This is a genomic window from Leisingera daeponensis, assembly GCF_019801465.1.
In the GTDB taxonomy this organism is placed as follows: Bacteria; Pseudomonadota; Alphaproteobacteria; order Rhodobacterales; family Rhodobacteraceae; genus Leisingera; species Leisingera daeponensis_A.
Window position 1 is genome coordinate 1 of record NZ_JAHVJA010000013.1, and the last position, 57,283, is coordinate 57,283.

General features: G+C 64.9%; 49 protein-coding genes and 1 pseudogene (1 of these 50 cut by a window edge). 21 read left to right on the forward strand and 29 right to left on the reverse strand.

The window, feature by feature from the left end:
• Both KUV26_RS19810 and KUV26_RS19815 read right to left on the reverse strand, forming a co-directional pair.
• Positions 1–161, reverse strand: a pseudogene (locus KUV26_RS19810) (NAD(P)(+) transhydrogenase (Re/Si-specific) subunit alpha); the annotation flags it as partial.
• A 138-nt stretch (positions 162–299) separates the two neighbouring features.
• Entirely contained in the window at positions 300–749 is a 450-nt protein-coding gene (locus KUV26_RS19815; protein ID WP_222505520.1) for a methyltransferase family protein, read from the reverse strand.
• 368 nt (positions 750–1,117) lie between these two features.
• Here KUV26_RS19815 and KUV26_RS19820 point away from each other — a divergent pair, with 368 nt between their 5' ends.
• From KUV26_RS19820 to kynA, 4 genes are all read left to right on the forward strand, one after another.
• The gene (locus KUV26_RS19820) at positions 1,118–1,870 is read left to right on the forward strand and encodes an SDR family NAD(P)-dependent oxidoreductase (RefSeq protein ID WP_222509677.1); all 753 of its coding nucleotides are present in this window, start codon (positions 1,118–1,120) and stop codon (positions 1,868–1,870) included.
• On the forward strand, positions 1,870–2,247 hold the full coding sequence (locus KUV26_RS19825; protein WP_222509678.1) for an MmcQ/YjbR family DNA-binding protein: 378 nt from the start codon (positions 1,870–1,872) through the stop codon (positions 2,245–2,247). Before KUV26_RS19820 ends, KUV26_RS19825 begins: the two co-directional genes overlap by 1 nt.
• Positions 2,248–2,328: 81 nt before the next feature.
• The gene (kynU, locus tag KUV26_RS19830; RefSeq protein WP_222509679.1) at positions 2,329–3,522 is read left to right on the forward strand and encodes a kynureninase; all 1,194 of its coding nucleotides are present in this window, start codon (positions 2,329–2,331) and stop codon (positions 3,520–3,522) included.
• Positions 3,523–3,670: 148 nt separating this feature from the next.
• Positions 3,671–4,504 (forward strand): tryptophan 2,3-dioxygenase, encoded by an 834-nt coding sequence (gene kynA, locus KUV26_RS19835; RefSeq protein WP_222509680.1) that lies wholly within the window; start codon positions 3,671–3,673, stop codon positions 4,502–4,504.
• 33 nt (positions 4,505–4,537) lie between these two features.
• On the opposite strand, the gene KUV26_RS19840 is transcribed toward kynA, so the two are convergent.
• The gene (locus KUV26_RS19840; RefSeq protein WP_222509681.1) at positions 4,538–5,119 is read right to left on the reverse strand and encodes a TetR/AcrR family transcriptional regulator; all 582 of its coding nucleotides are present in this window, start codon (positions 5,117–5,119) and stop codon (positions 4,538–4,540) included.
• A 93-nt stretch (positions 5,120–5,212) separates the two neighbouring features.
• Between KUV26_RS19840 and KUV26_RS19845 the strand changes: the two genes are divergently transcribed.
• Both KUV26_RS19845 and KUV26_RS19850 read left to right on the forward strand, forming a co-directional pair.
• Complete coding sequence (locus KUV26_RS19845; protein ID WP_222509682.1) at positions 5,213–5,677, forward strand: (2Fe-2S)-binding protein; 465 nt, start codon at positions 5,213–5,215, stop codon at positions 5,675–5,677.
• 3 nt (positions 5,678–5,680) lie between these two features.
• Positions 5,681–7,921: a xanthine dehydrogenase family protein molybdopterin-binding subunit gene (locus tag KUV26_RS19850; protein WP_222509683.1), complete on the forward strand. Its 2,241-nt coding sequence runs from the start codon at positions 5,681–5,683 to the stop codon at positions 7,919–7,921.
• Between the two features lie 54 nt (positions 7,922–7,975).
• Here KUV26_RS19850 and KUV26_RS19855 read toward each other — a convergent pair whose 3' ends face one another.
• The 3 genes from KUV26_RS19855 to KUV26_RS19865 all read right to left on the reverse strand — a co-directional run bounded on the left by KUV26_RS19855 (position 7,976) and on the right by KUV26_RS19865 (position 10,018).
• The gene (locus tag KUV26_RS19855) at positions 7,976–8,491 is read right to left on the reverse strand and encodes a GNAT family N-acetyltransferase (protein ID WP_222509684.1); all 516 of its coding nucleotides are present in this window, start codon (positions 8,489–8,491) and stop codon (positions 7,976–7,978) included.
• A gap of 20 nt (positions 8,492–8,511) precedes the next feature.
• Positions 8,512–9,291: a gamma-glutamyl-gamma-aminobutyrate hydrolase family protein gene (locus KUV26_RS19860; protein WP_222509685.1), complete on the reverse strand. Its 780-nt coding sequence runs from the start codon at positions 9,289–9,291 to the stop codon at positions 8,512–8,514.
• 106 nt (positions 9,292–9,397) lie between these two features.
• Entirely contained in the window at positions 9,398–10,018 is a 621-nt protein-coding gene (locus tag KUV26_RS19865; RefSeq protein WP_222509686.1) for a helix-turn-helix domain-containing protein, read from the reverse strand.
• A gap of 155 nt (positions 10,019–10,173) precedes the next feature.
• On the opposite strand from KUV26_RS19865, the gene KUV26_RS19870 reads away from it, so the two are divergent.
• Complete coding sequence (locus KUV26_RS19870; RefSeq protein WP_222509687.1) at positions 10,174–10,656, forward strand: fasciclin domain-containing protein; 483 nt, start codon at positions 10,174–10,176, stop codon at positions 10,654–10,656.
• Between the two features lie 40 nt (positions 10,657–10,696).
• Here KUV26_RS19870 and KUV26_RS19875 read toward each other — a convergent pair whose 3' ends face one another.
• Together KUV26_RS19875 and KUV26_RS19880 are read right to left on the reverse strand one after the other, a co-directional pair.
• Complete coding sequence (locus tag KUV26_RS19875; protein WP_222509688.1) at positions 10,697–11,125, reverse strand: GlcG/HbpS family heme-binding protein; 429 nt, start codon at positions 11,123–11,125, stop codon at positions 10,697–10,699.
• Positions 11,126–11,238: 113 nt separating this feature from the next.
• Positions 11,239–13,386, reverse strand: a complete 2,148-nt coding sequence (locus KUV26_RS19880) for a malate synthase G (protein ID WP_222509689.1) — start codon at positions 13,384–13,386, stop codon at positions 11,239–11,241.
• A 221-nt stretch (positions 13,387–13,607) separates the two neighbouring features.
• Here KUV26_RS19880 and pepN point away from each other — a divergent pair, with 221 nt between their 5' ends.
• The 3 genes from pepN (at position 13,608) to KUV26_RS19895 (ending at position 18,067) form a co-directional block, all read left to right on the forward strand.
• Positions 13,608–16,160 carry an aminopeptidase N gene (gene pepN, locus KUV26_RS19885; protein WP_222509690.1) on the forward strand — a complete coding sequence of 851 codons (2,553 nt, stop codon included), beginning with the start codon at positions 13,608–13,610 and terminating at the stop codon, positions 16,158–16,160.
• Complete coding sequence (locus KUV26_RS19890) at positions 16,153–16,611, forward strand: hypothetical protein (RefSeq protein ID WP_222509691.1); 459 nt, start codon at positions 16,153–16,155, stop codon at positions 16,609–16,611. The genes pepN and KUV26_RS19890 overlap by 8 nt, the downstream gene beginning before the upstream one ends.
• Positions 16,612–16,783: 172 nt before the next feature.
• The gene (locus KUV26_RS19895) at positions 16,784–18,067 is read left to right on the forward strand and encodes a hypothetical protein (RefSeq protein WP_222509692.1); all 1,284 of its coding nucleotides are present in this window, start codon (positions 16,784–16,786) and stop codon (positions 18,065–18,067) included.
• Positions 18,068–18,096: 29 nt separating this feature from the next.
• Here the strand turns inward: KUV26_RS19895 and KUV26_RS19900 are convergent, their stop codons facing one another.
• Entirely contained in the window at positions 18,097–20,451 is a 2,355-nt protein-coding gene (locus KUV26_RS19900; protein WP_222509693.1) for a Tex family protein, read from the reverse strand.
• 249 nt (positions 20,452–20,700) lie between these two features.
• On the opposite strand from KUV26_RS19900, the gene gatB reads away from it, so the two are divergent.
• The 3 genes from gatB (at position 20,701) to KUV26_RS19915 (ending at position 24,268) form a co-directional block, all read left to right on the forward strand.
• Positions 20,701–22,212 carry an Asp-tRNA(Asn)/Glu-tRNA(Gln) amidotransferase subunit GatB gene (gene gatB / locus KUV26_RS19905; protein ID WP_222509694.1) on the forward strand — a complete coding sequence of 504 codons (1,512 nt, stop codon included), beginning with the start codon at positions 20,701–20,703 and terminating at the stop codon, positions 22,210–22,212.
• Positions 22,213–22,399: 187 nt separating this feature from the next.
• Positions 22,400–23,641 carry a peptidase T gene (gene pepT, locus KUV26_RS19910; protein WP_222509695.1) on the forward strand — a complete coding sequence of 414 codons (1,242 nt, stop codon included), beginning with the start codon at positions 22,400–22,402 and terminating at the stop codon, positions 23,639–23,641.
• 132 nt (positions 23,642–23,773) lie between these two features.
• The gene (locus tag KUV26_RS19915) at positions 23,774–24,268 is read left to right on the forward strand and encodes a DUF4177 domain-containing protein (protein ID WP_222509696.1); all 495 of its coding nucleotides are present in this window, start codon (positions 23,774–23,776) and stop codon (positions 24,266–24,268) included.
• A 79-nt stretch (positions 24,269–24,347) separates the two neighbouring features.
• Here KUV26_RS19915 and KUV26_RS19920 read toward each other — a convergent pair whose 3' ends face one another.
• The gene (locus KUV26_RS19920) at positions 24,348–24,602 is read right to left on the reverse strand and encodes a BolA family protein (protein ID WP_222509697.1); all 255 of its coding nucleotides are present in this window, start codon (positions 24,600–24,602) and stop codon (positions 24,348–24,350) included.
• Between the two features lie 106 nt (positions 24,603–24,708).
• On the opposite strand from KUV26_RS19920, the gene KUV26_RS19925 reads away from it, so the two are divergent.
• The 5 genes from KUV26_RS19925 to KUV26_RS19945 all read left to right on the forward strand — a co-directional run bounded on the left by KUV26_RS19925 (position 24,709) and on the right by KUV26_RS19945 (position 31,348).
• Entirely contained in the window at positions 24,709–25,332 is a 624-nt protein-coding gene (locus KUV26_RS19925) for a DnaJ domain-containing protein (RefSeq protein ID WP_222505500.1), read from the forward strand.
• A 408-nt stretch (positions 25,333–25,740) separates the two neighbouring features.
• A complete protein-coding gene (cobS, locus tag KUV26_RS19930) occupies positions 25,741–26,727 on the forward strand; it encodes a cobaltochelatase subunit CobS (protein ID WP_174147383.1) in 987 nt (328 codons plus the stop codon).
• Positions 26,728–26,893: 166 nt separating this feature from the next.
• The gene (gene cobT / locus KUV26_RS19935) at positions 26,894–28,771 is read left to right on the forward strand and encodes a cobaltochelatase subunit CobT (RefSeq protein WP_222509698.1); all 1,878 of its coding nucleotides are present in this window, start codon (positions 26,894–26,896) and stop codon (positions 28,769–28,771) included.
• A 370-nt stretch (positions 28,772–29,141) separates the two neighbouring features.
• Positions 29,142–30,932, forward strand: a complete 1,791-nt coding sequence (locus KUV26_RS19940) for an aminopeptidase P family protein (RefSeq protein ID WP_222509699.1) — start codon at positions 29,142–29,144, stop codon at positions 30,930–30,932.
• Between the two features lie 74 nt (positions 30,933–31,006).
• Positions 31,007–31,348 (forward strand): DUF427 domain-containing protein, encoded by a 342-nt coding sequence (locus tag KUV26_RS19945; protein WP_222505497.1) that lies wholly within the window; start codon positions 31,007–31,009, stop codon positions 31,346–31,348.
• 146 nt (positions 31,349–31,494) lie between these two features.
• Here the strand turns inward: KUV26_RS19945 and KUV26_RS19950 are convergent, their stop codons facing one another.
• From KUV26_RS19950 to ftsW, 14 genes are all read right to left on the reverse strand, one after another.
• Positions 31,495–31,686: a hypothetical protein gene (locus tag KUV26_RS19950; RefSeq protein ID WP_222505496.1), complete on the reverse strand. Its 192-nt coding sequence runs from the start codon at positions 31,684–31,686 to the stop codon at positions 31,495–31,497.
• A 195-nt stretch (positions 31,687–31,881) separates the two neighbouring features.
• Positions 31,882–33,564, reverse strand: a complete 1,683-nt coding sequence (locus KUV26_RS19955; RefSeq protein ID WP_222505495.1) for a chloride channel protein — start codon at positions 33,562–33,564, stop codon at positions 31,882–31,884.
• Positions 33,565–33,652: 88 nt separating this feature from the next.
• Positions 33,653–35,302 carry a DNA repair protein RecN gene (gene recN / locus KUV26_RS19960; RefSeq protein WP_222509700.1) on the reverse strand — a complete coding sequence of 550 codons (1,650 nt, stop codon included), beginning with the start codon at positions 35,300–35,302 and terminating at the stop codon, positions 33,653–33,655.
• Between the two features lie 27 nt (positions 35,303–35,329).
• Complete coding sequence (locus KUV26_RS19965; protein ID WP_222505493.1) at positions 35,330–36,178, reverse strand: outer membrane protein assembly factor BamD; 849 nt, start codon at positions 36,176–36,178, stop codon at positions 35,330–35,332.
• A gap of 236 nt (positions 36,179–36,414) precedes the next feature.
• A complete protein-coding gene (gene lpxC, locus KUV26_RS19970) occupies positions 36,415–37,350 on the reverse strand; it encodes a UDP-3-O-acyl-N-acetylglucosamine deacetylase (protein WP_222509701.1) in 936 nt (311 codons plus the stop codon).
• A 211-nt stretch (positions 37,351–37,561) separates the two neighbouring features.
• Positions 37,562–39,271, reverse strand: coding sequence for a cell division protein FtsZ (gene ftsZ, locus KUV26_RS19975; protein ID WP_222509702.1), 1,710 nt, complete (start codon positions 39,269–39,271; stop codon positions 37,562–37,564).
• Between the two features lie 374 nt (positions 39,272–39,645).
• Positions 39,646–40,980, reverse strand: coding sequence for a cell division protein FtsA (gene ftsA, locus KUV26_RS19980; protein ID WP_222505490.1), 1,335 nt, complete (start codon positions 40,978–40,980; stop codon positions 39,646–39,648).
• 1 nt (position 40,981) lies between these two features.
• Positions 40,982–41,875, reverse strand: coding sequence for a cell division protein FtsQ/DivIB (locus KUV26_RS19985; RefSeq protein WP_222505489.1), 894 nt, complete (start codon positions 41,873–41,875; stop codon positions 40,982–40,984).
• Positions 41,863–42,741: a D-alanine--D-alanine ligase gene (locus KUV26_RS19990; RefSeq protein ID WP_409996806.1), complete on the reverse strand. Its 879-nt coding sequence runs from the start codon at positions 42,739–42,741 to the stop codon at positions 41,863–41,865. Before KUV26_RS19990 ends, KUV26_RS19985 begins: the two co-directional genes overlap by 13 nt.
• Positions 42,742–43,073: 332 nt before the next feature.
• Positions 43,074–43,997 carry a UDP-N-acetylmuramate dehydrogenase gene (gene murB / locus KUV26_RS19995; RefSeq protein ID WP_222505487.1) on the reverse strand — a complete coding sequence of 308 codons (924 nt, stop codon included), beginning with the start codon at positions 43,995–43,997 and terminating at the stop codon, positions 43,074–43,076.
• 408 nt (positions 43,998–44,405) lie between these two features.
• Positions 44,406–44,657, reverse strand: coding sequence for a DUF2484 family protein (locus KUV26_RS20000; RefSeq protein WP_222505486.1), 252 nt, complete (start codon positions 44,655–44,657; stop codon positions 44,406–44,408).
• 5 nt (positions 44,658–44,662) lie between these two features.
• Entirely contained in the window at positions 44,663–46,060 is a 1,398-nt protein-coding gene (gene murC / locus KUV26_RS20005) for a UDP-N-acetylmuramate--L-alanine ligase (protein WP_222509703.1), read from the reverse strand.
• A 4-nt stretch (positions 46,061–46,064) separates the two neighbouring features.
• Positions 46,065–47,156, reverse strand: coding sequence for a UDP-N-acetylglucosamine--N-acetylmuramyl-(pentapeptide) pyrophosphoryl-undecaprenol N-acetylglucosamine transferase (locus tag KUV26_RS20010; protein WP_222509704.1), 1,092 nt, complete (start codon positions 47,154–47,156; stop codon positions 46,065–46,067).
• A 26-nt stretch (positions 47,157–47,182) separates the two neighbouring features.
• A complete protein-coding gene (gene ftsW, locus KUV26_RS20015; RefSeq protein ID WP_222505482.1) occupies positions 47,183–48,349 on the reverse strand; it encodes a putative lipid II flippase FtsW in 1,167 nt (388 codons plus the stop codon).
• Positions 48,350–48,585: 236 nt separating this feature from the next.
• Between ftsW and KUV26_RS20020 the strand changes: the two genes are divergently transcribed.
• On the forward strand, positions 48,586–49,767 hold the full coding sequence (locus tag KUV26_RS20020; RefSeq protein WP_222509705.1) for an NAD(P)/FAD-dependent oxidoreductase: 1,182 nt from the start codon (positions 48,586–48,588) through the stop codon (positions 49,765–49,767).
• Between the two features lie 58 nt (positions 49,768–49,825).
• Here the strand turns inward: KUV26_RS20020 and KUV26_RS20025 are convergent, their stop codons facing one another.
• Positions 49,826–50,722, reverse strand: a complete 897-nt coding sequence (locus tag KUV26_RS20025) for a LysR substrate-binding domain-containing protein (RefSeq protein ID WP_222509706.1) — start codon at positions 50,720–50,722, stop codon at positions 49,826–49,828.
• A 92-nt stretch (positions 50,723–50,814) separates the two neighbouring features.
• Between KUV26_RS20025 and KUV26_RS20030 the strand changes: the two genes are divergently transcribed.
• Positions 50,815–50,982, forward strand: a complete 168-nt coding sequence (locus tag KUV26_RS20030) for a hypothetical protein (RefSeq protein ID WP_222509707.1) — start codon at positions 50,815–50,817, stop codon at positions 50,980–50,982.
• Between the two features lie 7 nt (positions 50,983–50,989).
• Here KUV26_RS20030 and murD read toward each other — a convergent pair whose 3' ends face one another.
• Positions 50,990–52,390 (reverse strand): UDP-N-acetylmuramoyl-L-alanine--D-glutamate ligase, encoded by a 1,401-nt coding sequence (gene murD / locus KUV26_RS20035; protein WP_222509708.1) that lies wholly within the window; start codon positions 52,388–52,390, stop codon positions 50,990–50,992.
• A gap of 130 nt (positions 52,391–52,520) precedes the next feature.
• On the opposite strand from murD, the gene KUV26_RS20040 reads away from it, so the two are divergent.
• A complete protein-coding gene (locus tag KUV26_RS20040) occupies positions 52,521–53,435 on the forward strand; it encodes a glutaminase (protein WP_222509753.1) in 915 nt (304 codons plus the stop codon).
• 327 nt (positions 53,436–53,762) lie between these two features.
• On the opposite strand, the gene mraY is transcribed toward KUV26_RS20040, so the two are convergent.
• The 3 genes in view from mraY to KUV26_RS20055 are tightly spaced (at most 21 nt apart) and all read right to left on the reverse strand, a layout consistent with a single transcriptional unit that may run on beyond the window.
• Positions 53,763–54,845 carry a phospho-N-acetylmuramoyl-pentapeptide-transferase gene (gene mraY, locus KUV26_RS20045; RefSeq protein WP_222505476.1) on the reverse strand — a complete coding sequence of 361 codons (1,083 nt, stop codon included), beginning with the start codon at positions 54,843–54,845 and terminating at the stop codon, positions 53,763–53,765.
• A 21-nt stretch (positions 54,846–54,866) separates the two neighbouring features.
• On the reverse strand, positions 54,867–56,267 hold the full coding sequence (murF, locus tag KUV26_RS20050; protein WP_222509709.1) for a UDP-N-acetylmuramoyl-tripeptide--D-alanyl-D-alanine ligase: 1,401 nt from the start codon (positions 56,265–56,267) through the stop codon (positions 54,867–54,869).
• On the reverse strand, positions 56,264–57,283 hold the 3' portion of the coding sequence (locus KUV26_RS20055) for a UDP-N-acetylmuramoyl-L-alanyl-D-glutamate--2,6-diaminopimelate ligase (RefSeq protein WP_222505474.1). It continues 468 nt past the right edge of the window; 1,020 of the gene's 1,488 nt are visible here — the last part of the coding sequence; the start codon falls outside the window, past its right edge; the stop codon is at positions 56,264–56,266. The genes murF and KUV26_RS20055 overlap by 4 nt, the downstream gene beginning before the upstream one ends.

The following is a 57,283-nucleotide window of genomic DNA, read 5'->3' on the forward strand; positions in this document are numbered from 1 at the left end:
CCCGCGGCCTCATAGGCGGCATCGGAAAACCCCGCCGCCGCCCCGGCCCCGGCCTCGATCGCGCAGCCGTACCCCAGCTTCTGCAGCTGCGCCGCAGACTCCGGCGTCATCGCTACGCGGTTCTCACCCGGAAATGTTTCTTTTGGTGTACCTATTTTCACCTTTTTGGTCCCCCTCGTCCTGCCCGTGCCAGCAATGCCTGGGTACGGATCACAATAATTCTCTCTACATTGCGCAATTTTGTTGCGCAAGGATTTTGCCGCATTGCCGCAAATTCACGCCGCACTGCCGCATTGACATCACATCCAGCGGCGCACCTTTTGCTCGTACCGGGCCCAGTCCGCCCGGAAGGTCCGGCGCATCCGGTCCTCTTCGGGAATGACAAAACGCTTTTCCAGCAGCCACAGGAAGACCGGGATCAGCGGCAGCGAAAGCACCGCATCGAACCACACAACCAGACCTGCCAGGATCAGCACATCGCCCAGGTAAATCGGGTTGCGGCTCCGGCTGAAAATTCCCGATTGCACCAAGCGGCTGGGTGTCTGATGCGGGATCACCGTAGTGTTCTGCCGCCGCATTTCGGTGATGGCAAGAAGCGCCAGAAGGATGCCGCCGCCGGTCAGAATGCCCGCCAGTAACCCGGCCCAGGCTCCGCCAAAGGAAAGGCCCAGGTCAAAATGCGCCGATTGCAGCCAGGCCGCCGCAACAAAACCGGCGAGCCAGACAGGCGGCATATCCAGCCACCGCATCACGACCTGCCCCTTTGCAGTATTCTGTCTGAAGTATCACGCATCGCGGGCAACTTTCCTTTAACCGGCCTGCTCGTCCAGCCCGCTTCGGCCGGGATTGAAAGAAAAGGACAATTTGCCCCACATGCCGTGGAAACGGCGAATCTGTTCCCTCTTGCGGCATGGATCCTGCATAGTTTGGCCCGGATGCCTATGTATTTCTTTGTGTACCAAAGCGCCGGCGCGGCGTTCAGCCTGTGCCTTTGCCGCAATTCGGGCCTGCTTCCTCGGAACTGTTTGCAGCCCGGAAGCACAGCGGGGTTGCCAGATGTCCCGGCCCGGTTAGGCTGGCGTGCAAAACAGGGAGGCCAATAGGAGGCCGAGGGATCATGACATTGAACGGTAAACACGCGCTGGTCACCGGCGGCGGCACCGGGATCGGGCTGGCGATTGCCCAGGCCCTGGTCGCCGAAGGCGCGCAGGTCACCATTACCGGCCGCAGGCAGGAGATATTGGAGCAGGTGGCCACTGGAGGCCTGCATCCCCTGGCGATGGATGTGCGCAGCGAGGAGGACGTGGCGAACAAGGTGGAGGCTGCTGCGGCGGCCCGCGGCCCCATCCAGATCTGCGTTGCCAATGCCGGCGTTGCCGAGGGCGCAGCGCTGCACAAGACCTCGATGGAGTTCTGGCGCAACATGATGGCGACCAACCTGGACGGGGCCTTCCTGACCATCCGGGAGTGTTTCAAGTCGATGCGGGAGACCGATTGGGGGCGGGTGATCACCGTGTCCTCCATCGCGGGCCTGCGCGGGCTCAAAGGCGGCGCCTGCTACACGGCCAGCAAACACGGGCTGGTCGGCCTGACCCGCGCGCTCAGCGAGGATTATCTGGGCACGCCATTTACGTTCAACGCGCTCTGCCCCGGCTATGTCGACACCCCGATTGTCGAGCGCAACATTACCTCGATTGCCCAGCGCGCCGGGATGAGCGCGGTGGAGGCCCTGGACGTGATGGTGAATGCCAACCGCCACAAGCGGCTGATCGAGCCCAGCGAAGTCGCCGCGGCGGCCCTTTGGCTGTGCGGGCCGGGATCCGGATCGGTGAACGGCCAGAGCATCGAGATCGCGGGCGGGCAGACCTGATGGACCGGGACGGGTTCAACGCGTTCTGCGCCAGATTTCCCGCGGCAGAGCATGTGGTTCAATGGGGCAATTCGGACGTCTGGAAGGCGGGCGGCAAGCTGTTTGCGGTCTGCGGCTGGGCCGAGGGCAGGGACGCGTTCACCTTCAAGGCCGGAGAGATCGCCTTTGAGGTATTGCAGGAGCGCCCGGGTGTTCGCCCGGCGCCTTATCTGGCGTCGCGCGGAATGAAGTGGCTTCAGCAATTTGACAACAATGGCCTAACGGACACGGAGCTGAAAGAACAGATCTCACTGTCCTACCAGATGGTCACAGCAAAGCTGTCCAAGAAGAAACGCGTCGAACTGGGCATCCCGGACCCGCAGCCGGCCGAGCGCTAGGCACTGGACAGAATGATGCGGATGCGGTAGCAAACCCAAAAGCTTTAAGCTTGAAATACCTCTAGGCATACGAGGCTCCCAATGACCGATTTTGCTGCAACCAAGGCGATGTTCGACCTGCCGGAAGGCGTGATCTACCTGGATGGCAACTCTCTGGGCCCCCTGCCCCGCGCCGCCCGGGAGCGGGTCGGGTCGATGATACAGGACGAATGGGGGCAGATGCTGATCACCGGCTGGAACAAGGCCGGCTGGATGGACAAGCCCAAGGCGCTGGGGGACCGGATCGGCCGGCTGATCGGGGCGGAGCCTGGCCATGTGGTGATGGGCGACACGCTGTCGATCAAGGTTTACCAGGCGGTCGCCTCGGCGCTGGAGCTGAACCCGCGCCGCAAGGTGGTGCTGTCGGACAATGGCAACTTCCCCACCGACTTGTACATGGCGGACGGGCTGCTGAAATCGCTGGGGCCGGATTATGAGCTGCGGGTGGTCGATCCGGAGGCGGTCGAGGACGCCATCACCGAGGACATCGCGGTGCTGATGATCACCGAGGTGGATTACCGCACCGGCCGCAAGCACGACATGAAGGCGCTGACCGAGAAGGCCCATGCGCTGGGTGTGCTGACGGTCTGGGATCTGGCCCACTCGGCGGGTGCCATTCCGGTGGATCTGGCCGAATGCAACGCCGATTTCGCGGTAGGCTGCACCTATAAATACCTGAATGGCGGCCCCGGTGCGCCGGCCTTCATCTATGTCTCCCCCCGCCACGCAGAGACCGCCCGCCCCGCCCTGTCCGGCTGGCTGGGGCATGAGGCGCCCTTTGCCTTTGACCTCGACTACCGGCCGGGCAGCGGCATCGACCGGATGCGGGTCGGCACACCGCCGATCCTGCAACTGACCGCGCTGGAAACGGCGATGGATATCTGGGACAAGGCCGACATGAACTCCGTGCGCGCCAAGTCCATCGCGCTGTGCGACCTGTTCATCGCCGAAGTTGAGAAGAGCTGCCCGCAGCTGGAGTTGGCCTCGCCGCGCGACCCCGCCTTCCGTGGCAGCCAGGTGTCGTTCAAGTTCGACGAGGGCTATGCGGCGATGCAGGCGCTGATTGCCCGCGGCGTGATCGGCGACTTCCGGGCGCCGGATATCATGCGGTTCGGCTTCACCCCGCTGTACATCGACGAGGGCGACGTGCGCGCCGCGGCGGAGATCATCGCCGATGTCATGACAAACGCCCTTTGGGACCAGCCGGAATACATGGTCCGCCACGCGGTCACCTGATGCGCCTCAGCTGCTCATACCGTCTGCCGCTCTGCCGCCCGGCGGGCTGGGTTGCGCTGTGGCGCCGCCTGGCCCAATGCGGCACCTTGAACCGGAGGACGGCTTCCTTTCCCTGACTTATGCTACACTTAGGAAAAGGAATGATCCGATGACCCAACCCTACGATCCCGCGGACGATGGCGCCCAGATGTCCTTCGACGGGCGCATGTCCTATGGCGATTACCTGTCGCTCGACATGCTGTTGAACGCGCAGAAGACATGGACCAACACCCATGACGAAATGCTGTTCATCATCCAGCACCAGACCTCTGAGCTGTGGATGCGGCTGGCCATTCACGAAATCAGCGCCGCCCGCGAACGGCTGCTGGGCGGCCAGGCACGGCAGGCCTTTAAGATGCTGGCGCGTGTGGCGCGGATCTTTGAGCAGCTCAATTCCGCCTGGGACGTCCTGCGCACCATGACCCCCTCGGATTACACCGCCTTCCGCGACGAACTGGGCCAAAGCTCAGGCTTCCAGTCGCACCAGTACCGGCAGATCGAATTCATGCTCGGGAACCGAAACAAAGCGATGCTGCGCCCACACGCCCACCGCCCGGACATTCTGGCGCTGCTGGAGGCGGAACTGGAGCAGCCGTCGCTTTATGATGTGGCACTGAAGGCGCTGGCGCAGAGCTTTACGCTGCCGGAAGAAGTGCTGAACCGCGACGTGTCGGAGGCCTATCAGCCGCATGAGGCGGTACAGGCAGCCTGGACCGAGGTCTACCGCGACACAGAGGCCCATTGGGAGCTGTATGAGCTGGCAGAAAAGCTGGTGGATTTCGAGGATTACTTCCGCCGCTGGCGCTTCAATCACGTGACCACGGTGGAGCGCGTCATCGGCTTCAAGCGCGGCACCGGCGGCACCGGCGGCGTCAGCTATCTGAAACGGATGCTGGAGGTGGAGCTGTTCCCCGAGCTCTGGCATCTGCGCACCGAGCTGTGAAATAGTTATCGGGCCGCACTAACGGCCCGATCATCACCGGGGCGTCAGGCCGGCCCCAGCCAGGGCCGCCAGCTGGCGCACCCCGGCTTGATACTCGGCATAGTCTCCTGCCGTTTGCTTGATCCCTTTCAAGGAGGCGCTGATGGTGCGGGCGACTTCTGCGGCATCGCCGCTCAGAACCGCCCGGCCTGCCTGGGCCTCCTTCTGCAGCCAATCGGCATAGATGCCGCTCAGGGCGGCTTCGCCCTCGGCAATCACCTCGCCCGCGACGCTCTTGGTGATCTCGAACAGCTCCATCCCGTGCGGCGAGGACATCATCATCTGCACGCCCTCCCCGGCCTGGCCCTGGAACGCCGCCAGCAGCCGCTCCGGCAGCGGCCCCGGCTCCGCCAGCGCAGCCCGCACCCCGGCAGCCGCTGCGCCGTAATAGGCGGCAACCAGCGCCCGGAAGATCGCTTCCTTGTTCTTGAAATGCAGATACAGCGCTGGCCGCGACATGCCCGCGCCCTTGGCGATGTCATCCATTGAGGTCTTGCGGAATCCGTAAGTTGAGAACGCCATCCAGGCGGCCTCAAGGATTGCCTGCTGTTTCGGATCAATGCCTGCCATGTTCATGTTTCCGCTTCTGACATTGTTTGTAAAATATGTCAATTGACACCCTGACAAAAATAGTTACTTTTGTCAGAAGCACAGCAAGGGAGCCCCGCCATGCCAACAGACCTGCGCATCAATGGAAAAACCCATCAGGTGGATCTGCCTGATGATGTGCCCCTCCTCTGGGTTCTGCGGGATGAGGTTGGCCTCACCGGCACCAAGTTCGGCTGCGGTGTGGCCGCCTGCGGCGCCTGCACCGTGCACATCGACGGCGAGGCGGTGCGCTCCTGCCAGGTGGCGCTGTCGGATGTCTGGGGCGAGGTGACCACGATCGAAGGCCTCGGCACGCCGGACGCCATGGCCGCAATCCAGCAGGCCTGGGTGGAGCATCAGGTGGCGCAGTGCGGCTATTGCCAGTCCGGCCAGATCATGCAGGCGGCAAGCCTCCTAGCCGAGAACCCGGCACCCTCGGACGCGGAAATAGACGATGTGATGCAGGGCAACCTGTGCCGCTGCGGCACCTACCCGCGCATCCGCGCGGCCATTCATACCGCCGCCCGGAAGATGCAGGAGGCATAAACCATGGCCAGCTTCAAGAGAATCGCCCGCCGCTCCTTCCTGATCGGGTCCGCCGCCATCGTAGGCGGTGTCGCCTTCGGCGCCTATTACGTCAGCCGCCCGGCCCCGAACCCGCTGAGACCGGCAGAAGGCGAAGCGGCCTTCAACCCGTTTGTGTTGATCTCTGGCGAAAAGATCACCCTGATCGCCCCGCGCGCCGAGATGGGCCAGGGCGTCCACACCACTTGGGCCGCGCTGATCGCCGAGGAGCTGGACGTGACGCTGGACCAGGTGGAGGTCATCCACGGCCCTGCCGCCACCGCCTATTACAACGCGGCACTGCTGGGGGAGGCAATCCCATCCAAAGGCTACGACAAGTCCCGCTTCATGCATTCGCTGGGCGAGGCGCTTGGCCATGCCGGCAAGCTGATGGACATGCAGGTGACCGGCGGTTCCTCCTCGATGAAGGACGGGTATGAGCGGATGCGCGCGGCGGGCGCCTCTGCCCGGGAAACGCTGAAACTGGCCGCGGCCAACAGGCTGGGTATTTCCGCCAGCCAGCTGTCCACCAAGGACGGCAAGGTGGTAGCGCCCGGCAGCATCGAGATTGCCTATACCGACCTTGCCGCCGAAGCAGCCGGCCTGGAGCCGGTCGAGGCCCAACTGCGCCACCGCAGCGAGTGGAAACTGCTGGGCAAGCCGCAGCCGCGTGTGGACATGCCTAGCAAGGCCACCGGCACAGCAGAGTTCGGTATCGACGTGCGCCTGCCGGGGATGAAATTCGCAGCCCTCAAGGGCAACCCGCACCTAGGCGGCGCCATGAGCGGCCTTGATGCCAGCGAAGCGCTGCTGATGCCGGGCATTGAACAGGTGGTGGACTTGGGCAATGCCTTTGCCGTGGTTGCAAACAACACATGGCTCGCCTTACAGGCCGCCGAGGCAGTGGTGGCAGACTGGGGCCCCGCGCCCATTCCGGCGACGCAGGGCGAAATCCAGGATGCCATCCGTGCTGCCTTTGACGCGGAGCCGAATTCCACCCTGCGCGACGATGGCGATATCTCGGCCGTTCCCCAGGGTGCGCAGGAGGTTACCGCCGAATACGAGGTGCCCTTCCTTGCCCACGCCACAATGGAGCCGCTGAATGCCACCGCTCTCTACGACGGCGGTAAACTGCAGATTTGGAGCGGCAATCAGGGGCCGCTTCTCACCCGCAACCACTGCGCCGATGCCTTGGGGATTGATGCGGAGCAGGTCGAGGTGAACACCCCGCTGATGGGCGGCGGCTTCGGGCGGCGCGGCGAGATGGACTTCTCGGTTTACGCCGCGAAGCTGGCGCAGCAGCTGCCCGGCACCCCGGTGCAGCTCACCTGGAGCCGGGAAGAGGACATGACCCATGACTTCTACCGCCCCGGCGCCATGGCCCGGATGCGGGGCGCTGTGAAGGACGGCAGCGCGGTCCTGCTGGACGGCCAGATCGCCAGCCAGGCGCTGACCCCGCAACTGATGAACCGCTGGTTCGGATTAACCCCTGCCGGGCCGGACACGACACTGGTGGACGGCGCCTTCAACCAGCCCTACGGCATCCCCAACTTCCGCATCCGCGGCCATGCGGCAGATCTGCAGATCCCTGTTGGCGCTTGGCGCTCTGTTGGGGCCTCCTTCAACGGTTTCTTCATGGAGAGCTTCCTGGACGAGATGGCACATGCAGCCGGGGCGGACCCGCTGGAGTTCCGCCTTGCCCTCACCCGCCAGGAATTGGCACCCGCGGCCAAGGTGCTGGAGGCGGTCAAGGAGATGTCCGGCTGGACCGGCAAGACGCCCGACGGTGTGGGCCGGGGCGTTGCCATGACCTACAGCTTCGGCACGCCAGTGGCGCAGGTGATTGAGGTGGCAGAAGAGGACGGTCTGATCCGCCTCAAGAGCGCCTGGATCGCCGCCGACCTGGGCGTTGCGCTGGATCCGCATAACCTGAAAGCGCAGATGTTCGGCGGCATGGCCTATGGACTGTCAGCCGCGATGTTCGGCGAGATCACCTTTGCCGAAGGCGCCGCCGAGCAAGTGAATTTCCCTGACTATGACAGCATCCGAATGCACACCATGCCGCCGGTGGAGGTGCGCATTCTGGAAGAACAGTCTCACATCAGCGGCGCGGGTGAGCCCGGCACCCCGCCAGCGGCCCCGGCTCTGGCAAATGCGCTTTACGACCTTACCGGCAAACGCGCGCGGCGGCTGCCTCTGATGCATGATTTCAATCTGCTGGCCTGACAAGCTTGCGGCCTGCTCTTGCGGAGCGGGCCGCCCGAGCCTCTGCTCCGGCGTTCAATCCAGGATTTTTACCATCCTGTAGTTGTGGATCTTGACGCCGCGGCGCTCGAATTCGCGCCGCCGGTCAATGGCAAACCCCTGCCGGGTGAAAAAACCGCGCGCAGCCTCACTGGCGTTCACATAGAGCAAACCCAGTCCTTGCCGCAGCGCCGCCGCCTCCAGCCTTCCATACAGCGACGCTGCCACGCCCTGCCCTGCCGCGCGGGGATGGCAGAACAGCATGTCGATATGACCATCGGATTCCAGATCGATGAAGGCGGCCGGAACATCGTTGCCGTCGGCCGCCACCCACAGCGCCCGCCCGTCCGTCAGGCGTTGCCGGAACAACTCGGCCGGAGGCGCTTCCGGGCACCAGGCTGCGATCTGCTCAGGAGAGTAGAAACGGCTAGCAATACCATGCACCGCAGAATGGAAAATCTCCGCCAGCGCCGCTGCATCCGCTGACCTGGACTGCCTGACCCGGAACGGCCCCTGCCCCCGGGCATTGCCGTCTCCCCCCTCAACCGCCATAACCAAGAAACCCGAAACCCCTACGCTGACTTCTGAAAACCGGTCTGCCCGCCGCCCGCCGCCCAAGCCCGGACGGCGGCGCCAAAGGCTTCGAACAGCGGCCGCGAGACCGGATCCGCCGCGGCCTCCCATTCCGGATGCCATTGAACTGACAGGGTGAACCCGGGCGCGTCCTTGATGTAGACGGCCTCCGGCGTGCCATCGGGTGCATGACCGTCGATCACCACCCGCCCACCGGGGCGCTTGATGCCTTGGCCGTGCAGCGTGTTGGTCATCACTTCCTCGGCGCCGAACAGGCGGTGGAACACGCCGCCGGAGTTGAATTTAACGGTGTGGCGCAAGGCAAATTTCTCTTCCAGCGTGCCGTCCGGCGGCATCCGGTGGTTCATCCGTCCGGGCAGGTCGCGGATTTCCGGGTGCAATGTGCCGCCCATCGCCACGTTTACCTCCTGAAACCCGCGGCAGATGCCCAGAAACGGCTGGCCGCGCTCCACGCAGGCGCGCACCAGCGGCAGGGTGATGGCATCGCGGGCCCGATCGAAGGCGCCATGCGCCTCGGTCTCGGCTTCGCCGTACTCGTTGGGGTGCACGTTGGGCCGTCCGCCCGTCAGCAGGAAGCCGTCAAAGGTTTCAAGAAGTTCCCCGACAGTGACAAAGCGCGGGTCTGACGGGATCATCAGCGGCATGCAGCCTGCGACCTCGGCGATGGCTTCGGAATTCATCGTCCCGCCCGCATGCACGGGGTACTGATCATTGATCAGGTAAGAATTGCCGATAATGCCTACTTTGGGTCGCGCCATGCTCTATCCGTAATTCCTGATCCTTACGAAAAACCTAGCCCTGCCACTGCCAGGGTTCAACAGTTCCTGCGGCGCAACAGATTGTTCACATGTGCACATGCCCGTATCAGGAGCTTTCCCCGCTGGCCGCGTTACCGCCCGACACCACCACAAGGGCCCTGCACCTTTGCCCCCCGGCGGACCGGTAGCTGTGCTCGAACCCGGCGTCGAAATAGACCGAGTCGCCCTTTTGCAGCACTTCCGTCCGGCCATGAATGGCCAGTTCCAGGCTGCCCTCGATGACATAAACCATCTCAGCCCCCTCGTGGCTGTGCGGCCTGCTTTGCGCAGCGGTCACGGAAAACTCAGCGAGATAAGCTTGAAACCGGCTTTTTGAAACCGGAAAGTCCAGGCTTTCAAACAGATAAGACACCGGCCCGTCGGTCTTGTCGCCCAGTTTCAGACGGTCGCGGGCCCGCACCACTTCGAATACCGGCTCCTCCTCGCCCGGGGCGAAAAAGTGATCCAGCCCGACGCCGAACACCAGCGCAATGCGCAGCAAGGTCGCCAATGTCGGGAACACCTGCCCCCGCTCGATCCGCGACAGCATGGCAGCGGACAGCCCTGTGTGGCCGCCCAACTGAGCGAGGCCCATATCCTTGGCCAGACGCAAGGCACGCACCTTTGGGCCGATTCGATAGGCTTCCAGCCCGTCCTGCAGGGTGTCCGACAGAGCTGATCTGTTCATCCTTTCACCTCCGGAGCAAACCTTCACCTAGCATTTTAACAGCATGCAAAAAACATGCACATCACACAAATGTGTACGTCATGCAAAATTTTTGCATGGAATGCTGAATCCGCAAAGAGCCATCCGGCTCCTTCCAATGACAGAAAGGAAATCTCATGTTGTTCAACCGCCCATCCCTGACAGCATTGGCCATTGCTATCGGTCTGGCGCTGCCCGCTACTGCACCTGCGGCATCAAAGGATATCGTCGACACTGCCATCGAGGCGGGCAGCTTCGAAACTCTGTCTGCGGCGCTGACTGCAGCGGATCTTGTGGCGACACTGAAGGGCGACGGCCCGTTCACGGTTTTCGCCCCGACGGATGAAGCCTTTGCGGCACTGCCCGCCGGCACCGTCGAAAACCTGCTCAAGCCGGAGAACCGCGAGCAGCTGACCCGGATCCTCACCTACCACGTTGTGCCGGGCAAGGTGATGTCTTCGGATCTGAGCGATGGAATGAAAGCGGAAACCGTGATGGGCAAGGAGATCACGGTGTCGCTGAACGGCGGTGTCAAGGTCAATGACGCCGCCGTCACCACTGCGGATATCGAAACCGCGAACGGCGTGATCCACGTGATCGACGCCGTCATTCTGCCCTGACAGCAGGACGTGCCCTCCTGCTTCGGCGGGAGGGCAAGTTTCAGATTTCGCCTTGCAGGCCCGCTGCCTCGATCCCGGCCATGGCTGCAACGGCATCATTGTCAGAGGTATCGCCGGTAACGCCGACTGCGCCGATCACCGCGCCATCCGCTCCGCGCACAAGCACACCGCCCGGCACTGGCACCACCTGCCCGCCGTAGACACCGTTCACTGCTGCCATAAAGTAGGCCTGCGCCTCGGCCCGTGCCATCTGTGCGCTGCCGGCCATGCCCAGCATAACCGAGCCATAGGCCTTGCCGTGAGCGATCGCGAACCGGCCCGGTGCGGCGCCGTCCTCACGCTCGAACGCCTGCACATGGCCCCCGGCATCCAGCACCACCACAGACAGCGGTTTCAGCTGCATTGCGCGGCCGGATTCCAGCGCCGCGCGGATGATGGTGCGGGCCTGCTCCAGTGAAATCCCTGACATTGGCGTACTTCCTCCCGTTACCTGACGTCACGAAAGGAAAAAGGAGGCCAAACGGCCCCCTTTTACTACCCGTCAAAATGCTGAAACTGTTTCCTGGGGTCAGTTTGCCGCAGTCAGGCCGAAGCTTCCTGGGCCTTCAGCTCCAGCCGCCGCGCGTGCAGTACCGGCTCGGTATAGCCCGAGGGCTGCACCCGCCCCTTGAACACCAGGTCGCAGGCCGCCTTGAAGGCGATCGTGTCATAACCGGGCGCCATCGGGCGATAGGTATTGTCGCCGCGGTTCTGTTCGTCCACCACCTTGGCCATCTTGCGCAGGCTGCCCATCACCTCCTCCTCGGAGACGACACCGTGGTGCAGCCAGTTGGCGATGTGCTGGGCAGAGATCCGGCAGGTAGCGCGGTCTTCCATCAGTCCCACGTCGTTGATGTCCGGCACCTTGGAGCAGCCGACGCCCTGGTCGACCCAGCGCACCACATAGCCGAGGATGCCTTGCGCATTATTGTCGACTTCGCGGGCGATCTGCTGCGGCGTCCATTTGCGGTAGGTCGCCAGCGGGATTTCGAGGATGCCGTCCACATGGGCACGGCGTCCGCCGGCTTGGAGTTTTTCCTGCACCGCAAACACGTCTACCTTGTGGTAATGCAGCGCGTGCAGGGTCGCGGCGGTCGGGCTCGGCACCCAAGCACAGTTGGCGCCGGATTTCGGGTGCTCAATCTTCTGCTCCAGCATCGCCGCCATCATGTCGGGCATCGCCCACATGCCCTTGCCGATCTGCGCCTTGCCGGACAGGCCGCACTCCAGCCCGATATCCACGTTCAGGTTCTCATAGGCTCCGATCCAGGCCTTGCGCTTGATGAAATCCTTGCGGGAGAACGGCCCCGCCTCCATCGAGGTGTGGATCTCATCGCCAGTGCGGTCCAGGAAGCCGGTGTTGATGAAGGCCACCCGGTGCTTGGCGGCGCGGATGCATTCCTTGAGGTTGACCGAGGTGCGGCGCTCCTCGTCCATGATGCCGATTTTCACGGTGTGGCGCGGCAAGCCCAGGATGTCCTCGACCTTGTCAAAGATGCGGTCGGTAAAGGCGACCTCTTCCGGCCCGTGCATCTTGGGCTTCACCACATAGACCGAGCCCAGGGCGGAATTGCCGCCCTCGCGCTTCAGGTCGTGTTTGGCGATCATTACGGTGATCAGCGCGTCCAACAGCCCTTCAAAAGCCTCGTTGCCGTCCTGATCCAGCACAGCCGGGTTGGTCATCAGATGGCCTACGTTACGCACCCACAACAGAGCCCGGCCCTTCACGGTCTTGGCGGTGCCATCCGGCGCGGTAAAGCCGAAATCGGGGTTCAGTCGGCGGGTGATGACCTTGCCGCCCTTTTCCAGATTGGTCTCCAGATCGCCCTTCATCAGGCCCAGCCAGTTGGAATAGGCCAGCACCTTGTCCTCGGCATCGACGCAGGCAACCGAGTCTTCGCAATCCATGATCGCCGACATTGCGCTTTCCAGCCGCACATCGGCGAGTCCGGCCTGGTCGCGGGCTCCGATCGCATGTGCGCGGTCGAACACCAGCTCCACATGCAGCCCGTTGTTGCGCAGCAGCACCGATTCAGGCGCCTTGGGATTGCCGCGGTAGCCTGCGAATTTCTCCGGCTGCGCCAGCGGCAGGTCGTCGACCAGCAGCTGGCCGTCCTGCACATGGTAGCGGCGCGCATCCGCGTGGCTGGTGCCGTCGACCGGGAAGGCCTCGTCCAGGAACACCCGCGCCCGCGCCACAACCCGCGCGCCGCGGCCCTTGTCATAGCCGCCCTTGGGCGCAGGCGTGCCCATGGCATCGGTGCCGTAGAACCCGTCATAAAGGCTGCCCCAGCGCGCGTTCGCCGCGTTCAGCGCATAGCGCGCATTGGTGATGGGCACCACCAGCTGCGGCCCCGGCACCTTGGCAATCTCCGGGTCCACGTTCTGGGTCTCGATCTCGAAATCGCCGCCCTCCGGCAACAGGTAGCCAATCTCTGTCAGGAACGCCTTGTAACCCTCATGGTCATGCGGCTTGTCACGGTTGGCGATATGCCAGGCGTCGATCTTAGCCTGGATTTCTTCCCGCTTGGCCAGCAGCGCGCGGTTTTCCGGGCCGAATGTGTTCACCAGCTCTGCCAGGCCTTTCCAGAACATCTCAGCTTCAACCCCGGTCCCCGGCAGCGCCTGCTTTTCGATGAACTCCGCCAGCTCCTGCGCAACCTGAATTCCCTGCTTCTCGATCCGGTTCATGTCTTGCTCCTTCCGGCGGTACACCACTGTATGCTGACCTAACTAGGATAGAGGTTTCCGATCGGCAACAAAACAGGCGCCTTGTGAAACCGAACTCAATTTCTTGATTTTCAAGAAAGTGCTGCGGATTTTTCCGGCCACTCGCTTCCGGACACCAATCCGCTTGCAGTCCCGCCCCTATCCTCTACACCTGAAAAGAAGCAGCGCCGAGGAGAGCGAGAATGGCCAAAGACACGCCCCAGACCTTCTACCTGAAAGACTACACACCTTTTGGATATGACGTTGAAAGCGTTCACCTGACCTTCCGTCTGGCGCCGGAAACCACCCGGGTTCTCAGCCGTATCCGCTTTGCCCCGAAACCGGACGCTGCCGAAAAGACCTTCTTCCTGCACGGCGAGGATCTGCAGCTGATTTCGGTAAAAATCGACGGTCAGGACGTGAAGCCTCGGCTGGTCGATGGCGGGCTCACTTGCGAAGTGCCCGGCGCCCCCTTCACCTGGGAGGCGGAGGTGGAGATCAACCCGGCCGGCAATACCGCGCTGGAGGGCCTGTACATGTCCAACCGCATGTATTGCACCCAGTGCGAGGCCGAGGGCTTCCGCAAGATCACATATTACCCCGACCGTCCCGATGTGATGTCCACCTTCTCCGTGCGGATCGAGGGCGACGAGCCGGTGATGCTGTCCAACGGCAACCCGATGGGCCAGGGCGAGGGCTGGGCGGAATGGCACGACCCCTGGCCGAAACCGGCTTATCTGTTTGCCCTGGTGGCGGGCGATCTGGTGAACTACCCCGGCAGCTTTACCACCAAGTCCGGCAAGGAGGTCGAGCTGAACATCTGGGTCCGCCCCGGTGACGAGAACAAATGCGCCTTCGGCATGGAGGCGCTGAAGAAGTCGATGAAATGGGACGAGGACGTCTACGGCCTCGAATACGACCTTGAGCTGTTCAACATCGTCGCCGTGGACGACTTCAACATGGGTGCGATGGAGAACAAGGGGTTGAACATTTTCAACTCCTCTTGCGTACTGGCGTCGCCTGAGACCTCCACAGATGCAAATTTCGAACGTATCGAGGCAATTATCGCGCATGAGTATTTTCACAACTGGACCGGGAACCGCATTACCTGCCGCGACTGGTTCCAGCTCTGCCTCAAGGAAGGGCTGACGGTCTTCCGCGACGCCCAGTTCACTTCCGACATGCGGTCCGAGCCGGTGAAACGCATTGACGATGTGATCACCCTGCGCGCCCGCCAGTTCCCGGAGGACGCCGGCCCCCTCGCTCATCCGCCGCGGCCCGAGCAGTTCCAGGAGATCAACAACTTCTACACCGCCACCGTCTATGAAAAAGGCGCCGAGGTGATCGGCATGCTGAAACGCCTGGTGGGGGATGACAACTACTACAAGGCGCTGAAGCTCTATTTTGAGCGCCACGATGGACAGGCCTGCACCATCGAGGACTGGCTGAAGGTGTTCGAAGATGCCACCGGGCGCGACCTGCAGCAATTCAAGCTGTGGTACAGCCAGGCGGGCACTCCGCGGGTGAAAGTCTCCGAAGACTACGCCGACGGCAGCTATACCCTGACATTTGAACAATCGACACCCCCGACCCCGGGCCAGCCGGACAAGGCGCCGCGGGTGATCCCGGTGGCGGTGGGCCTCCTGTCGCCCAATGGCGATGAAGTGCGCGCGACCGAAGTTCTCGAACTGACCGAGGCCAAGCAGAGCTTCACCTTCGACGGCCTCGCCTCCAAACCGGTTCCGTCGATCCTGCGCGAATTCTCCGCCCCGGTGATCCTGGAGCGCGACACAACCAACGCTGAACGCGCCTTCCTGCTGGCCCATGACACCGACCCGTTCAACCGCTGGGAGGCAGGCAACGCGCTGGCCAAGGAAACCCGCGTGGCGATGGTGCTGGACGGGGCGCCGCCGGATACCGCCTATTTGGACGCGCTGGAAAAGCTGGTGCGTGATGATGACCAGGACCCGGCCTTCCGCGCCCTGGTTCTGTCGCCGCCCAGCCAGGCCGACATCGCCCAAACCCTGCACGAGCGCGGCCACACCCCCGATCCGCAGAAAATCTACGACGCGGCCGAGACTTTCACCCAGACCCTGGCACAGCAGCTGGAAACCAGCCTGCCCCGGCTTTATGCCGCCAAAACGGTCGAAGGCCCCTACTCTCCGGATGCCGTAAGCGCCGGCAAACGCGCCCTCAACGGCCGCCTCCTGTCGCTGCTGACCCGGCTGGACGGCGGCGAGCAGGCCGTGCGCCAGTATGCTGCCGCCGACAACATGACCCAGCAGTATGCCGCCCTCGCCGCGCTGTTAAAGGCTGAGAAGGGCGAGGTCCAAAGCCGGGCCTTCTTTGACCAATGGCAGGACGACCGGCTGGTGATGGACAAATGGTTTGCCCTGCAGATCGCCTGCGCCGCGCCGGAGAAGACCGCCGCCACCGCAAAGGCCCTCACTCAGCACGCGCTGTTTGACATGAAGAACCCCAACCGGTTCCGCGCCGTCTTTGGCGCGCTGGCGGGCAACCATGCGGGCTTCCACCATGCCAGCGGCGAGGGCTACCAGCTGCTGGCGGACAACCTGATCGCGCTGGACAAGCTGAACCCGCAGACCACCGCCCGGATGTGCGCCGCCTACCAGACCTGGAAGCGCTACGATGCCGGCCGCCAATCGCTGATCCGCGCCCAGCTGACGCGGATTGCAAACACCGAAGGCCTCAGCCGCGACACCAACGAAATGGTGACCCGGATCCTGGATGCCTGACGTTCCCGGAGAACCCGCACCGGCGGAGGACTACAGCTTCTCCCGCCGCGGACGTTCGACCGCAGCCGTTCTGGCAACCGGCGGCTGGCTGGCTGCCGTTCTGGTGCTGTGGCTGGCGCTGGATGCGGCGGTGTGGCTGGTGGTCATTCTGGCCCTGCCGGTCCTGCCTGCCGTTGCGGATCTCATCCGCAACCCCCTGTCCGGCCTGAAGATTTCGCAAGATAAAGTCGAATGGTTCACCGGAAAGCTGACAGGCAAAGCAGCACTGGATGAAATCGAACGGGTGCGGTTCGACACGCGCTGGGACTTCTCGGTGCGGGCAACGCTGATCCTGCGCAATGGCAAGCGAATCCGCCTGCCGCAGGAGGCCACGCCGCTCTACGCGGAAGCCGATGCCGAATTTCAGAAACGCAGCATACGCACCGAACGTCACCACTTCACCGCGTTCTGACCGCATCCGTAAAAAGCCGGCCAAATTCAATTCAAACTCAAGGCGGCCAAGGCGACGCTCCTGCGTATTTCACCGCCTGCGCGCGTTAACTTCCTCACTGCCGCCATCTTTGCGCCCCATTGCCTGACGAAACTGTGACCAACGATAAGCTGCCACGTATCAGGAAGCGCAAATGCTCACACAGTCTCGACAGGCGCGGGATCTTCTGTCCCGGATTTCAGGCCTGGTATCCAGCCGGTCCCGACCGGCTGCCCGCCAAGCCCCATCCCCTGCTCAGACCCCTGCCGAACAGCTTCCGCCCGGGCGGCTCGAGGACTGCCTGTCGATTCCGGTCTGCAGCGCGCAGGGCGATCCGCAAAGCATCGCGGCCCAGGAGCGCGGCCAGTTCCTGGCGCGCCAGGAACTTTGGGAGGACCTGTCGAGCCGGATCCGCGAGGCGGACGAAAGCCGCGCCGCCGCCCCCTGCGGCCTGCCTCTGGCCGACCTCATCGCCTACGGCGCCCGTGCCGATGTGGTCACCGCAACCGAACGGGCGGTGGCCGATAACGAGAGCCCCCGCAGCCGCGCCCTGATCCGCGGCCTGATGGCGTTTGAAGCCCTGCGGGCGGAAAACCGCAGCGACCCCTATCTGACAGCCCTTGTAGCGCTGGCCCATACCGACATCGGCTGGGCCTGGCGCAGCGTCGGCGGCCAGGCCCGGCCGCAATCAAACCAGCGCCGCTGCGCTGCCCATTTCGACCGCGCTGCCGCCCTGCTGGACCAGATTGCGGCAGACAGCCGCAGCAGCCCGTTTCTGCAAGCGGCGCAATGCGCCCTGTTTGCCGGACGCACAGGCAGCACCGTTCAAGTCGCGGATGCCTACAGCGCGCTGATTGACCTGGCCCCTGTCAACCACCGCCACATGCGGGCGCTGGGAACCCGGATGCTGCCCCGCGCGTCCGGCAGTTATCCCGCCTTGGAGCTGGAAGCCCGCCGCACCGCCGCCCGCACCGAACAGACCTGGGGCGCAGGCGGCTACACCTGGGTTTATTTCGATGCCATAACAATCGACGATCAGGCCTGCGCCCGGGTCGACACCCGTTTCTTCCTGGATGGCTTGCGCGATATTGTGAAGGCCAACCCCTCGCAGGAAATGATCAACCTGCTGGCTGCCTACTGCACGGTTGCCCTGCGCAAGGGGCGGGGTGAGGACCAGCAGGCCGATGTGCCGCGGCTGAGGATTGCCGAAGCCGCAAACTGGCTGATCCGCGACCACCTGACAGAACTGCATCCGCTGATCTGGGCGCACGCGGAAGAAGGCTTCGACAACAGCGCCCTTGTCCGCTCTGTCAGCCGCTTCGCCGCCCGCGGCCACGCCGGTGCGATGCAGGCCATCGCCGCGGTGTTCCGCGAAGAAATCGCAAGCGGACAGAAGGTCGCTTTCACCGAGCAGGGCCTGCAGCTCAGCCCGGCCTGAACAGGAAACGGGGCCGCGGCCCCGGCCCGTCATTTCTTCTTGAACGCGTCCATCAGGGCAGCGCCCAGCGCGCCGGTTCCCTGATCCTTGCCTTGGCCGCCTTTGGGGCCAGCAGACATCTGGCCCTTGCCTGCCTTAGGGCCGCCGGGCTTGCCGCCGCGGCGCAGGCCTGCCCTCTTGGCCGGGCCGCGCGCGTTGCGGTCCTCCTTGGCCGAGGCACCGCCGTCCTTCTTCATGGTCAGCCCGATCCGCTTGCGCGGCACATCAACCTCAGTCACCGTGACCTTGACCACCTGGCCGGTCTTCACCACCTCATGCGGGTCCTTCACGAAGCGGTCGGCCAGCTGGCTCACGTGCACCAGACCGTCCTGATGCACCCCGATGTCCACAAAGGCGCCAAAGGCCGCGACATTGGTCACGGTGCCCTCCAGCACCATGCCAGGCTTCAGGTCGGTGATCTCCTCCACCCCGTCCTTGAAGGACGCGGTCACGAAAGACGGGCGCGGGTCGCGGCCCGGCTTTTCCAGTTCCTGAAAAATGTCGCGCACGGTTGGCAGGCCGACATCGCCGCCGACGAAATCCTCCACCCGCAGGCCTTTCAACGCCGCAGCGTCGCCCATGATCTGGCGGATATCGCGCCCGCAGGCGGCCACGATCTTGCGCGCCACATCATAGCTCTCGGGGTGGACCGAAGACGCATCCAGCGGCTCCTTGCCATCCCGGACGCGCAAGAATCCCGCGCATTGTTCAAACGCCTTGGGACCCAGCCGCGCGACCTTCAGCAGCTCCCGGCGCGACTTGAACGCCCCGTTCCCATCGCGATGCGCCACAATCGCCTCTGCCAGACCGGGGCCGAGGCCCGAGACATGGGACAGCAGCGGTGCCGAGGCCATGTTCAGGTCCACACCCACCGCGTTCACCACGTCCTCAATCACCGCCTCCAGCGATTTCGACAGTTTGTGCTGGTCCACATCGTGCTGGTACTGGCCGACACCGATGCTCTTGGGCTCGATCTTCACCAGCTCAGCCAGAGGGTCCTGCAGGCGCCGTGCAATCGACACCGCGCCGCGCAATGACACATCAAGATCCGGGAACTCCCGCGCCGCCAGTTCGGAGGCGGAATAGACCGAGGCACCGGCCTCAGACACCACCACCTTGGTCGGGGCCTTGATCTTGGCGGGCAGGTGTTGCAGCACCTCTGCCACCATCCGCTCGGTCTCGCGGCTGGCGGTGCCGTTGCCGATGGCGATCAGCTCCACGCCGTGCTCGGCGATCAGTTTCACGATCGACACCTGCGCCCCGCGCAGATCGTTCTTCGGCTGGAACGGGTACAGGGTTTCTGTGGCTACCAGTTTCCCGGTTGCATCAACCACTGCCGCCTTAACGCCGGTGCGGATGCCCGGGTCAAGCCCAAGAGTCGGCCGCGCACCGGCCGGAGCTGCAAACAGCAGGTCCTTGAGGTTGCGCGCAAAGACCTGAATGGCGTCCTCCTGCGCGCGCCCGCGCAGGTCGCCCATCAGTTCCAGCATCATCGAGAGCGACAGCTTTACCCGCCACGTCCATCCCGCCACCTTGCGCAGCCACTTGTCGCCCGGCCCGTTGCCGCCCGCGCCCAATTCCGCCGCGACCATCGCCTCGGCCTTGGCGACACCCTCTTCCGGCTCCGGCCCGACGTCCAGCGTCAGCACGCCCTCGTTGGAGCCGCGCAGCATCGCCAGCGCCCGGTGCGAGGGCACATCGGCCCAGCGCTCGGAATGCTCGAAATAGTCGGAGAACTTGGCGCCCTCCTGCTCCTTGCCCTCAATCACCTTGGCGGTCAGCACCGCTTCCCGCTGCAGGAACTCCCGCAGCCGACCCAAGAGTGTTGCGTTTTCGGTCAGCCGCTCGGTCATGATATCCCGCGCGCCGTTGAGCGCGTCTTTCACCGTGGCCACCGCCTCGGTGACATAGCCCTCGGCCAGTTTCTCCGGATCGGCGCTGCGGTCGGCCAGAATGGCATCTGCCAGCGGCTCCAGCCCGTTTTCCCTGGCAATCATCGCCTTGGTGCGCCGCTTGGGCTTGTAGGGCAGATAGATGTCCTCCAGCTGCGCCTTGGTCTCCGCCTTGGCGATGGACGCGGCCAGATCATCGGTCAGCTTGTCCTGCCCTTTGATCGAGTCAAGAATGGCCGCCCGCCGCTTTTCCAGCTCGCGCAGGTACTCCAGCCGCTCCGCCAGGGTGCGCAGCTGAGTGTCATCCAAGCCCCCGGTTGCCTCCTTGCGGTAGCGCGCGACGAAGGGCACCGTGGCGCCTTCATCCAGTAGCGCGACGGCCGCGCTCACCTGCTTGGCGGCGGCGCCGATTTCCGTGGCAATGGTCTGGCTGATGCGGGCGGATGTGTCCAAGGCGGCGGCTCCTTCTTATTCTCGGACGTCATTCTTAGCCCCGCTACCAAACCCCGCCAAGCGAATGTTTCGCTCTCAGCGGAGGGCCGCGCCCGAGCCTGGGAGGGTGCGAATGCGCCCTCCCGTGGGGAAGGTCGGGCGCGGCCCGGGCTTGCAGGCCGCGCCAAGAACCCATTGCCCCCTTGCCCCTGCCCGCGCACGGGCCTAGAACGCTTGCCAACCAAAGACATTCGGATACGGCGGAAAACCATGCTCGACCTGACATATGAACTCCCCAAGCCCAAGGTGATCGCGGGCGCCAAGCATGACTGGGAATTGGTCATCGGCATGGAGGTGCATGCCCAGGTCAGCTCCAATGCCAAGCTTTTCTCCGGAGCCTCCACCAAGTTCGGTGCCGAGCCGAATTCGAACGTGGCCTTTGTCGACGCGGCAATGCCCGGCATGCTGCCGGTGATCAACGAATACTGCGTTGAACAGGCGGTGCGCACCGGCCTGGGCCTGAAGGCCGATATCAACCTGTGGTCAGCCTTTGACCGCAAGAACTATTTCTATCCCGACCTGCCGCAGGGCTACCAGATTTCCCAGCTGTATCACCCCATCGTGGGCGAAGGCGAAGTGCTGGTGGAGCTGGGCGACGGCACCGCGCGCAACGTGCGGGTTGAGCGTATCCACATGGAGCAGGACGCGGGCAAATCGATCCACGACATGGACCCCAACATGTCCTTTGTCGACCTGAACCGCACCGGCGTCTGCCTGATGGAAATCGTCTCCCGCCCCGATATCCGGGGTCCTGAGGAAGCCGCTGCCTATATCGCCAAGCTGCGTCAGATCATGCAGTACCTGGGCACCTGCGACGGCAACATGCAGAACGGCAACCTGCGCGCCGATGTGAACGTCTCTGTCTGCCTGCCCGGCCAGTACGAGAAATACCAGGAAACCCAGGACTTCTCGCATCTCGGCACCCGCTGCGAGATCAAGAACATGAACTCGATGCGCTTCATCCAGCAGGCCATCGAGGTGGAAGCGCGCCGCCAGATCGCCATCATCGAGGGCGGCGGCAAGGTGGAGCAGGAAACCCGTCTCTATGACCCGGACAAGGGCGAGACCCGCTCCATGCGTTCCAAGGAAGAAGCGCACGACTACCGCTATTTCCCCGATCCTGACCTGCTGCCGCTGGAAATCGAGCAGGCCTGGGTGGATGATATCGCCGCCAATCTGCCGGAGCTTCCGGACGAGAAAAAGGCGCGCTTCATCAACGATTTCGGCCTCAGCGACTATGACGCATCGGTGCTGACCGCGGATGTGGAATCGGCCGCCTTCTTCGAGGAAACCGCCAAGGGCCGCAGCGGCAAGCTGGCTGCCAACTGGGTCATCAACGAGCTGTTCGGCCGCCTGAAGAAAGAAGACCACGCGATTACCGAATCCCCGGTCTCCCCGGCGCAGCTGGGCGGCATCATCGACCTGATCGCCTCTGACGCCATCTCTGGCAAGATTGCCAAGGACCTGTTCGAAATCGTCTACACCGAAGGCGGCGACCCGGCGCAGATCGTCGAGGAGCGCGGCATGAAGCAGGTGACCGACACCGGCGCGATTGAGACCGCCTTGGACGAGATCATCGCCGCCAACCCGGCGCAGGTGGAAAAAGCCAAGGAGAACCCCAAGCTCGCGGGCTGGTTCGTCGGCCAGGTGATGAAGGCCACCGGCGGCAAGGCCAATCCCAAGGCAGTGAACGAGCTGGTCGCCAGGAAACTGGGCGGCTGATCCCTGCGGAAAACGGATTTCAAAAGGGCGCCCCCTCACGGCGCCCTTTTTCGTGACCGAGATGGGGGAGGACATGCATGCTCCCTTTGCGCACCGGGTAGCGCTTTTTCCCGCTGCCGCTGCGGATTCCCCGCCTTGACCTTCCCAGCGCCAGCGGCTTTGCTCCCGCCAAAACCCCGGAGGTGTCATGGAACGCATTTTCGATCAGGAACTCGAGGACCGTCTGGTCCGCTACGCCGCCATTGACAGCCAGAGCGACGAGACTTCCACTGCAACCCCCAGCACCGCAATCCAGTTCGGCATGCTGAACCTGCTGGTGGCGGAGCTGCAGGAGATCGGCGCTGAAGAAGTGGTGCTCACAGAGTACGGCGTCGTGCTGGCCACCATTCCCGCCACCGGAACGGGACCGGCCATCGGCTTCCTCGCCCATGTCGACACCGCGCCGCAGTTCAACGCCACCGGCGTCAAACCGCGGGTGATCAAGGGTTATGATGGCGGCGACATCACCTACCCCGACAACCCGGCCCTCGTGCTGTCACCACGAAAATCCCCTTACCTTGCATCCAAAAAAGGCGACGACCTGATCACCGCGTCCGGCCTCACGCTGCTGGGCGCCGACGACAAGGCAGGCGTCGCCATCGTGATGACGCTGGCCCGCCACCTGCTGGCAAGCCCGGGCATCAAGCACCCGAAAATCCGCCTCGCCTTCACCCCGGATGAGGAGATCGGCCGCGGCGTTGGCGAGCAGCTGCCCAAAGACCTGGGCGTGGATTTTGCCTATACTCTGGACGGCGGCGACGCAGGCGAGATCGTTTATGAAAGCTTCTCCGCCGACCGCGCTGTGGTCACCGTCAAGGGCGTGTCGATCCACCCCGGCTGGGCCAAGGAGAAAATGGTCAACGCCGCGCATCTGGCGGCAAAAATCGTGCAAACGCTGCCGCAGGCCACGATGACGCCGGAGACGACGGACGGGCGCGAGGGGTTCATCCATATCACCGACATGAACGGCGGCTCGTCGGAGATGGAGATCAAGCTGATCCTGCGCGATTTTGAACTGGACGGGCTGACGGCCAAGGGCGATCTGCTCAAGAAGGTCTGCGAGGCGGTGCAGGCCTCGGAGCCGCGGGCGGAGATTGCGTGCGAAATCATTCCCCAGTACCGCAACATGCGCTATTGGCTGGAGAACGACATGACCCCGGTGGAGCTGGCGCTGGCCGCCTGCAAGGCGCATGGGATCGAGCCCATCTCCGCCCCGATCCGCGGCGGCACCGACGGCTCGCGGCTGACCGAATTCGGGGTGCCGACACCCAATATCTTCACCGGCATGCAGAACGTGCATGGTCCGCTGGAATGGATTTCGGTTCAGGACATGGCCAAGGCCACGGAGGTCTGCCTGACTTTGGTGCAGTTGGCCGCGGAACAGCGCTGAGTCCCGCCGGGGAGGCGGAATAATGCGAAGTTTCCTGCCCGGAAACGGCTGGCTGCCGCGCATGTGCCCGTCAGCGTGCCTTGACCGCCTCCCCCTTTCCGCTAAACCTGCGCTGCGAGACAGGAGACGTTCATGCAAGCATTCGAGTACAAGGTCGTTCCCGCCCCGGCCAAGGGCACCAAGGCCAAAGGTGTGAAGACACCGGAGGCGCGCTTTGCCAATTCGATCGAAATCCTGCTGAACGAGATGGCGGCGGACGGCTGGGAGTTCCAGCGGGCCGAACTGCTGCCGAGCGAGGAACGCTCCGGCATGATGGGCTCCGCCACCAATTGGCGCAACGTGATGGTGTTCCGCCGCCCCTTGGCGGCCAAGCAGGCCGCTCAGTTGCCGGAAACAGGCCGCAAGGAACCCGCAGCGCCATCCGCCGTCCGCCACAACGAGACAAAAACACCGCGGCTGACAGCGGCAGCAGGCGACCCCGAGGCACCACCGGATGCGGAACAGGTGCCCGGCCCCGGAGCCTCAAAAATGCTGGCCGATGACGGGGTCGAGGAATTGAGTCCGGTTTCCGGCATGACCGCGGCACTGAAGGCCCGGGCCGGGTTGAAAGACGGCGGCGACAAGTAAACCGGAAACTGGCGGGCGCATTGCCCGCCCTGCGGCCCGCTGGCTTCCGGGCAGGCGTTTCCGCCCGCCGCGGTGCGGCTCAGGCGCCGATATCAAGCGCCAGCGCGTGAATGCGCGGCACGATGCCCCCCAGCGCCTTGTGCACTGCCCGGTGCTGCTGAACCCGGTTCATGCCCTGAAACGCTTCGGCACGGATTTTCACCGCAAAATGGCTCTCTCCCGAGCCGTCATCGCCGGCATGGCCAGCATGCTTGTGGCTTTCGTTCACCACCTCCAGCTCTGAGGGCGCAAAGGCCGCCTGCAGCGCCGCTTCCATTTCCTGCTTCACACTCATTTTCCGCTCATCCGCATATTTTTTTCTCTGCGCCCCTTCAATCTGGCGCCCCTTAGACTAAACTGCTGCCTCCGAGTCGAACAGATGCGTCTAGAAGGTGCGCCCCATGACCAAATCCGATCCCTTTGGCTTCGATATGTCCGTCCGCTCCGCCAAGAAGAAAAACCCGCGCGGGCGGCGCGCTGCCACGGGCGCCTCTGAGACGTCCCAGCGCGTTTGCGACAAGGACGGCTGCCAGGAGGCCGGCAAGTTCCGCGCACCCAAGGCGCCGGATGTGCTGGATGACTTCTACTGGTTCTGCCAGGAGCATGTGCGCGAGTACAACAACCAGTGGAACTTCTTTGAGGGCACTACAGAGGCCGAACTGAACGCGCAGCGCTCCAAAGACAAGGTGTGGGAGCGCGAGACCAAGCCGCTCGGCGACCCGGAGGCGCGTGCCTGGGCGCGGCTGGGCATCGAGGACCCGCATCAGGTGCTGGGCGCCAACGCCACACAGAACCCGGGCCGCGCCGCCAAAGCAGGCCGCCGCCTGCCGCCGACCGAGCGCCGCGCCATTGAGATCCTCGAGGCTAAGGACGACTGGTCCAAGGCCGATATCCGCAAGGCCTACAAGAAACTGATCAAGGTGCTGCACCCCGACATGAACGGCGGCGACCGCAGCCAGGAAGAACAGCTGCAAGAGGTCCGCTGGGCCTGGGATCAGATCAAGGACAGCCGCAGCTTCAAGTGAGCGCGGGCGGAATTGCGCAATGCGGGGCGGCTGAAGCCGCCCTTTTTCTTTGCGGCACCGGCAGTTGCAATGGGCGGTCTCTTGCCGAAATTTTACGATAGAGATTTTATTTCTTTGACGCGTGCCGCCTTAACCGGCTACGCAGGGTCATGCCGGACGCAGCTGTCCCCCCAAGAGCGCGACATAACCGGCAGAATGCGCCCCCCGCTGCCCGGCTGGGGGCGCTTTGACGCTGATGCGGCGGCTGCCGCAGGTCCTGCTCTGCCGCTTCCGCCCGTCCAGTTGACGGCCAATCGCAGCCTCAGCTGGTTTCCGGCGCGACTTTCCCTTGCCCTTGGCCGCCAGATCAGGCACCAATCCCGCGAATTGACCCCTGACGGCAGGGAAGAGGGATAAGGACCGACTGCGATGACCGACGGATTTGTGGATATGAATGCGAAACCGACCGAAGCGATTTCGGTGCGCGATGTGTTCGGGATCGACACGGATATGACGGTCAAGGGCTTTGCCGAGGGTTCCGAGCGGGTGCCGGCCATGGACCACACCTACAAGTTCGACCCGGAAACCACGCTGGCGATCCTGGCCGGCTTCAGCCACAACCGCCGCGTGATGATCCAGGGCTACCACGGCACCGGCAAGTCGACCCACATCGAACAGGTCGCTGCGCGGCTGAATTGGCCCTCCGTCCGCGTCAACCTCGACAGCCACATCAGCCGGATCGACCTGATCGGCAAGGACGCGATCAAGCTGCGCGACGGCAAGCAGGTCACTGAGTTCCACGAGGGCATCCTGCCTTGGGCGCTGCGCAACCCGGTTGCAATCGTGTTTGACGAATACGACGCCGGCCGCGCTGACGTGATGTTCGTGATCCAGCGGGTGCTGGAGCATGACGGCAAGCTGACCCTCTTGGACCAGAACGAGATCATCACCCCGAACCCGTTCTTCCGCCTTTTTGCCACCGCCAACACCGTCGGCCTGGGTGACACCACCGGCCTCTACCACGGCACCCAGCAGATCAACCAGGCGCAGATGGACCGCTGGTCGCTGGTCTCCACCCTGAACTACCTGAGCCATGACGCCGAAAGCGCCATCGTCCTGTCCAAGGCGCCGCATTACAACACTGAGAAGGGCCGCAAGACCATCTCCCAGATGGTGACGGTCGCCGACCTCACCCGCACGGCGTTCATGAACGGGGATCTGTCCACCGTTATGTCGCCGCGGACCGTGATCAACTGGGCCCAGAACGCCGAGATCTTCCGCAACGTGGGCTATGCCTTCCGCCTGTCGTTCCTGAACAAATGCGACGAGCTGGAACGCCAGACCGTGGCCGAGTTCTACCAGCGCTGCTTTGACGAAGAGCTGCCCGAAAGCGCCGCAAGCGTTTCGCTGGGCTGAATGTGACGTACCGCCCGGCCGTCAGGCCGGGCAGCGCCCGTCCCGCCCCCCACGGGGCGGGCGCTTCGCTTCCCACCCCGCCGGGCCGGGCGCTGCCCTAACCGCAGCTGTCCCACTGGACTTTCCCGAAACAAGGGGGGATGCTCAAAAGGGATAAGGTGCGACCATGAAAAAGCCGAACGACAACCCCGCCGATCCGTTCAAGAAGGCGCTGGCCGAAGCCACCAAGGTCATGGCCGACGACCCGGAACTTTCGGTCAGCTACACCGTCGACCCCTCGGGGCTGTCGGGCGACTCGATGCGGCTGCCGCAGGTCTCCCGGCGGATGAGCCGCGAAGAGGTGCTGCTGGCACGCGGCACCGCGGATGCTCTGGCGCTGCGCCACAAATTCCACGATGACGCCACCCATGCCAAATACGCCCCTCCCGGCGAAATGGCCCGCGACCTTTATGAGGCGATGGAAACCGCCCGCTGCGAGGCGATGGGCGCGCGCCACATGCCCGGCACCGCGTCGAACATCGACGTGAAGATCCGCAACGAGTCGATCCGCCGCGGCTATGACCAGATGAAATCCTCTTCCGAGGCGCCGCTGGCAGCCGCCGCGGGCTACCTGGTGCGCCATCTGGCAACCGGCCGCGAGCTGCCCGAGGGCGCCTCCAACATCATGGAGCTGTGGCGCGGCTTCATCGAATCCCAGGCCGGGGGCACGCTGGAGAACCTGGACGAGACCATTTCCGACCAGGCCGCCTTCGCCAAGCTGGCACGGCAGGTGATCTCTGACCTTGGCTATGGCGACCAGTTGGGCGATGACCCGGATGAGCTGGACGACGAGGCCAATGACGAGGCCGAAGACAACGCCGAGGAGCAGCAGGACCCGGACAGCACCGGCCAGGACGATTCAGAGGAAGAGCAGGCCGACGCCTCCCCTGAGCAAAGCCAGGAGCAGCAGCAGGACGAAAGCCAGGCCCAGGTCTCAATGGACGAAATGGCCGACGACGATCTGGCCGAGGACACAGAGATGCCCGACGGCGAGGCACCGCTGGAGCCGCCTGCCCCGCCGCCGGTCTCGGATGCCGACCCGGACTACAAGGTGTTCCTCGACACCCACGACGAGGAAATCAACGCTGAGGAACTGGCCGAACCTGCCGAGCTGGAGCGTCTGCGTGCCTATCTCGACCAGCAGCTGGAGCCGCTGAAGGGCGCGGTGAGCCGCCTTGCAAACAAGCTGCAGCGCCGCCTGCAGGCTCAGCAGAACCGCAGCTGGGAGTTCGACCGCGAGGAAGGCATCCTGGATGCAGGCCGCTTGGCGCGGGTTGTTGCCAACCCGACCACGCCGCTGTCGTTCAAGGTCGAAAAGGACACCGAATTCCGCGACACCGTGGTGACGCTGCTGCTCGACAACTCCGGTTCCATGCGCGGCCGACCGATCTCCATCGCGGCGATCTGCGCCGATGTGCTGGCCCGCACCTTGGAACGCTGCAATGTGAAGGTTGAGATCCTCGGCTTCACCACCCGCGCCTGGAAGGGCGGATTGGCGCGCGAGGCCTGGCTGAACGACGGCCGGCCGCAGCAGCCGGGGCGCCTGAACGACCTGCGCCACATCATCTACAAGGGCGCCGACGCGCCGATGCGCCGCACCCGCGCCAACCTGGGGCTGATGATGAAAGAGGGCCTCTTGAAGGAAAACATCGACGGCGAGGCGCTGGAATGGGCGCACCGGCGGATGGTGGCGCGGCGCGAGGCCCGCAAGATCCTGATGGTGATCTCCGACGGCGCGCCGGTCGATGATTCGACGCTCTCGGTGAACCCGGCGAACTATCTGGAGAAACACCTGCGCGACGTGATTGCGATGGTGGAAAAGCGCAAGCAGGTGGAATTGCTGGCGATCGGCATCGGCCATGACGTGACCCGCTATTACGAGCGCGCGGTGACGATCACCGATGTGGAGCAGCTGGCCGGCGCCATGACCGAACAGCTGGCGGCCCTGTTCGACAGCGACCCGCGCGCCCGCGCCCGCGTCATGGGCATCAAGCGCGCCAGCTGATCCCGTACCGATCCAGGCCAAAGGCGCACTCCCGCGCCTGTGGCCTGCATCTTGAGATGCCGTCTTTAGTCTTGGGCATGGCCGCGTGCGATGCGCGCGGCGGCGCCGGATGCCGCGCATCCGGCGCGTGGCCCAACGGGCCACAGCGCATCTGAGATGCGCCAAGGCTGGGCGGGAGCACACCGCGGGATAAGTGTCTTTCACGTGTTCCGTCAGGTCCCGGAAAATCTCTCCGCCGCCACCCTTGCCAGCCGCAGGGCGATTTGGGACAAGAAGGGGCGCGCGGCTGCTCAGCCCCGCGCCTTTTCTTTGCCGCGGCCGCCGGGATTTCCCCTGCCGCCGCCCCGCCCCTTAAGCAGGAGAGACGCTGATGTATCAGACCTTCGATGTGACTGCACGCCCGGAGCAGGGCCCGCCCCGGCTGGCCGCCCTGCGCAAGGAACTGGCGGCAGAAGGTCTCGACGGCTTCCTGGTGCCGCGCGCCGATGCCCATCAGGGCGAATATGTGGCACCGCATGACGAGCGCCTCAGCTGGCTGACCGGTTTCACTGGCTCCGCGGGCTTTTGCGCGGTGCTGAAGGAGACTGCCGGCGTCTTCATCGACGGCCGTTACCGCACCCAGGTGAAACGGCAGGTGGCCGCGGAGTACACGCCTGTGCCCTGGCCCGAGGTGCAGCTGGCGGACTGGCTGAAGGAGCAGCTCCCGGGGGGCGGCAAGGTGGGATTTGATCCCTGGCTGCATGCTGCTGGGCAGATCACCGCGCTGGAAAAGGAGCTGACGGGCAGCGGCATCACCCTGGCACAATGCGAGAACCTGGTAGACCGGATCTGGGAAGACCAGCCCGCGCCGCCGATGAACCCGGTAACCGCGCACCCGCTGGACTACGCAGGCGAAAGCGCTGCGGACAAATGCGCCCGGCTGGCCAAGGGCCTGCGTAAGGCAGGCCAGGCGGCGGCAGTTATCACCTTGCCCGACAGCATCATGTGGCTGCTCAATATCCGCGGCGCAGACGTGGCCCGCAACCCGGTGGCGCACGGCTTTGCCATTCTGCACGGCGACGCCCGGGTGGACCTGTTCATGGCGGCAGAGAAGCTGGAAGGGCTGCATGGCCATTTTGACGGCTCCGTCACCGTGCATGCCCCCGAAGACTTCCTCAAGGCCGCCGCCGCGCTCAACGGCTCCGTCGCCTCCGATTCCGGCACCCTGCCGCAGATCGTGGCCGACGCGCTTGGCGACCGCATGGTGCCTGCAGGCGACCCCTGCGCGCTGCCGAAGGCGCGCAAAAATGCCGCCGAGATCGCCGGCAGCGCCGCGGCCCATCTGCGCGACGGCGCGGCGATCGTCGAGATGCTGGCCTGGCTCGACACCCAGGCGCCCGGCACCATCACGGAAATCGGCGTGGTGAAAAAACTGGAAGCACTGCGGAGCGCCGACCCCGCCCTGCGCGACATCAGCTTTGAAACCATTGCAGGCACCGGTGAGAACGGCGCCGTCATGCACTACCGCGTGACCGAGGAAACCGACACAAGGCTGGAGGACGGACACCTGCTGGTAATGGACAGCGGCGGCCAGTATCTGGACGGCACAACCGACATCACCCGCACCATCGCCATCGGCACGCCGGGCGGGGAAGAGCGCGCGGCCTACACGCGGGTTCTGCAGGGCATGATTGCGATGTCCCGCCTGCGCTGGCCCAAGGGCCTGGCAGGCCGCGACATCGAATGCATCGGCCGGATGCCGCTGTGGCTGGCAGGGCAGGACTTCAACCACGGGCTCGGCCACGGCGTCGGCGCCTACCTCAGCGTGCATGAAGGGCCGCAACGGCTGGCGCGCACCAGCCATGTGCCTCTGGAACCCGGCATGATCCTCTCGAACGAGCCGGGATACTACCGCGAAGGCGCCTTTGGCATCCGGATCGAGAACCTTTTGGTTGTGGAAGCGGCCCCGGCCCTTGACACCAGCGACCCGGAGCGCGACATGCTGTGCTGGCGCACGCTCACCTTTGCCCCGATCGACCGGCGGCTGGTGGACGCCTCCATGCTGACAGCAGACGAAAAAGACTGGCTCGACAGCTATCACAGTGAGGTTTCGGAGAAGATCGGACCGCTGCTCAGCCCCGCCGCAAGGGCGTGGCTTGATGCCGCAACCGCCCCCTTGTGACACAGCGGTGTCACATAGGCTGCTACATAGACTGAACCAAAGACGACAAGACCGAAGAGAATGGGAAAACACGCATGACCACTATCCGAATCCGCAAGGCCGAAGGCACCTGGACCGTCCGCTCCGGCGGCGCCGTACTGGGGGAAACCTCCAATGCACTGGAGCTGTCGGAGGGCGATCTGGATCCGGTCATTTATTTCCCGCGCGACGATATCGCGATGGCGTTCCTGGACCGCACCAGCAAGACCACCCATTGCCAGCACAAAGGCGAGGCCAGCTATTTCTCGATCGCAAACAAATCCTCGGTCACCGAAAACGCGGCCTGGAGCTATGAGAATCCGAAAGACGAAGTGGCACAGATCAAGGGTCACCTGGCCTTTGTGCTGAGCGAGTCCGTCAAGGTGGAGCAGGTCTGAGCTGCCCAGCCGCATGGCGCTCACCTTCAACAATCATGCACCGGCGCCTTGGCGCCGGTGTTTCTTTTCCTGCGTGCCGCGCAAACGGACGCACCCGCCTGCCTCCGCACGGGGCGCAGGTCAGTTGCCGGTGCGAAAGGTGCGGCTCAGGTCAGAATGGCCCGGCTGAGGTCCAGCCTGGCTTTCTCCAGCGAGTCGCCTGCGCCAGGAAAATCCGTTTCACGTGCGCATTGGATCGCGTAGTTGATCGCCGCTTCCAGGGCCGCCCGCTCGTTTTCCCGCTCGTTTGCCTTTTGTTTCGCACCAGCCTCTTGCGGGCCGGTTTCGAAGGTGTGCATTTTGTTGCCTGCCGATGTGAGTGTGCCTTGCAATTTTCAAATGTAATGTTGAGTCACTCCCTGCCGCAGAGCAATGCACAGATTAATTAAACCTTAACCTGTAGCGGAAATCTCACATATCCGGGGAATGGCGGGACAGATTTCCCCTAAACCGGCGCGGGACCCGGCAGCACAGCCGCAACCGGACAGATCCGCCTACCTGTGCTCCTCTGCCGCTGTCGCGGCCAAGGCCCGATTGTAGGCTTTCAGCGCATCCACATGATAGAGCGCACCGATGACCTCCTCCTCGCCGCCATCCTCCATCACCACCGGAAGGTAAGGCGTATCCGCGCGGTCAAACACCGGCATCGCCGCTTCCAGCGAGGCGGAGGCTCGGATGCACAACCCGTCCTCCACCAGGGCCTGGCACTCTTCCAGCGCAGCGCAGCGGCTGTCGCCCATCGGCCGCATCACCGCTCCGGCACGGATCATGCCCAACAGATAGGCCTGCGGCCCGGCGGCACAGTGAATATCTCGCCGCTCCAGCTGCGTCAGGAAGAATGAGCGCGCCACCAGCCGCGAGGCAAGCGCAGTGGACATGGAGACCGAGACCATCACTGCCAGGCCGATCTGCCAATCGCCGGTCAGCTCAAACACGATAAGAGTGGTGGAAATCGGCGCCCCCAGCACCGCCGCCGCCACCGCCCCCATGCCGGCAAAGGCATAAAGCGTATGGGTGCCGGAAACATCCGGCAGCACCGCGGTGGCGATCAGGCCGAAGGCCAGTCCGGTCAGCGCTCCGATCATCAGCGATGGAGAAAAGACCCCGCCGCCCATGCGCCCGCCCATGGTGATGGCAACCGCCGCGGTCTTGACCACGGTGAACACCACCGCCTGCCCCAGCAGCAGCCCGCCGGTGAGCGCCAGCACCGTGGTTTCATAACCCACGCCGATGATATGCGGGAACCAGACGGCAATCACGCCCAGCATGGCGCCGGACACGGCAGGCCGCAGCCAGCGCGGCAGCGACAGGCGTTTCTGCACCGCATTGCCGACCTTCTCGGCAAAGAAGATTGCCCGCATCTGTGCCACCGCCACCAGGCCGCAGATCAGGCCGAGGATCAGGAAAGCCGGCAGTTCCACATAGAACTGCAGCGCGCCGGGGGTGTTCAGGGTGAACTCGGTGACATCGCCGTATTCAAGCCGGTTGATCACAGTGCCTGCTACAGAGGCCACCACGATCGGCGCGAAGGCGTTGACCGAGAAATGCCGCAGCACGACCTCCATCGCAAACAGCGCACCAGCGATTGGCGCGTTGAAGCTGGCTGAAACCCCCGCAGCGACAGCGCAGCCCAGCAGATCGCGGCCTGTGATGCCATCGGCGTTGATCCGGTTGCTGACCCAGGTGGAGATCACCCCTGCCAGGTGCACCACCGGTCCCTCCCGGCCGGTGGAGCCGCCGGTGGACAGCGTTATGAAGGACGCCAGCGCCGAGGCCAGGCCCTCCTTGTGCTCAACCCGGCCGTCATGTAGAGCTGCGCCTTCGATGACGTCGGCGACCGAGCGCACCCGGGCATCGGCGGTGAAGCGGTCCAGGATCAGCCCCACCACCAGACCGCCGCCTGCCGCGATGGAAACCAGCACATACCAAGGCAGCCCCTGCGCGTAGGAATGCAGGTAGTCGAGATCCGGCGCGCCATAAACCCAGGCCTGCAGCGCGGCGATACCCTTGCGAAAGAAGAGCGCGGCAAAACCCGCCGCGATTCCGATCATGAGCGCAATCAGCCAGAACTGGAACTGGCTGGGGCCGCGGTGGCGCAGCACCCGCCAGATGTCCTTGAGGCCGGCCAGCCATTGAAGCGATATTGCGGAAAGGGACGAACGGATTTCTTGCACCATACCTGTCAGCGGGTCTTTTTGTTTTCTGTGGCCCCTAGCTGCCACACGCCGGTTAAAGAACCCTCACCCAGGCAAACAATCCGGCGGATCATCCCGCCAGCAAGGCGCGTGCCGCGGCGCGGGCTTCTTCCGTGATGGTATCGCCTGAGACCATCCGGGCAAGCTCATCCACCCGTTCCGCCTCGGCCAGCGGCACCACCTGCGACAGCGTCATGCCGTCAACCACCTGCTTGCGGACCTGCCAGTGATGGCCTCCGAGCGCCGCAACCTGCGGCGAATGGGTGACCACCAGCACCTGCCCGCCGTCGGCAAGGCTGCGCAGGCGCCGCCCCACCGCATCCGCCGTGGCGCCACCGACTCCGCGGTCGATCTCGTCGAAGATCAGTGTCTTGCTGGCATCCTCGCCGCGCAGGCAGACCTTCAGCGCCAGCAGGAAGCGGCTCAGCTCGCCGCCCGAGGCGATCTTGTTCAGCGGCCCCGCGGGCGCGCCGGGATTGGTGGCGACGGTAAAGGCCACCGCGTCCATGCCTTCCGGCCCCGGCTCTGCGGTGGTAATGCGGGTTTCGAACACCGCGCGCTCCATCTTCAGCGGCGCCAGTTCCGCCATCACCGCCTGATCCAGCGCCGCGGCGCTTTCGCGGCGCACCGCGCCCAGTTGCTTGGCGGCCTCGGCATAGGCCGCCTCTGCCGCCTTCAGCGCCGCCTCCTGGTCGGCCAGATCCTGATCACCGGCATCCAGCGCCGCCAGCTTGCCGCGCAGGGTTTCGGCATAGCCTGCCAGCTCATCCGGCTGCACATCATGCTTACGCGCCAGCCCGCGGATCGCAAACAGCCGCTCCTCGCAGTCCTCCAGCTCGCCGGGATTGAAGTCGAGGCTGTCCAGCACCCGCTCCACCCCGTCCTGGGCATCACCCAGTTCGATCATCGCCCGGCTGAGCGCGGCCAGCGGTTCATCCAGCCCGCCCTCGGCCTCCTGCCCCGCGACACCTTCCAGCCAGCGCTGCGCCTCGCCCATGGCGCTCTCGGCGCCCTCGCTGAGGAGCGCATGGGCGCGGGCGATGTCGCCGCGGATGCGTTCGGCCGCCTGCATCTGGCGGCGGCGGGTGTCCAGCGCCTCGTCCTCGCCCGGCTGCGGGTCCAGCTTGTCCAGTTCCGCAACCGCGTGGCGCAGGAACTCTTCCTCGGCCCGCACCGCCTCCAGCGCGGCGCGGGTGGCCGCCACCGTCTTGCGCGCCCTGGCGGCCTCCGTCCATGCGCCGCGCACCGTGGCCAGCAGCGCCTGCACCCCGGCATACTGATCGAGCAGCGCCATATGGCCGCGCGGGTTCAGCAATCCGCGGTCGTCATGCTGCCCGTGCAGCTCCACCAGCGTCTCCGACAGCGCCCGCAGCACCTCGCCGGAGCAGCGCCGGTCGTTGACCCAGGCGGTCTTGCGCCCCTCAGAGGTGTTCACCCGGCGCAGGATCAGGGTGTCGCCGCCCGGCAGCCCGGCCTCTTCGAGGATCGCATGTGCGGGATGGGCCGCACCCAGCTCGAACTCCGCCAGCACCTCGCCCTGACTGGCGCCCTGGCGCACCAGCTCGGCACGGCCGCGCCAGCCCAGCACGAAACCAAGGCTGTCGAGAAGGATGGACTTGCCGGCCCCGGTTTCGCCGGTCAGCACATTCAGACCGGGCTGAAAATTCAGCTCGAGGTGATCGATGATCAGGATATCCCGGATATCAAGCGCGCGCAGCATTGCCCCGCCCCATTGCCGCAGCGGCCGTTACAGCCACTGCCCTTTCAGCGTCTGACGGTAGATCTGGCTCAGCCAGTTGTTGCCGCGGTCCTTGGGCTTGAGCCCGTTCGCGGTCAGCAGCCGGTAGCTGTCCTCATACCATTCGGTGGACTGGAAGTTGTGGCCCAGGATGGCGGCCGCGGTCTGCGCCTCGGCGGTCAGGCCCAGCGACAAGTAGCCCTCGACCAGCCGGTGCAGCGCCTCTGCGGTGTGGCTGGTGGTCTGGAAATCCTCCACCACGACCCGGAACCGGTTGATCGCAGAGGTATAGTGGCCGCGGCGCAGATAGTAGCGGCCAATCTCCATTTCCTTGCCCGCCAGATGGTCAAAGGCCAGGTCGAATTTCAGGATTGCCGAATTGGCATATTCGCTGTCCGGGTAGACCTCGATCACTGTACGCAGCGCCTGCAGAGCCTGGAATGTCAGCCCCTGATCGCGGCCCACCTCGTCAATCTGGTCGTAATAGCTCAGCGCTAGCAGATACTGGGCATAGGCCGCATCCTCATCCGCCGGGTAGTAGTCGATGAACCGCTGGGCAGCGGCGCGGCTGTTCTCGTAATCCTTGGTGGTGTGATAGGCGAAGGCTTGCATGATCACGGCCTGCTTCGCCCATTCGGAATAAGGGTACAGGCGCTCGATCTCGGAGAAATAGTAGGCCGCGTCCTTGGGCTGCCGCTGCGCCAGCTCGAACTCGCCGCGCTCATAGATCTGCTCCGGTGTGAAGGCTTCCAGCGACTCGCCGCGCTTTACCGCGCCGCCGTCGCCGCCGCAGCCCGCAAGGGCCGCCATCAAAAGCACCGCGCCGAGGGTTTTGGCTCCTGCCCTGATGCCGTTCATTGTGCCTCACCTCACCGTCATTGCCTTACGGGTGTCCGCCCCGGTTACGCCGTCTCTAGCATAATCAAATGGCACGCAAAACGTCTTTCGCCATTTCCGCACTCACATGGCAGAGAAAGCCGGCGGTGGTCAAGGCTGCCCGGCCGAACCCGCCCTGTTCCGCATCCTATCGACAGGAAAAGACCCGGGACAATTGGGTCCCGGGCCAGTTTGACGCTCGTTCCTGTTTCTCTGCCTTATGCCACGCGGCGCTGTTCGGCCGGGATCTCCGACCAAATCAGCCCCTGCCCGGGCAGCCGTGCGGTCATCGCTGCATCGCAAGCGACGGCCCGGACCGCACCCGGCTCCGCGAACAGGGCCCGCAGCAAAGTGTTGGTAAGCGCGTGCCCCGCGCGCTCGCCAACGTAGCGCCCCAAGATCGGCCCCCCAGCCAGCGCCAGATCCCCCAGCGCATCCAGCATCTTGTGGCGTACAGGTTCGTCAGAGTGGCGCAGCCCCGCACCGCTCTCGACCCGTTCCCCGTCAAACACAACAGCGTTCTCGCCCGGCTTGCCGCCCAGAGCGAGGCCATTGGCCTGCATGGTTTCGACATCCGCCTGGCGGCAGAAGGTGCGGCTGTCGCACAGCTCGCGCGCAAAGCTGCCGTTGCGCATGTCCAGAACCTTGCTCTGGCGGCCGATTGCGGCCTCGGCAAAGTCGATATGGAATTCGATGGTCAGCCGGTCGCTGGGCAGCAGGGTGGCACGGGCGCCATCCTTTTCCACCGTCACCGGCTTCAGGATTTCATAGGCCATGATCGGCGCCGCCAGACGTTGCACGCCATGCTCCATGATTCCGCGCACGAACGGGGCGGAGGAGCCGTCCACGATCGGCACTTCCGGGCCGTCAATCTCGATCAGCGCATTGTGCACGCCGCAGCCGGCCAGTGCCGCCATGATGTGTTCGACAGTGGAGACGCTGACGCCGGAGCCATTGACCAGGCGGGTGCAGAGCGGGCTGCGCTCAACCAGGTCCCAGCGCGCCGGAACCACGGTGTTGCCCAATGCAATGTCGGTGCGCTTGAACACGATTCCGTGCCCCGCCGGAGCCGGGATCAAAACCATGCGTGCGGGTTTTCCTGAGTGCAGGCCGACCCCTTCGAATGCCACCGATGCCTTGAGCGTATTCTGCACGTTGCGCCTCTTTCCGCTGTTTCCGGCCTCCAGGGCCGTGTTGCGGATGAGAGTTAAGGTTTTGCTTAAAAAGCCACAACTCAATCTTTGTAACGGATTGAAACATGGGTGTAACAGCTCGGCAAAACACCGCTCAGAACGCGACAAGCACCTGAATTAAATGCAAAAAAGCCGCCCTCCGGGCGGCTTTTGAAGCGTGATATGTGATGCGTCAGTTGGCCTGGCGGCGCAGGAATGCAGGGATTTCGATGCGTTCCTGGTCCGGATCGGCCTGCTGTTGTTGCACCTGCTGCGGCTGGGCCGCCGGGGCGTGTGCCTGCATCGAAGGCTGCTGGCGCACCGCCTGCGGCTGCTGTTTCGCGGCCGGGGCGTCATTGCTGCCGGTCATCCGGTGGATCAGCGAATTCAGGCCAAAGCGGCGCTGCCCTTCGGGCTGCTGCTGCGATTGCTGCTGTTGCGGCGCCTGGGCGGCAGGGGCTGCGGGGCGCACGGGCTGCGGGGCCTGCTGCTGCGGCTGCTGCACCCGCTGGGCGGCGGCCTGCAGACGCTCCAGCGCTTGCGGGGACGGGGTGCCCGGCGCGGGGGCCTTGGGCGCGACAAAGGCTGCCTGCGGGGGTTCTGCGACATCCGCCTGCGGGCGGAACTCCGGCACCTGCGGCTGGTAGGCCGGCGGCGGCAGGCCGTCGTCGCTCATCTGCTCCACGTCCTCGAACACGTCTTCGGGCTGCTCCTGTGCGGCGGCCTGCTGAACGTTCAGCTCCTCGAACAGCGACGGCTCTTCCAGAGCGGCGGCAGCCGGGGCCTCGGCAGCGGGGGCCGGTGCGGTCTCGGCAGCAGGCTGCTGAACCGGGGTTTCCAGCTCCAGCGGTGCGGCGCGGTTTTCTTCGACGCTGACGGTCTGGCGCAGCGGTGCCGACATCGGGCGGCGCGGCACCGGCATTTCGGTGTTCACGTCGGTAGCGTCGATGCCGGTGGCCACGACGGACACCCGCATCCGGCCTTCCATGCCGGTATCCAGGGTGGAGCCGACGATGATGTTGGCATCCGGGTCCACTTCCTCGCGGATGCGGTTGGCGGCCTCGTCCAGCTCGAACAGGGTCAGGTCATGGCTGCCGGTGATGTTGATCAGCACACCCTTGGCGCCCTTGAGGCTGATTTCATCCAGCAGCGGGTTGGCGATCGCCTTTTCGGCGGCCTGGACCGCACGGTCCTCGCCCTCGCCCTCACCGGTGCCCATCATCGCCTTGCCCATCTCGTCCATCACGGCGCGGACGTCGGCAAAGTCGAGGTTGATCAGGCCGGGCCGGACCATCAGGTCGGTGACGCCCTTGACGCCCTGGTACAGAACATCATCCGCCATCGAGAACGCCTCGGTGAAGGTGGTCTTTTCATTGGCCAGGCGGAACAGGTTCTGGTTCGGAATGATGATCAGCGTATCGACCACCTTCTGCAGGCTCTCGACACCGGCTTCGGCCTGGCGCATCCGCTTCAGGCCTTCGAACTGGAACGGTTTGGTGACAACGCCGACGGTCAGCACGCCCAGCTCACGCGCGGCCTGCGCGATGATCGGCGCGGCGCCGGTGCCGGTGCCGCCGCCCATGCCCGCGGTGATGAAGCACATATGCGCGCCGGCCAGGTGATCGACGATCTGCTCGATGCTTTCCTCAGCCGCGGCCGAGCCAACCTGCGGGCGGGCGCCTGCGCCCAGCCCTTCGGTGACCTTGATACCCAGCTGAACCCGGCTCTTTGCGGCACTCTGCTGCAGAGCCTGAGCGTCGGTATTGGCCACGACGAATTCGACGCCATCCAATTCCTTTGCGATCATGTTGTTGACGGCATTTCCGCCAGCGCCGCCGACACCGAACACAGTGATCTTCGGCTTCAACTCTTCATTCCCGGGCATCGAAAGGTTCAACGTCATGCTCATACCGCCTGTGTTACCTGCCCTTCCCGCAAAGGGCTTATTCCTGTCCTATTCACCATAATCTTACCGCGGAGAGGGTGTTTCGTCATCCCAAAAAGCACGACGAACCACAAAATAAGACCTCATTCTAAGGTAAAAACCGCGGTATTTCGCCGTCCCTAGCAGATATAGCGGTTCAAGCACAAGCAGCACACAACAAAGCCTCCCCGCCCGCAAAAATGCTTTGCGGGTGGAAACGGATCCTGATTTTTTGCTGGCCACTGCCCGGCCTGCTGAATCGCCGCATTTTTGCGGACGTTAAGAACAGCCTAACGGGTCATAAGGGCAGTGTCACGCCCTCTTTGCCCGTTCCGGCTGAATTGATTTCACACTTACCAGTTGTCGCGGAACCAGCGAACCGCGCGCCCCAGGGTGCCCGCCGGATGGCGGCCCGCCGGCATCTCGAAATCCCACCATTCATCCTGCGGGTGGGCAGCAAACAGGCACAGCCCGACGGCAGAGGCAAAACCCGGCCCGGTCGCCGATTGCGGCAGGCCATGCACCCGCAGCGGGCGGCCCAGCCGCACTTGCTGGCCGAGGATCCGGCTCGCCAGCCCGTCCAGCCCCATGATCTGGCTGGAGCCGCCGGTCAGCACGATCTGCTGGCTGGGCAGGTATTCGAACCCCGCCGCATCCAGCCGGGCCCGCACCTCCTCGAGGATTTCCTCGACGCGTGGGCGCATGATGCCGATCAGCTCGGCCCGGCTGACGGTGCGGCGGTCATGCTCCCAGTCGCCGGTGTCGCCGCCGATATCGATGATCTCGCGGTCGTCGGCGCCGGTGGCATGCACCCCGCCATTGAAGGTCTTGATCCGCTCCGCATTGGCCATCGGAATGCCCAGCCCCATCGAGATGTCGCTGGTGATATGGTCGCCGCCCAGACGCACCGCGTCGGCATAGATCATGTGCTTCTTCATGAAGATCGAAATCGAGGCCGAGCCGCCGCCCATGTCGATGCAGGCCGCGCCCAGTTCCTGTTCATCCTCCACCAGCGCCGAGAAGCCGGAGGCATAGGCCGAAGATGCAATCCCCGCCAGCTCCAAGTCGCAGCGCTGAATGCAGCGCACCAGGTTCTGCACCGCAATGGCATCGACGGTCAGCATGTGCATGTCCACGGCCAGCGTCTGCCCCATCTGGCCGCGCGGATCGCCGAGGCCGGAGCGGTTGTCGAGCGCGAAGTTCACCGGCTGCGCATGCAGCACTTCGCGGCCGGCACCGTATTCCGGCACCTCGCAGGAGGCCAGCACCTGCGCCACCTCATGCTCGGACACCACCTGCCCTTCCAGGTCCAGCTTGGCGTCCAGCCCGTAGGAGCGCGGATTGGCGCCGGAAAAACAGGCGATCACGTGATCGACCCGCACCTCGGCCATCTTCTGTGCCGCCTGCACCGCGGTGCGGATCGCGCGTTCGGTCTCCTGCATGGCGGTGATTTCACCGAACTGCACACCGCGCGACCGCGTGGTCGCGGCGCCGATCACCCGGAACCCGGACTGCCCGGCCAAGGCGCCGATGGAACCGTCCTCGCTCAGCCGCCCGGTGCCATCAAAGCGCAGCACCAGACAGGCGATCTTGGAACTGCCCACGTCCAGAATGGCCACCACGCCGCGCTGCATCGCCTGGCGGCGCATGTGCCGCATCGCCCGCTGCGATTGATAGAGATCTGTCATGTTACTGCCCGCCCCCGTTCAATTGCCGGATCCGCCACCAGTTTTCCACCGAGTTTTCGGTCATCCGCACGGTGGGGCGCCCAGCCAGACGCATATCCACCGCGGCCACATCGCGTTCCAGCAAATCCTGTACTTCACTGACCGCCAGCACCCGCTCCAGCGCCCGGACCGGGTTCTGGGCCGGCAGCATGATGCGCTGCTTGCGGTCCAGCACCACGTCCCAGCGCCGTTCGCCGACGCGGACCAGCCCGCGCAGCCGCGGCCCAAGCGGTTTTGCGGCCGCAAACAGCCGCAACGCCTGCGCCGCGTGCTTGGCCGCCCCCTTGCCTGCGATCAGCGGCAGGTCCGGATGCAGGCTGCGGCGGCCCAGTTCTGCGACGTGGATGCCGTTTTCATCCAAAAGCGCCAGCCCCTCGCGGCTGCGCCAGATCAGCGCCGGCTCGCGCTCCTCGACATCCACCTGCAGGATACCGCCCGGGCGGATCCTGACGCTTGCGGTCTTCACCGGATCCAGCCCGGTGATCACGTCGCGGATCTGCTCCAGGTCCAGGTCGAAGGAACTGACCGGGAAATCCACCGGCACCACTTCACGGATGTCGCGCGCCACGCTCGGGCCGGCCCCGTCCACCGCCATCACGTTGACCATGAACTCAGGCCGCTCCTGAATCGCGGCGCGGGCGTCGTTATAGACCCCCACCAGCGCCGCGCGCCGGGCTTCGTCGGCGAGATAGGCACTGCCCGCAGCGAACACCAGAAAGAACGGAACCCCGAAGCGCAGGCCGAAGCGGATACCCGGCGTCAGCATCCAGCGCTGCAAACGGTACTTCAGCCGCGACGGCGCCGGATCGCACCGCCCGTCGTCCGGCTTGCGGAACCAGCCCGTCAGCGGTTGCATGAGGCATCCTCCACCATCCAGGCGCAGAGCTGGCCGAAGCTCATGCCGCAATGGGCCGCCTGCTCCGGCGCCAGCGAGGTCGGGGTCATGCCGGGCTGGGTGTTGGTTTCAAGCAGCACCAGGCCGCTGGCCCCGCGCGCCTCATCCCAGCGGAAATCGGTGCGGCTGACACCGCGGCAGCCCAGTGCATCATGCGCAGTCAGCGCATATTCCAGGCACAGATCGAAGATTTCCCGCGGCAGGTCGGCGGGCAGCACATGGCGCGAGCCGCCCGGCTTGTATTTGGCGTCATAGTCATACCAGCCTTCGGTCAGGATGTCGGTTACCGTCAGCGCCCGGTCGCCCACCACCGTGGTGGTCAGCTCGCGCCCGGGCGCATAGGTCTCCACCATCACCTGCTGCGGCATTGCCTCTGACAGCTGCGGCGGGCCGTTGGCGGCCTCATGCACGATATAGATGCCGACGCTGGAGCCTTCGTTATTGGGCTTCACCACATAGGGCGGCGCCATCACATGGCCGGCGCACACGTCGCCCTTGGCAAAGAGGCCGCTTTCCACAACCGGCAGCCCGGCCGCGCGGTACACTTCCTTCGAGCGCTGCTTGTCCATCGCCAGCGCCGAGGCCAGCACCCCGGAGTGGGTATAGGGGATCTGCAGCCATTCCAGCACGCCCTGGACGCAGCCGTCCTCGCCCCAGCGCCCGTGCAGCGCGTTGAACACCACGTCCGGTTTGATTGCCGTCAGCCGCGCATGCAGATCCGCCCCTGCATCCACTTCCACAACCTCGAACCCCTCACCGCGCAGCGCTGCCGCGCATTCACGGCCGCTGGACAGCGATACCTCGCGTTCGGCTGACGGTCCGCCCATCAGCACCGCGACTTTCGGGAGTGCCCTGCTCGACTTACTCACCACAAGCGCCTCAATATGCGGAGCTTTGCGCCCCTGTTTCTTAAGGCCTGCAACAGACCCGTTTTATCTCTTAGCGCCGGCTTGCCGCCGGCTGATGCGTGCAGGGCGTTTCGCCCCTGAAACCGGCAGTGCATTGCCGCCTCTCCGGCACCCTAACGCCCGAAGTCTTACCGGGGTGTTAACAATGCCTTTACCACGGTTAAGATACCTCGCTCCCAAACCCGCTCCGGAACAATGTGCCGCTTAACGCTGCAGCCGGACAAGCCTTTGTCAGCGCAAGGGATTTCCGGTCATTCGGGAAGCGGATCACCAATCCGCATGATTTCCCACTCTAGCGTGATGCCGGAATTCTCGTAAACCCTTTTCCGCACATCTTCGCCCAGCCCCTCCAAATCTGCGGCAGTTGCGCCACCGGTGTTGATCAGGAAATTGGAATGCTTCTCGCTCATTTGCGCGCCGCCGCGCCGCGCGCCGCGCATGCCGGCGTTGTCGATCACCTTCCACGCCTTCAGGTCATGCACGTCATCGGCCCGCCCGGTTGAGGAAAAGCCGGCGGGGTTGCGGAAGGTGGAGCCCGCCGAGCGGTCCCGCGTCGGCTGGGTCTCATCCCGCTTCTGCAACTGCACCGCCATCCGCGCATGCAGCTCCGCAGGCTCGCCCTTGGGCCCGCGCAGGGTGGCGGAGACCAGCACCGCCCCCTCCGGAAACGCCGTCTGCCGGTACTGAAAGTCCAGCTCCCCGGCGGTGATTTCGCGGATTTCCCCCGCGCGGGTGACGATGGTGGCCGACACGAACACATCGGCGGTGTAGCTGCCGTAGCAGCCCGCGTTCATCCGCACTGCGCCGCCGATGGAGCCGGGAATGGTGCGCAGGAAGGTCAGGTCGATGCCCGCATCCGCGGCGCGCTTGGCCACATGAGCATCCAGCGCCGCGGCGCCGGCAGTGACAGTATCGCCATCGGTTTCAATGCCGTTGAAGCCGCGGCCCAGCCGGATCACCACCGCCCGCATGCCGCCGTCGCGCACGATCAGGTTGGACCCGACGCCCATCGGGAACACCGGCACCGCCGGGTCCAGCTGGCGCAGGAAATCCGCGAGATCGTCAATATCCGCGGGCTGAAACAAATGGTCCGCCGGCCCGCCGACCCGCAGCCAGGTCAGCTCCGCCAAATCACGGTTGGGAGTCACCTTCCCCCGGATACCATTCAGCTTCATGTCGCCCGTCCCTCAATGCATTGCAGTCTGCATCTACCAATCAATTGCCGCCCGGCACAACGCCGTGCTTTGCGGCTCCGGTGTCAGGCCTGACCGCGCCGATCCTGCCCGCCGGTCCCAAGCAATTTCACTTCAGCGCCTTCACCGGCCTTTCACACGGCCCCACAGCCAGCCAACCAGCGAGCATACTCCGTAAACAAGATGCCCTCCGAGATAAAGCACTAACGCTACGCCTTCCACGTCATGGGGTTCAGTCACCACCCGCCATATCAGCCAAGCAAGAACAGCAGCCCACACAACCGCAATTGCAAGTGCAGTCCCAGCCCTGCTGGACCGTGCCAGCGCATAAAAGCCGGCAAGCCACAGCGCACCAAAAAATAGCCAAATGGCCCAAATCATTTTCGGTTACTATCCCCGCCGCGCCTGCCGCCGCAGCCAGCGCCCGAAATACAACACCGGCCAGCGCAGCACCGACATCCCTGCCAGCAGCACCGCCAGCCCCCACCAGGGGCCGTTCTCATAGGTGACATAGCCGAGCAGCGGAATTCCCAGCGCGATCAGCACATAGGCGCGGCGCCAGTGGTTGTCGCGGCTGGGGATCATCGCCAAGATGTTGGCCGCCAGCGCCCAGACGGCGGCCAGGGTCAGGGAAAGCGTCATGCCCCCTATCGCTCCAGGCGCGCAGGCAGGCCGTTGGCCCAGGTGCTGATTGTGCCGGCGCCCAGGCAGACCACCATGTCGCCGGGCCGCGCCTGCTCGCGCACCAGGCGCTCCAGGTCGTCCTCGCTCAGGATGGCGCGGGCATGGCGGTGGCCGTGGCGGATCAGCCCCTCGACCAGATCATCGCGGCTGGCGCCTTCGATCGGCTCCTCTCCGGCCGCAAACACCTCGGCAATCGCCACCACGTCGGCCTCGTTGAAGCAGGCGCAGAAATCGTCGAAAAGGTTCGACAGCCGCGAATAGCGGTGCGGCTGATGCACCGCGATCACCCGGCCCTCGCTGGCCTGGCGCGCCGCCTTCAGCACTGCGGCGATCTCCACCGGATGGTGACCGTAGTCATCGATGATGGTGACGCCGTTCACTTCGCCCACCTTGGTGAAACGCCGGTTCACCCCGCCAAAGGCCGCCAGCGCCTCGCGGATCTCGGTGCTGTTCATGCCCAGATGCCGCGCCACAGCGACCGCGGACAAGGCGTTGGAGACATTGTGGTCGCCCGGCATCGGCAGAGTGCAGCCCTCAATCACCCGGTCTTCAGCCTGCAGCACCACGTCGAAATGCGCGACACCCGCCTTGTAGGTCAGGTTCACCGCCCGCACATCGGCCTGCGCGTTGAAGCCGTAGGTTACAACCCGGCGATCGGAAATCCGCCCAACCAGCGCCTGCACCTCGGGGTGGTCGGTGCAGCAGACCGCGATACCGTAGAACGGGATGTTGGAGACGAACTCCAGAAAGCCGTCGCGCAGGGTGTCGAAGTCGCCCCAGTGCTCCATGTGCTCCGGGTCGATGTTGGTGACAACAGCAATGGTCGCGGGCAAACGGTTGAAAGAGCCGTCGCTCTCATCCGCCTCGACCACCATCCATTCGCCCTGCCCCATCCGCGCATTGGAGCCGTAGGCGTGGATGATGCCGCCGTTGATGATGGTGGGGTCAAAGCCGCCCGCCACCATCAGCTCCGCCATCATCGTGGTGGTGGTGGTCTTGCCGTGGGTGCCGGCAATGGCGACGTTGGATTTCAGCCGCATCAGCTCCGCCAGCATGTCGGCGCGGCGCACCACCGGCAGGCCGCGCAGGCGGGCCTCGTCCAGTTCCGGATTGCCTGGCTTGATCGCCGAGGAGATCACCACAACCGCGGCGTCCTCCAGGTTCTCCGCCTTCTGTCCCACGAAGATGCGCGCGCCCAGCTCTTCCAGCCGCCGGGTGATTTTGGAGGATTTCAGGTCCGACCCCTGCACCCTGTAGCCCAGGTTCAGCAGCACCTCGGCGATGCCCGACATGCCGATGCCTCCGATGCCAACGAAATGGATCGGGCCGACGTCGCCGGGCAGCTTGGTTGCAGGGTTCATACTCTCATCCTTCCTGGGCCAGTTGTTCAACAAGCGCCGCCAGCCGTTCGGCGGCATCCGGGACGCCGGCGCTCAGCGCTGCGTTAGCCATCTGCGACGCAGCCTGCGGGTTACTCAGAATTGCGCCCATATGCTCTGCCAGCACCGGAACATCAAGGGCGCTTTCCGGGATCATCACGGCGGCATTGGCGTCAACCAGCCCGCGGGCATTGGCGGTCTGGTGGTCGCCGGCAGCGGCGGCAAAGGGGATCAGGATCGAAGGCCGCCCGATCACCGAGATATCCGCAACCGAGGACGCCCCGGAGCGAGAGATCACCAGCTGCGCCTCCGACATGCGGGCAGGCACATCGGTGAAGAAGGTCTGCACATCAGCGTTGATGCCGTGCTCAGCGTAAAACGCACTGACCCGCTCCAGGTCCTCCTCGCGCGCCTGATGCGAAACGCGCAGGTGCTTGCGGATCCCTTCCGGCAGCGCCGCCACGGCGGCGGGCACCACGTCGGACAGGATCCGCGCGCCCTGGCTGCCGCCCATTACCAAGAGCGACATCGGGTAATCGCCCGGCGGGATATATCCGGCGCCTGCCCGCTCCTTCACCGCGCCGCGCACCGGGTTGCCCACATGCTCATGCGGCACCCCGTCGGGCAGCGTTGTCGGCCAGGTGCCGCAGGCGACGCCTGCCACGCGGGCGGCAAAGATCTGGTTCACGCGCCCCAGCACGCCGTTCTGCTCATGGATCATCCGCGGCCGTTTCAGCAATAGCGCCGCCCCCAGCGCCGGAATCGACGGGTACCCGCCGAAACCGATCACCGCATCGGGCCGGTCCCGGCGCATCTGCAAAGCCATAGACAGCACCCCGCCGGCGATCTTCGGCCCCACCAGCGCCTTGGCCAGCAGCCCGCCGCGGGCAAAGGTGGCAGAGGACACCTGCGAAATTTCCACCGCGCTTGGAAACGCGGCGGTGTAGCGCGCGCCCCGCGCGTCCGTTGACAGCTTCACCCGCCAGCCCCGCGCCAGCATCATCTCGGCAAGCGCCTGTGCAGGAAACATATGGCCGCCGGTTCCCCCGGCAGCCATCAAAAGCATTTTCTGTGCCATCGAAGCCGGCCTCTTTCCTAATCTCGTCAGCGGCCGCGGCCGTTCAGGTAGTCGGCAATCCCGCCTTGCGGGCGCGTCCGGGTAAAGGCCAGGAGCATACCCACCGCGATCCCGGTGGCAATCAGCGAGGATCCGCCGTAGCTGACAAACGGCAAAGTCATGCCTTTGGCGGGCAGGAGCCGCACCGCGACCCCCATGTTGATCATCGCCTGCACCCCGAAAACGCAGACCAGCCCGGTTCCCGCCAGACGGATGAACGTGTCACGCTCGCGCATCAGCCGGAACAGCGAGCGCACAACGATGGAGGCATAAAGCGCAATCAGCACCGCCACCAGCACCAGCCCGTATTCCTCGGCCGCAACGGCGACGATAAAGTCGGTATGGGCATCCGGCAGCGACCACTTCACCTGCCCCTCGCCGACGCCGACCCCGAACAGGCCGCCCTCGCGGATCGCGTTGGTGGCATAGCCCAGCTGGGTGGTGGGATCGACATCCGGGTTCAAAAAGCCGTCGATGCGGCGGGCAAAATGCTCGGAACTGTTATAGGCGAATACGCCTCCCAGCACGACCACCCCGGCCATGCACACCAACAGCAGCATCGGCGCGCCGGCCACGAAATACATCACCCCCCAGCCGAACAGGATCAGGCAGGCCTGGCCGAAATCCGGCTGCAGCACCAGCATCATCACCACCATCATGCACAGCGCAAAGGACATCAGCGTGCCCGGCGGGCCGTTGATCTGCTGGCTGGCCGCAATCATCCAGGCCGCGACCACGATGAAGCCGGGCTTCAGGAACTCCGACGGCTGCAGCGAGGCGAAGCCAAGCGAGTACCAGCGCACCGCCCCCTTGCCGAAGTCGGTGCCGAAGATCGGCAGGAAAGCCAGCGCGACAAAAGCCGCGGCAAAGCCGACCACCGCCAGCCGCCGCACCAGAACCGGCGACATCACCGAGGTTATCAGCATCGCCGCCAGCGCCGTCAGCCCAAACACCGCCTGGCGCTGCACGTAGTGGAAATTGCCGAACCCGTTGCGCTCCGCCAGCGGCACCGAAGCCGCCAGCCCCAGCAAAAGCCCGATCACGAACAGCATCAGGATGCAGGACATCGTCCATTTATCCAGCGTCCGCCACCACTTGGGAAGAATCGGCTCACCAGCCTGCACGGGAACCGCGCCATAGACCATCTCAGTCATGGGAATACCGCCACTATATGCCTCGTTCCGCCCCATTTTTCGGGGTCTCCCTGAAACTGTAACGAAACGTGAGCCGCGGCGCCAGAAAAAGAACACAGTTCGGCAAGAATCCACCTCTCGCGCAGCGGGCCGTCTTGACAGGCGGGAAGCTGCCAGTCAGCCGGCACCGATCCGCCAGCCTGTGCCAAGGCCGCCTTCCCCTTGCGCCGCCGCCGGTTCCGTGGTCGATGCGCGCCATGCGGATAAACACTCTGATTCTCGGCGCCGGCGCAGCCGGCATGATGTGCGCGCGCTATTGCGGCGGCAGCACCTTGGTCATCGACCATGCCAAGGCGCCAGGCGAGAAGATCCGGATTTCCGGCGGCGGCCGCTGCAACTTCACCAACATGTATGCCGAGGCGAAGAACTACCTTTCCGCCAATCCGCATTTCTGCAAGTCGGCGCTGGCACGCTACACCCAGTGGGACTTTATCGAGCTGGTCGGCCGCCACGGCATCGCCTGGCACGAAAAAACACTGGGCCAGCTGTTCTGCGACGGCTCCTCCAAGCAGATCATCGCCATGCTGGTGGAGGAGATGCGCAAGGCCGGCGCGGACCTCTGGCTGCACACTTCCGTCGAGACGGTGGCGCAGACCGCGGACGGGTATACGGTCAAACTGCAGCGAGAAGGCCAGCTGCAGACCATCACCTGCCGCAATCTGGTGCTGGCCACCGGCGGCAAGTCGATCCCCAAAATGGGCGCCACCGGGCTTGCCTATGACCTCGCCCGCCAGTTCGGGCTGGAGCTGACCGAGACCCGCCCGGCGCTGGTGCCCTTCACCTTTCCGGACGGGCGCTTCCAGCCGCTGGCGGGCGTTTCGCTGCCTGCGCGGCTGTCAAACGCCCGCACCGCGTTTGACGAGGCGCTGCTGTTCACCCACCGGGGCCTCTCTGGCCCGTCGGTGCTGCAGCTCTCCTCCTACTGGCGCGAGGGGGAGGAGATCACCGTGAACCTCATCCCCGGCACACCACTCTACGATCTGTTGCGGGAACAGCGCCAGGCCGAAGGCCGCCGCGATCTCACCACCGAACTGTCGCGCCACCTGCCCGGCAAGCTGGTGGACTTCCTCGCCCCGCAGCTCGGCCTCAAGGGCCGTCTCGCCGACCAGTCCGACGGTGCATTGTCCGCACTCTGCGAATCCCTGCGAAACTGGCATCTGCTGCCGGCCGGAACCGAAGGCTACCGCACGGCAGAAGTCACCCTGGGCGGCATCGACACCGATGGCCTGTCCTCCAAGACAATGGAAGCGAAAGCCGCCCCCGGCCTCTTTGCCATCGGCGAAGCGGTGGATGTAACCGGCTGGCTCGGCGGTTACAACTTCCAATGGGCTTGGGCCTCCGGCCACGCCGCTGGCACCGCCATCGCCGCCAAGAGCTGAGCCAACGGGACTTTCGCTCGGGTGTGTCTGAAGCCCTGCAGCCTTTCCCTGCAATCTCTTACACCTCCAGATCGGCCACCTCCGCCAGCAGCCAGCTGCGGAAGGCCGCAATGGCCGGCGCATCGCGGCGTGCTTCCGGGTAGACGAGCCAGACCGAAATATCATCCTCCGTCACCAGATCGAACGGCTGCACCAGCGCGCCGCTGGCGATCAGGCCGCGGGCATAGGCCGGTGTCAGCAGGCAGGCCCCTTGCCCCGCCAGCGCCGCCTGCACTTCCAGCATCTGGGTGCCGAGGCTGTGCTGGTCCGCCTGTTTCGGCGGCTCTACGCCCGCTGCGCGGAACCACATGGCCCAGGCCGGATCGCCGGCATCCACCCGCGGCACCCGCAGCAGGTCGGCCGGCTCCCTTATGGGGCCGTGGGTCTCCATCAGCGCCGGCGTCAGCAGAGGTGTGTAGCTGGAGCGGATCAGCAGGTCCGCCGCAAGCCCCGGCCAGCTGCCGCGCCCGGCCCGGATCGCCACGGTGGCCTCGCCCGCCAGCAGATCCACCACCCGCGGATTGACATCCACCCGCGTGGTGATGCCCGGATGCGCCACCTGAAACTGCCCCAGCCTTGGTGCCAGGATGAAGGCGGCGAAACTGGTGAGGGTGCTGATCACCAGCTCCTCACCGCCGCTTCCGCGCAGATCCGCCCAGCCCTGGCGCAGCAGGTCCAGCGCCTCGCTGGCCTGCCTCTGCAGCACCTTGCCCGCTGCAGTCGGTGCCACCCCGCGCGGCAGCCTTTTGAACAGAGGCCGGCCCGCCCGGTCCTCCAGCAGCTTGATCTGGTAGCTTACAGCAGCCTGCGTCATTGCAAGCTCCTCCGCCGCGCGGCTGAAACTGCCCAGCCGGGCCGCCGCCTCAAAAACGCGCACAGCCGGCAGCGGCGGCAGGGGATTGACAGAACGATCCATCAACACAGCTTATACCAGCGCCGCTGAGATTCAATTGGTCATTGACGCAGCAACCCCCCACATCTTGTTCAGACAGAACAAGGATCGAGCCCATGGCGGAAATGCTTTCGCAAATGAACCTCTGGCACGTTATCAGCAGGGTTTTTGCCTTTCACCGGCACGGGGCCTCCCGGGCCAGCCAAACCGCCGGGCAGCAAGAGCTGGCCCGCAGGCGGCTAAGCCACCTGCCGGAGCATTTGCTGCGCGACATCGGGCTTTGAGGCGCGGCTAGGCTTCCAGCCGCGTCTTCACTTCGGCGGCGAAGTCATCGCCGCGCTGCTCGAAGTTGTCATACTGATCAAAGCTCGCCGCGGCCGGCGCCAGCAGAACGGTGTCACCTTCCTGCGCGTCCGCCATCGCGCGCTCCACCGCCGCAGCCATGGTGGTGCAGACCTCGGCCTCCACATCCAGCTGCAGCGCAAAGCCCGCCGCCTCGCGGCCGATCACATAGGCCTTGCGCACATTGGCGGTCTGCCCCTTGAGCGCATCCAGCCCGCCTTCCTTTTCCAGCCCGCCGCAGATCCAGCGGATGTTTTTGAAGGCGCTGAGGGCCTTCACGGCGCTATCGAGGTTGGTGGCCTTGCTGTCATTCACATAACGCACGCCGCCCGCCTCGGCGATGGTCTGGCTGCGGTGCGGCAGGCCGGGGAAGGTCGCCATCGCGTCCCCGATGAGCCGCGGCGCCAGCCCCAGGGTGCGCGCCGCGGCATAGGCCGCGCAGGCGTTCTGGTGGTTATGCGCGCCCGGCAGCCCCATCATCTCCCGCAGGTCGATGGAGGCCGCCTGCCGCCCCTTGCGGTATTCGCTCAGAAACCCCTTGCGGGCAAAGACCTGCCAGCCCGGCCCGGTCAGCTTGCGCGCGGCGGAAATCCGGATCACCCGGTCATCGCCCGCGCCCTCGGACAGCTGGCCCGCCAGGAACAGCCCCTCGTCCTCATCGATGCCGACAACGGCACGGTCCGGGCCGCCCTCGGAAAACAGCCGCCGCTTGGCAGCGAAATAGCCGCCCATGCCCCCGTGCCGGTCCAGGTGGTCGGGCGACAGGTTGGTGAACACCGCCACATCCGGCGTCAGCGCGCGCGCCAGTTCGGTCTGGTAGCTGGACAGCTCCAGCACCACCACACCGCCCTCGCCCGGCGGGTTGATGTCCAGAACGCCGCGGCCGATGTTGCCCGCCAGCTGGCTCTCGCGGCCCGCCTCCTGCAGGATGTGATGCAGCAGCGCCACCGTGGTCGATTTGCCGTTGGAGCCGGTGACCGCCACCACGCGCGGCGGCTGGTCATGCATCTGCCACTCTGCATCAGCAAAGGAGCGGAAGAACAGGCCGATGTCATTGTCCACCGGCACCCCGGCCTCCATCGCGGCGCGGATCACCGGGTTGGGTTTCGGGTAAAGATGGGGAATGCCGGGCGAGGTGATCAGCGCCGCCACATCATCAAAGGCACCGGCTTTATGCAGATCGCGGCAGTCAAAACCTTCCGCCTCCGCCGCCTCGCGCGCGGCCGGGTTGTCATCCCAGCACAACGGCTCCGCACCGCCCGCCCGCAGGGCCCGCGCGGTTGTCAGGCCCGAGCGCCCCAGACCCAGCACAGCAACTTTTGCGCCTTCATAACCTTTGACCGGGATCATCACCTGCCCTCCCAAATGTCCATTGCCAGAACCGCTATCCGATCCGCTCAGCCTTTGCCAGAGCCGTCAGATTGACAAGCCCCGGCCCATGCCGGAGATTCCGCGCAAATCAAGAAGGAAGGATCGCTCTGTGGCCGCGGACATGCAGGTTTTGCTCGACCGGATCAGTGCTGAGATGCAGAGCCGCACTGACCGCGGCGCTGTCGCCAGCTATATTCCGGAGCTGGGGCAGGTTGACCCCAACCAGTTCGCGATTGCAGTGGCCACCGCCGATGGCGGACTGTTCCACGCGGGCGATGCGCTGACCCGGTTTTCCGCCCAAAGCATCACCAAGGTGTTCACTCTCGCCATCGCGCTTGGCCGCGCGGGCGACCAGCTGTGGAGCCGTGTCGGACGCGAGCCCTCGGGCACCGCCTTCAATTCCATCGTGCAGCTGGAGCATGAACGCGGCCGCCCCCGCAACCCTTTCGTCAACGCGGGCGCCATCGTCACCACCGATGCGCTGCTGGCCGGCCGCGCACCGAAGGAGGCACTGGCGGAAATCCTCGCCTTCATCCGCGCCGCGGCGGAGGACGAGGACATCCACATCAATAAGGCGGTGGCCGGCTCCGAAACCCGCCACGGGCACCGCAACTTTGCCCTTGCCAATTTCCTCGCCTCCTTCGGCAACCTGAAGAACACGCCAGAGAAAACACTGGGCACCTATTTCCACCAATGCGCCACCGAACTGACCACGGTGCAGCTGGCCAAGGCCGGCCGCTTCCTGATCGGCGGCGGCGCCAAGCCGGCGCTGGTATCGCAAGGCAGGGTGCGGCGGCTGAATGCGCTGATGCTGACCTGCGGCCATTACGACGGGTCGGGCGAGTTCGCCTACCGCGTCGGCCTGCCCGCCAAGAGCGGGGTCGGCGGCGGTATTCTGGCCATCGTGCCGGGCAAGGCCAGCATTGCGGTCTGGTCGCCGGGGCTGGACCACAACGGCAACTCCAAGCTGGGTACTGAGGCGATGGAGGTTTTGGCGCGCGAAATGGACTGGTCGGTGTTCTGAAGGCCGCGTGTGCGGGTGTTGCGCACCCACAGTACGCTGCCCTCACCACATCTTCACTCCGCTGGGTTACCTTCGAACCGTTGCAACAAGAAGACCAGGAGACCGGCCCCCACAGACCACCTCTTCATTGGGTGCAGGGCGGGCCCGCACAGGCCGACAGACGGGCACAGCCCCTTGGCAAGGGCTGTCCGATGCTCCGCCCCTCCGGCGGCGCCGTCTTCTTCCTCAAAGACAAACCGCCCGGCGCAGCAGCCCCGGGCGGTTCCATGGAAAAGAGAGTTCAAACCACCCCGCCAAGAACACGGCGCGGCGGTAAAACGGCGTGTCTTACCGCACCTTCAGCGTCGCCAGACCGATCATCGCCAGGATCAGCGAGATGATCCAGAAGCGGATCACGATCTGCGGCTCGGCCCAGCCCTTCTTCTCATAGTGGTGATGGATCGGCGCCATCAGGAAGACCCGCCGCCCGGTGCGCTTAAAGTAAAGCACCTGAATGATCACCGACAGCGCTTCAACCACGAACAGCCCGCCGACGATGGCCAGAACCAGCTCGTGCTTGGTGGCAATGGCGATCGCGCCCAGCGCGCCGCCCAGGGCCAAAGAGCCGGTGTCGCCCATGAACACTGCGGCAGGCGGCGCGTTGTACCACAGGAAGCCGAGGCCTGCGCCGAACAGTGCGGCACAGAAGATCAGGATCTCGCCGGTGCCGGGCACGTAATGCACGTCCAGGTATTCGGTGAAGTCGACGCGGCCCACCGCATAGGCGATGACGCCCAGGGTGCCCGCGGCAATCATCACTGGCATTATCGCAAGGCCATCCAGACCGTCGGTCAGGTTCACCGCATTGGCGGCCCCGACCAGAACGCAGATCGAGAACGGCACATAGAAGATCCCGAGGTTGATCAGCGTGTCCTTGAACACCGGCAGTGCCAGCTGGTTCTGCAAGGGCGCCGGATGATAGGCCGCGGCCCAGAGCGCCGCAATCACCGCAATCAGGATCCCCAGCGCCAGCCGCACCTTGCCGGGCACGCCCTTGGTGTTCTGCTTGGACACCTTGGCGTAATCATCGGCAAAGCCAATGAGCCCGTAGGCCATGGTCACGAACAGCACCAGCCAGACAAAGGGGTTGTCCCAGCGCGCCCACATCAGCGTTGCGGTCAGCAGTGCGCCCACCACCAAGAGACCGCCCATGGTGGGGGTGCCTGCCTTGGAGAAATGCCCCTCCGGCCCGTCGTCGCGGATCGGCTGCCCCTTGCCCTGGCGCTTGCGCAGCACGTTGATCAGCGGCTTGCCGAACAGGAAACCGAAAATCAGCGCGGTCATGAAGGCGCCGCCTGCGCGGAAGGTGATATAGCGGAAGAGGTTGAAAACATCCCCCCCGTCCGACAAAGCGGTCAGCCAATAGAGCATCTGAGCCCTTCCCTCGTTCTCTTATGCGTTTTCTTGTGTGGGGGTGGAGTGACCCATTTCGCGGATGCCGTCAACGATCTTGGCCAGCGCCATACTGAGCGAGCCCTTGGCCAGCACGATGTCGCCGCCGTGGATTTCGCCCGCCAGATCGGGCACCGCCTCGGCGCTGGTCCGGTACCAGCCGCCGCGTTTCCCCTCCGGCAGGGCGTCGTGCAGCGCCTGCATCAGCGGGCCGATGCAGTGGATCCTGTCGATGCCCTGCACCGCGTCCAGAGCCGCCAGCCCGGCGTGCAGCTGCACCTCCTGCGGGCCAAGCTCCTTCATGTCGCCGACATAGGCGATCCGGCGCCCCTGCCCCGGCGTTGCCGCCAGCACTGCCAGCGCCGCCGCCATCGAGGTCGGGTTGGCGTTGTAGCTGTCGTCCAAGAGGGTGATGTCGCCGCCCGCCAGCCGGACCGTCTCGCGCACGCCGCGGCCCTTGACCGGCGACCACAGGGCGAGGCTTTCGACAGCTTTTACCGGATCAGCGCCCAGCGCCTCGATACAGGCCAGCGCCCCCAGTGCATTCATCGCGAAATGGGCGCCAAGCGATTGAATATGCAGCTCAACTTCGCGCCCGTTTGCAGTGGCGCGGGCAACGGTCTCCTCGCCCTCGATCCCGGCGGAATGCAAGGTGTAGTCCGCGGCGCTCTCGCCGAACCAGCGGGCGGTTGCGCCCAGATCCGCGGCCACATCGCGCAGCACATGGGCCTCTGCGATATCGGCGTTCAGCACCGCAACGCCGCCCGGCTCCAGCCCTTCCATGATCGCGGCCTTCTCAGCCGCGATGCCCTCGACGTTTTCAAACGCCTCCAGGTGCACTGCCGCGACGGTGGTCACCATCGCCACATGCGGGCGGGCCTGTTTTGCCAGCGGCGCAATCTCGCCGGGGTGGTTCATGCCGATCTCGATCACCGCGTATTCGGTGTCGCGCGGCATCCGCGCCAGCGTCAGCGGCACTCCCCAGTGGTTGTTGTAGCTGGCGACCGCCGCATGGGTGCGGCCCTGGTCGGACAGCATCCGTGCCAGCATTTCCTTGGTCGAGGTCTTACCGACCGAGCCGGTGACCGCTACGACCTTGGCCTGCGCCCGCGCCCGCGACGCCCGACCCAAGGCCTCCAGCCCCGCCTGCACGTCGTCAACAATCAGCAGCGGCGCATCCGCAGGCACCCCATCCGGAACGCGGGAAACCAGCGCCGCGCCTGCGCCCTTCTCCAATGCCTGCGACACGAAGTCATGGCCATCGCGCGCGGCCTTCAGGGCAACGAACATGTCTCCGGGCTCGATGGTGCGGGTGTCGATTGACAGGCCGGAGACAGCCCAGTCCCCCTGTGCCTGCCCGCCACTGGCGGCGGCGGCCTCATGTGCGGTCCACAGGCTCATGCGATCCTCCCGTCGAGCGCGGCCACGGCAATGCTGGCCTGTTCCACATCATCAAAGGGCAGCACCGTGTCGCCCACGGTCTGGCCGGTCTCATGCCCCTTGCCGCAGACGATCAGCGCATCGCCCGCCTGCAGCATGTCCGCCCCGCGCAGGATTGCCTCGGCACGGTCGCCGATCTCGATACAGTCCGGGGCGCCGCCCTTGACCGCTGCCCGGATCACCGCCGGGTCCTCGCTGCGGGGGTTGTCGTCGGTGACAATCACCACGTCGGCGTTGTCATGCGCCGCCTGCCCCATCAGGGGGCGCTTGCCGGTGTCGCGGTCGCCGCCGGCGCCGACGATGGCAATCAGCCGCCCCAGCACATGCGGGCGCAGCGCCTTGATGGCGCTGGCAACGGCATCCGGGGTGTGGGCGTAATCGACAAACACGGCCGAGCCGTTGTCGCGTGACGCTGCCAGCTGCATCCGTCCGCGCACGGTGGTCAGATGCGGCAGGGTTTCGAACACCCGCTCCGGGTCCTCGCCGCCCGCAATCACCAGCCCGCAGGCCAAGAGCACGTTTTCCGCCTGGAAGCCGCCGATGAGGTTCAAGCGCACCTGATAGGGCTTGTCATGCCAGGAGAACCGCACGTCCTGCCCGGTGCCGTCATAGCGCAGCCCCATCAGGTTCAAATCGCCCAAGCCGCGGCCCACGGAAATCACCTCCTGCCCGCGGGCGGCGGCGACGGCGCGCATCTCCGCACCGCGGGGATCGTTCATGTTGATGACGGCGACGCCCTCCTCCGGCAGCACACGGCGGAACAGGCCCGCCTTGGCGGTGAAATAGGCGTCGAAGGTTTCGTGGTAATCCAGATGGTCCTGGGTGAAATTGGTGAAGCCGGCGGCGGCCAGCTGCACCCCGTCCAGGCGCCGCTGGTCCAGCCCGTGCGAGGAGGCCTCCATCGCCGCATGGGTAACACCCGCTTCGGCGGCCTCTGCCAGCGCGCGGTGCAGGGTTATGGGTTCCGGCGTGGTGTG

Coding starts and splice junctions, on each gene's coding strand:
- KUV26_RS19815 (WP_222505520.1), bottom strand. CDS start 749: ATGCGGTGGCTGGATATGCCGCCTGTCTGGCTCGCCGGTTTTGTTGCG.
- KUV26_RS19820 (WP_222509677.1), top strand. CDS start 1,118: ATGACATTGAACGGTAAACACGCGCTGGTCACCGGCGGCGGCACCGGG.
- KUV26_RS19825 (WP_222509678.1), top strand. CDS start 1,870: ATGGACCGGGACGGGTTCAACGCGTTCTGCGCCAGATTTCCCGCGGCA.
- kynU (WP_222509679.1), top strand. CDS start 2,329: ATGACCGATTTTGCTGCAACCAAGGCGATGTTCGACCTGCCGGAAGGC.
- kynA (WP_222509680.1), top strand. CDS start 3,671: ATGACCCAACCCTACGATCCCGCGGACGATGGCGCCCAGATGTCCTTC.
- KUV26_RS19840 (WP_222509681.1), bottom strand. CDS start 5,119: ATGAACATGGCAGGCATTGATCCGAAACAGCAGGCAATCCTTGAGGCC.
- KUV26_RS19845 (WP_222509682.1), top strand. CDS start 5,213: ATGCCAACAGACCTGCGCATCAATGGAAAAACCCATCAGGTGGATCTG.
- KUV26_RS19850 (WP_222509683.1), top strand. CDS start 5,681: ATGGCCAGCTTCAAGAGAATCGCCCGCCGCTCCTTCCTGATCGGGTCC.
- KUV26_RS19855 (WP_222509684.1), bottom strand. CDS start 8,491: ATGGCGGTTGAGGGGGGAGACGGCAATGCCCGGGGGCAGGGGCCGTTC.
- KUV26_RS19860 (WP_222509685.1), bottom strand. CDS start 9,291: ATGGCGCGACCCAAAGTAGGCATTATCGGCAATTCTTACCTGATCAAT.
- KUV26_RS19865 (WP_222509686.1), bottom strand. CDS start 10,018: ATGAACAGATCAGCTCTGTCGGACACCCTGCAGGACGGGCTGGAAGCC.
- KUV26_RS19870 (WP_222509687.1), top strand. CDS start 10,174: ATGTTGTTCAACCGCCCATCCCTGACAGCATTGGCCATTGCTATCGGT.
- KUV26_RS19875 (WP_222509688.1), bottom strand. CDS start 11,125: ATGTCAGGGATTTCACTGGAGCAGGCCCGCACCATCATCCGCGCGGCG.
- KUV26_RS19880 (WP_222509689.1), bottom strand. CDS start 13,386: ATGAACCGGATCGAGAAGCAGGGAATTCAGGTTGCGCAGGAGCTGGCG.
- pepN (WP_222509690.1), top strand. CDS start 13,608: ATGGCCAAAGACACGCCCCAGACCTTCTACCTGAAAGACTACACACCT.
- KUV26_RS19890 (WP_222509691.1), top strand. CDS start 16,153: ATGCCTGACGTTCCCGGAGAACCCGCACCGGCGGAGGACTACAGCTTC.
- KUV26_RS19895 (WP_222509692.1), top strand. CDS start 16,784: ATGCTCACACAGTCTCGACAGGCGCGGGATCTTCTGTCCCGGATTTCA.
- gatB (WP_222509694.1), top strand. CDS start 20,701: ATGCTCGACCTGACATATGAACTCCCCAAGCCCAAGGTGATCGCGGGC.
- pepT (WP_222509695.1), top strand. CDS start 22,400: ATGGAACGCATTTTCGATCAGGAACTCGAGGACCGTCTGGTCCGCTAC.
- KUV26_RS19915 (WP_222509696.1), top strand. CDS start 23,774: ATGCAAGCATTCGAGTACAAGGTCGTTCCCGCCCCGGCCAAGGGCACC.
- KUV26_RS19920 (WP_222509697.1), bottom strand. CDS start 24,602: ATGAGTGTGAAGCAGGAAATGGAAGCGGCGCTGCAGGCGGCCTTTGCG.
- KUV26_RS19925 (WP_222505500.1), top strand. CDS start 24,709: ATGACCAAATCCGATCCCTTTGGCTTCGATATGTCCGTCCGCTCCGCC.
- cobS (WP_174147383.1), top strand. CDS start 25,741: ATGACCGACGGATTTGTGGATATGAATGCGAAACCGACCGAAGCGATT.
- cobT (WP_222509698.1), top strand. CDS start 26,894: ATGAAAAAGCCGAACGACAACCCCGCCGATCCGTTCAAGAAGGCGCTG.
- KUV26_RS19940 (WP_222509699.1), top strand. CDS start 29,142: ATGTATCAGACCTTCGATGTGACTGCACGCCCGGAGCAGGGCCCGCCC.
- KUV26_RS19945 (WP_222505497.1), top strand. CDS start 31,007: ATGACCACTATCCGAATCCGCAAGGCCGAAGGCACCTGGACCGTCCGC.
- KUV26_RS19950 (WP_222505496.1), bottom strand. CDS start 31,686: ATGCACACCTTCGAAACCGGCCCGCAAGAGGCTGGTGCGAAACAAAAG.
- KUV26_RS19955 (WP_222505495.1), bottom strand. CDS start 33,564: ATGGTGCAAGAAATCCGTTCGTCCCTTTCCGCAATATCGCTTCAATGG.
- recN (WP_222509700.1), bottom strand. CDS start 35,302: ATGCTGCGCGCGCTTGATATCCGGGATATCCTGATCATCGATCACCTC.
- KUV26_RS19965 (WP_222505493.1), bottom strand. CDS start 36,178: ATGAACGGCATCAGGGCAGGAGCCAAAACCCTCGGCGCGGTGCTTTTG.
- ftsZ (WP_222509702.1), bottom strand. CDS start 39,271: ATGACGTTGAACCTTTCGATGCCCGGGAATGAAGAGTTGAAGCCGAAG.
- ftsA (WP_222505490.1), bottom strand. CDS start 40,980: ATGACAGATCTCTATCAATCGCAGCGGGCGATGCGGCACATGCGCCGC.
- KUV26_RS19985 (WP_222505489.1), bottom strand. CDS start 41,875: ATGCAACCGCTGACGGGCTGGTTCCGCAAGCCGGACGACGGGCGGTGC.
- KUV26_RS19990 (WP_409996806.1), bottom strand. CDS start 42,741: ATGGGCGGACCGTCAGCCGAACGCGAGGTATCGCTGTCCAGCGGCCGT.
- murB (WP_222505487.1), bottom strand. CDS start 43,997: ATGAAGCTGAATGGTATCCGGGGGAAGGTGACTCCCAACCGTGATTTG.
- KUV26_RS20000 (WP_222505486.1), bottom strand. CDS start 44,657: ATGACGCTTTCCCTGACCCTGGCCGCCGTCTGGGCGCTGGCGGCCAAC.
- murC (WP_222509703.1), bottom strand. CDS start 46,060: ATGAACCCTGCAACCAAGCTGCCCGGCGACGTCGGCCCGATCCATTTC.
- KUV26_RS20010 (WP_222509704.1), bottom strand. CDS start 47,156: ATGGCACAGAAAATGCTTTTGATGGCTGCCGGGGGAACCGGCGGCCAT.
- ftsW (WP_222505482.1), bottom strand. CDS start 48,349: ATGACTGAGATGGTCTATGGCGCGGTTCCCGTGCAGGCTGGTGAGCCG.
- KUV26_RS20020 (WP_222509705.1), top strand. CDS start 48,586: ATGCGGATAAACACTCTGATTCTCGGCGCCGGCGCAGCCGGCATGATG.
- KUV26_RS20025 (WP_222509706.1), bottom strand. CDS start 50,722: ATGGATCGTTCTGTCAATCCCCTGCCGCCGCTGCCGGCTGTGCGCGTT.
- KUV26_RS20030 (WP_222509707.1), top strand. CDS start 50,815: ATGGCGGAAATGCTTTCGCAAATGAACCTCTGGCACGTTATCAGCAGG.
- murD (WP_222509708.1), bottom strand. CDS start 52,390: ATGATCCCGGTCAAAGGTTATGAAGGCGCAAAAGTTGCTGTGCTGGGT.
- mraY (WP_222505476.1), bottom strand. CDS start 54,845: ATGCTCTATTGGCTGACCGCTTTGTCGGACGGGGGGGATGTTTTCAAC.
- murF (WP_222509709.1), bottom strand. CDS start 56,267: ATGAGCCTGTGGACCGCACATGAGGCCGCCGCCGCCAGTGGCGGGCAG.